54 protein-coding genes and 1 pseudogene (2 of these 55 cut by a window edge) are annotated in these 55,576 nt (G+C 61.6%); 24 read left to right on the top strand and 31 right to left on the bottom strand.

Annotated elements, in window-relative coordinates; genetic code table 11:
• The 5 genes in view from metW to ACUN0G_RS15050 are tightly spaced (at most 21 nt apart) and all read left to right on the top strand, a layout consistent with a single transcriptional unit that may run on beyond the window.
• A protein-coding gene (gene metW, locus ACUN0G_RS15070; RefSeq protein ID WP_421525189.1) for a methionine biosynthesis protein MetW crosses the window boundary here: on the top strand, nt 1-332 show its 3' portion. It extends 289 nt beyond the left edge of the window; 332 of the gene's 621 nt are visible here — the last part of the coding sequence; the start codon falls outside the window, past its left edge; it ends in the stop codon at nt 330-332.
• Nucleotides 333-353: 21 nt separating this feature from the next.
• Complete coding sequence (locus ACUN0G_RS15065; RefSeq protein WP_445573742.1) at nt 354-788, top strand: DUF4426 domain-containing protein; 435 nt, start codon at nt 354-356, stop codon at nt 786-788.
• The gene (rdgB, locus tag ACUN0G_RS15060) at nt 785-1,381 is read left to right on the top strand and encodes an RdgB/HAM1 family non-canonical purine NTP pyrophosphatase (protein ID WP_008434161.1); all 597 of its coding nucleotides are present in this window, start codon (nt 785-787) and stop codon (nt 1,379-1,381) included. The genes ACUN0G_RS15065 and rdgB overlap by 4 nt, the downstream gene beginning before the upstream one ends.
• On the top strand, nt 1,378-2,580 hold the full coding sequence (hemW, locus tag ACUN0G_RS15055) for a radical SAM family heme chaperone HemW (protein WP_256124507.1): 1,203 nt from the start codon (nt 1,378-1,380) through the stop codon (nt 2,578-2,580). The genes rdgB and hemW overlap by 4 nt, the downstream gene beginning before the upstream one ends.
• Before the next feature lie 19 nt (nt 2,581-2,599).
• On the top strand, nt 2,600-2,923 hold the full coding sequence (locus ACUN0G_RS15050) for a DUF3392 domain-containing protein (RefSeq protein WP_003213776.1): 324 nt from the start codon (nt 2,600-2,602) through the stop codon (nt 2,921-2,923).
• 139 nt (nt 2,924-3,062) lie between these two features.
• On the opposite strand, the gene trmB is transcribed toward ACUN0G_RS15050, so the two are convergent.
• The 4 genes from trmB to ACUN0G_RS15030 form a co-directional block, all read right to left on the bottom strand.
• Entirely contained in the window at nt 3,063-3,788 is a 726-nt protein-coding gene (trmB, locus tag ACUN0G_RS15045) for a tRNA (guanosine(46)-N7)-methyltransferase TrmB (RefSeq protein ID WP_063026504.1), read from the bottom strand.
• A 9-nt stretch (nt 3,789-3,797) separates the two neighbouring features.
• Entirely contained in the window at nt 3,798-4,592 is a 795-nt protein-coding gene (locus tag ACUN0G_RS15040) for a thiazole synthase (protein WP_445573741.1), read from the bottom strand.
• 65 nt (nt 4,593-4,657) lie between these two features.
• Nucleotides 4,658-4,858 (bottom strand): sulfur carrier protein ThiS, encoded by a 201-nt coding sequence (gene thiS, locus ACUN0G_RS15035; RefSeq protein ID WP_063026500.1) that lies wholly within the window; start codon nt 4,856-4,858, stop codon nt 4,658-4,660.
• A 71-nt stretch (nt 4,859-4,929) separates the two neighbouring features.
• A complete protein-coding gene (locus ACUN0G_RS15030) occupies nt 4,930-5,307 on the bottom strand; it encodes a DUF423 domain-containing protein (RefSeq protein WP_093204045.1) in 378 nt (125 codons plus the stop codon).
• Nucleotides 5,308-5,381: 74 nt separating this feature from the next.
• Between ACUN0G_RS15030 and mtgA the strand changes: the two genes are divergently transcribed.
• Complete coding sequence (mtgA, locus tag ACUN0G_RS15025; RefSeq protein ID WP_445573740.1) at nt 5,382-6,104, top strand: monofunctional biosynthetic peptidoglycan transglycosylase; 723 nt, start codon at nt 5,382-5,384, stop codon at nt 6,102-6,104.
• 135 nt (nt 6,105-6,239) lie between these two features.
• Here mtgA and rpoH read toward each other — a convergent pair whose 3' ends face one another.
• The 4 genes from rpoH to ftsY all read right to left on the bottom strand — a co-directional run bounded on the left by rpoH (nt 6,240) and on the right by ftsY (nt 10,308).
• Nucleotides 6,240-7,094 carry an RNA polymerase sigma factor RpoH gene (gene rpoH / locus ACUN0G_RS15020; RefSeq protein ID WP_003176698.1) on the bottom strand — a complete coding sequence of 285 codons (855 nt, stop codon included), beginning with the start codon at nt 7,092-7,094 and terminating at the stop codon, nt 6,240-6,242.
• A gap of 129 nt (nt 7,095-7,223) precedes the next feature.
• Nucleotides 7,224-8,246: a permease-like cell division protein FtsX gene (ftsX, locus tag ACUN0G_RS15015; protein WP_017476532.1), complete on the bottom strand. Its 1,023-nt coding sequence runs from the start codon at nt 8,244-8,246 to the stop codon at nt 7,224-7,226.
• Nucleotides 8,243-8,914: a cell division ATP-binding protein FtsE gene (gene ftsE, locus ACUN0G_RS15010; protein ID WP_017476533.1), complete on the bottom strand. Its 672-nt coding sequence runs from the start codon at nt 8,912-8,914 to the stop codon at nt 8,243-8,245. Before ftsE ends, ftsX begins: the two co-directional genes overlap by 4 nt.
• A complete protein-coding gene (gene ftsY, locus ACUN0G_RS15005; RefSeq protein ID WP_445573739.1) occupies nt 8,911-10,308 on the bottom strand; it encodes a signal recognition particle-docking protein FtsY in 1,398 nt (465 codons plus the stop codon). Before ftsY ends, ftsE begins: the two co-directional genes overlap by 4 nt.
• A gap of 232 nt (nt 10,309-10,540) precedes the next feature.
• Here ftsY and ACUN0G_RS15000 point away from each other — a divergent pair, with 232 nt between their 5' ends.
• The 4 genes and pseudogenes from ACUN0G_RS15000 to ACUN0G_RS14985 all read left to right on the top strand — a co-directional run bounded on the left by ACUN0G_RS15000 (nt 10,541) and on the right by ACUN0G_RS14985 (nt 15,106).
• A complete protein-coding gene (locus ACUN0G_RS15000; protein WP_003213786.1) occupies nt 10,541-11,896 on the top strand; it encodes a M16 family metallopeptidase in 1,356 nt (451 codons plus the stop codon).
• A complete protein-coding gene (locus ACUN0G_RS14995; RefSeq protein WP_445573738.1) occupies nt 11,889-13,379 on the top strand; it encodes a M16 family metallopeptidase in 1,491 nt (496 codons plus the stop codon). Before ACUN0G_RS15000 ends, ACUN0G_RS14995 begins: the two co-directional genes overlap by 8 nt.
• Entirely contained in the window at nt 13,379-13,984 is a 606-nt protein-coding gene (rsmD, locus tag ACUN0G_RS14990) for a 16S rRNA (guanine(966)-N(2))-methyltransferase RsmD (protein WP_003213788.1), read from the top strand. The genes ACUN0G_RS14995 and rsmD overlap by 1 nt, the downstream gene beginning before the upstream one ends.
• Before the next feature lie 130 nt (nt 13,985-14,114).
• Nucleotides 14,115-15,106, top strand: a pseudogene (locus ACUN0G_RS14985) (hydrolase).
• A 59-nt stretch (nt 15,107-15,165) separates the two neighbouring features.
• On the opposite strand, the gene ACUN0G_RS14980 reads toward ACUN0G_RS14985, so the two are convergent.
• Nucleotides 15,166-16,020 carry a sulfurtransferase gene (locus tag ACUN0G_RS14980; RefSeq protein WP_421551090.1) on the bottom strand — a complete coding sequence of 285 codons (855 nt, stop codon included), beginning with the start codon at nt 16,018-16,020 and terminating at the stop codon, nt 15,166-15,168.
• A 39-nt stretch (nt 16,021-16,059) separates the two neighbouring features.
• The gene (locus ACUN0G_RS14975) at nt 16,060-16,731 is read right to left on the bottom strand and encodes a TetR/AcrR family transcriptional regulator (RefSeq protein WP_445573737.1); all 672 of its coding nucleotides are present in this window, start codon (nt 16,729-16,731) and stop codon (nt 16,060-16,062) included.
• Between the two features lie 147 nt (nt 16,732-16,878).
• Here ACUN0G_RS14975 and ACUN0G_RS14970 point away from each other — a divergent pair, with 147 nt between their 5' ends.
• From ACUN0G_RS14970 to ACUN0G_RS14950, 5 genes are all read left to right on the top strand, one after another.
• A complete protein-coding gene (locus ACUN0G_RS14970) occupies nt 16,879-18,306 on the top strand; it encodes a coniferyl aldehyde dehydrogenase (protein WP_445573736.1) in 1,428 nt (475 codons plus the stop codon).
• A gap of 28 nt (nt 18,307-18,334) precedes the next feature.
• On the top strand, nt 18,335-18,880 hold the full coding sequence (locus ACUN0G_RS14965; protein ID WP_258342660.1) for a twin-arginine translocation pathway signal protein: 546 nt from the start codon (nt 18,335-18,337) through the stop codon (nt 18,878-18,880).
• Nucleotides 18,881-18,913: 33 nt separating this feature from the next.
• Nucleotides 18,914-20,509, top strand: a complete 1,596-nt coding sequence (locus tag ACUN0G_RS14960) for a GMC family oxidoreductase N-terminal domain-containing protein (RefSeq protein ID WP_445573735.1) — start codon at nt 18,914-18,916, stop codon at nt 20,507-20,509.
• 114 nt (nt 20,510-20,623) lie between these two features.
• Nucleotides 20,624-21,103 carry a pantetheine-phosphate adenylyltransferase gene (gene coaD / locus ACUN0G_RS14955; protein WP_049711086.1) on the top strand — a complete coding sequence of 160 codons (480 nt, stop codon included), beginning with the start codon at nt 20,624-20,626 and terminating at the stop codon, nt 21,101-21,103.
• Between the two features lie 102 nt (nt 21,104-21,205).
• The gene (locus ACUN0G_RS14950; protein ID WP_003213796.1) at nt 21,206-21,457 is read left to right on the top strand and encodes a YfhL family 4Fe-4S dicluster ferredoxin; all 252 of its coding nucleotides are present in this window, start codon (nt 21,206-21,208) and stop codon (nt 21,455-21,457) included.
• Between the two features lie 133 nt (nt 21,458-21,590).
• Here the strand turns inward: ACUN0G_RS14950 and mutM are convergent, their stop codons facing one another.
• Nucleotides 21,591-22,403, bottom strand: coding sequence for a bifunctional DNA-formamidopyrimidine glycosylase/DNA-(apurinic or apyrimidinic site) lyase (gene mutM, locus ACUN0G_RS14945; RefSeq protein WP_445573734.1), 813 nt, complete (start codon nt 22,401-22,403; stop codon nt 21,591-21,593).
• A 21-nt stretch (nt 22,404-22,424) separates the two neighbouring features.
• A complete protein-coding gene (locus ACUN0G_RS14940) occupies nt 22,425-23,237 on the bottom strand; it encodes an HDOD domain-containing protein (RefSeq protein ID WP_258348671.1) in 813 nt (270 codons plus the stop codon).
• A 208-nt stretch (nt 23,238-23,445) separates the two neighbouring features.
• On the opposite strand from ACUN0G_RS14940, the gene ACUN0G_RS14935 reads away from it, so the two are divergent.
• From ACUN0G_RS14935 to ilvD, 4 genes are all read left to right on the top strand, one after another.
• The gene (locus tag ACUN0G_RS14935) at nt 23,446-24,642 is read left to right on the top strand and encodes a class I SAM-dependent rRNA methyltransferase (RefSeq protein WP_003213799.1); all 1,197 of its coding nucleotides are present in this window, start codon (nt 23,446-23,448) and stop codon (nt 24,640-24,642) included.
• Between the two features lie 232 nt (nt 24,643-24,874).
• On the top strand, nt 24,875-26,071 hold the full coding sequence (locus tag ACUN0G_RS14930; protein WP_445573733.1) for an MFS transporter: 1,197 nt from the start codon (nt 24,875-24,877) through the stop codon (nt 26,069-26,071).
• 218 nt (nt 26,072-26,289) lie between these two features.
• Entirely contained in the window at nt 26,290-26,748 is a 459-nt protein-coding gene (locus ACUN0G_RS14925; protein WP_445573732.1) for an REP-associated tyrosine transposase, read from the top strand.
• A 330-nt stretch (nt 26,749-27,078) separates the two neighbouring features.
• Entirely contained in the window at nt 27,079-28,920 is a 1,842-nt protein-coding gene (gene ilvD, locus ACUN0G_RS14920; RefSeq protein ID WP_017476546.1) for a dihydroxy-acid dehydratase, read from the top strand.
• A 55-nt stretch (nt 28,921-28,975) separates the two neighbouring features.
• Here the strand turns inward: ilvD and ACUN0G_RS14915 are convergent, their stop codons facing one another.
• From ACUN0G_RS14915 to ACUN0G_RS14900, 4 genes are all read right to left on the bottom strand, one after another.
• Complete coding sequence (locus ACUN0G_RS14915; RefSeq protein ID WP_445573731.1) at nt 28,976-31,423, bottom strand: TonB-dependent siderophore receptor; 2,448 nt, start codon at nt 31,421-31,423, stop codon at nt 28,976-28,978.
• Between the two features lie 131 nt (nt 31,424-31,554).
• Nucleotides 31,555-32,502: a FecR family protein gene (locus tag ACUN0G_RS14910; protein WP_445573730.1), complete on the bottom strand. Its 948-nt coding sequence runs from the start codon at nt 32,500-32,502 to the stop codon at nt 31,555-31,557.
• A complete protein-coding gene (locus ACUN0G_RS14905) occupies nt 32,499-33,032 on the bottom strand; it encodes an RNA polymerase sigma factor (protein ID WP_177020251.1) in 534 nt (177 codons plus the stop codon). The genes ACUN0G_RS14910 and ACUN0G_RS14905 overlap by 4 nt, the downstream gene beginning before the upstream one ends.
• A gap of 211 nt (nt 33,033-33,243) precedes the next feature.
• A complete protein-coding gene (locus tag ACUN0G_RS14900; protein ID WP_003213803.1) occupies nt 33,244-34,302 on the bottom strand; it encodes a phosphorylcholine phosphatase in 1,059 nt (352 codons plus the stop codon).
• Between the two features lie 241 nt (nt 34,303-34,543).
• Between ACUN0G_RS14900 and ACUN0G_RS14895 the strand changes: the two genes are divergently transcribed.
• The gene (locus tag ACUN0G_RS14895; RefSeq protein ID WP_003213804.1) at nt 34,544-35,935 is read left to right on the top strand and encodes an L-cystine transporter; all 1,392 of its coding nucleotides are present in this window, start codon (nt 34,544-34,546) and stop codon (nt 35,933-35,935) included.
• A gap of 35 nt (nt 35,936-35,970) precedes the next feature.
• Here the strand turns inward: ACUN0G_RS14895 and ACUN0G_RS14890 are convergent, their stop codons facing one another.
• From ACUN0G_RS14890 to ACUN0G_RS14880, 3 genes are all read right to left on the bottom strand, one after another.
• On the bottom strand, nt 35,971-36,258 hold the full coding sequence (locus ACUN0G_RS14890; protein ID WP_421525224.1) for a type II toxin-antitoxin system RelE family toxin: 288 nt from the start codon (nt 36,256-36,258) through the stop codon (nt 35,971-35,973).
• Nucleotides 36,248-36,487, bottom strand: coding sequence for a type II toxin-antitoxin system RelB/DinJ family antitoxin (locus ACUN0G_RS14885; protein ID WP_258348672.1), 240 nt, complete (start codon nt 36,485-36,487; stop codon nt 36,248-36,250). Before ACUN0G_RS14885 ends, ACUN0G_RS14890 begins: the two co-directional genes overlap by 11 nt.
• Nucleotides 36,488-36,570: 83 nt before the next feature.
• Nucleotides 36,571-37,083: a dihydrofolate reductase gene (locus ACUN0G_RS14880; RefSeq protein ID WP_259195550.1), complete on the bottom strand. Its 513-nt coding sequence runs from the start codon at nt 37,081-37,083 to the stop codon at nt 36,571-36,573.
• 90 nt (nt 37,084-37,173) lie between these two features.
• Between ACUN0G_RS14880 and ACUN0G_RS14875 the strand changes: the two genes are divergently transcribed.
• The gene (locus ACUN0G_RS14875; protein WP_445573729.1) at nt 37,174-38,553 is read left to right on the top strand and encodes a DUF2868 domain-containing protein; all 1,380 of its coding nucleotides are present in this window, start codon (nt 37,174-37,176) and stop codon (nt 38,551-38,553) included.
• Complete coding sequence (locus ACUN0G_RS14870; protein WP_003213808.1) at nt 38,546-39,919, top strand: DUF3482 domain-containing protein; 1,374 nt, start codon at nt 38,546-38,548, stop codon at nt 39,917-39,919. The genes ACUN0G_RS14875 and ACUN0G_RS14870 overlap by 8 nt, the downstream gene beginning before the upstream one ends.
• On the opposite strand, the gene ACUN0G_RS14865 is transcribed toward ACUN0G_RS14870, so the two are convergent.
• The 7 genes from ACUN0G_RS14865 to ACUN0G_RS14835 form a co-directional block, all read right to left on the bottom strand.
• Entirely contained in the window at nt 39,916-40,470 is a 555-nt protein-coding gene (locus ACUN0G_RS14865) for a phosphonate degradation HD-domain oxygenase (RefSeq protein ID WP_258342672.1), read from the bottom strand. The two genes, ACUN0G_RS14870 and ACUN0G_RS14865, sit on opposite strands and share 4 nt — an antisense overlap.
• Nucleotides 40,470-41,594, bottom strand: a complete 1,125-nt coding sequence (locus ACUN0G_RS14860) for a TIGR03364 family FAD-dependent oxidoreductase (protein WP_445573728.1) — start codon at nt 41,592-41,594, stop codon at nt 40,470-40,472. Before ACUN0G_RS14860 ends, ACUN0G_RS14865 begins: the two co-directional genes overlap by 1 nt.
• 125 nt (nt 41,595-41,719) lie before the next feature.
• Nucleotides 41,720-42,736 carry a putative 2-aminoethylphosphonate ABC transporter substrate-binding protein gene (locus ACUN0G_RS14855; RefSeq protein WP_017476554.1) on the bottom strand — a complete coding sequence of 339 codons (1,017 nt, stop codon included), beginning with the start codon at nt 42,734-42,736 and terminating at the stop codon, nt 41,720-41,722.
• 23 nt (nt 42,737-42,759) lie between these two features.
• Entirely contained in the window at nt 42,760-44,484 is a 1,725-nt protein-coding gene (locus ACUN0G_RS14850) for a putative 2-aminoethylphosphonate ABC transporter permease subunit (RefSeq protein ID WP_445573727.1), read from the bottom strand.
• A 1-nt stretch (nt 44,485) separates the two neighbouring features.
• Nucleotides 44,486-45,550 (bottom strand): putative 2-aminoethylphosphonate ABC transporter ATP-binding protein, encoded by a 1,065-nt coding sequence (locus ACUN0G_RS14845; protein ID WP_063026458.1) that lies wholly within the window; start codon nt 45,548-45,550, stop codon nt 44,486-44,488.
• Nucleotides 45,551-45,775: 225 nt separating this feature from the next.
• Entirely contained in the window at nt 45,776-46,639 is an 864-nt protein-coding gene (locus tag ACUN0G_RS14840) for a LysR family transcriptional regulator (RefSeq protein ID WP_421525231.1), read from the bottom strand.
• A gap of 16 nt (nt 46,640-46,655) precedes the next feature.
• A complete protein-coding gene (locus ACUN0G_RS14835; protein ID WP_445573726.1) occupies nt 46,656-48,926 on the bottom strand; it encodes a heavy metal translocating P-type ATPase in 2,271 nt (756 codons plus the stop codon).
• Nucleotides 48,927-49,011: 85 nt separating this feature from the next.
• On the opposite strand from ACUN0G_RS14835, the gene cadR reads away from it, so the two are divergent.
• Nucleotides 49,012-49,461, top strand: a complete 450-nt coding sequence (gene cadR / locus ACUN0G_RS14830; RefSeq protein ID WP_017476559.1) for a Cd(II)/Pb(II)-responsive transcriptional regulator — start codon at nt 49,012-49,014, stop codon at nt 49,459-49,461.
• A 125-nt stretch (nt 49,462-49,586) separates the two neighbouring features.
• On the opposite strand, the gene ACUN0G_RS14825 is transcribed toward cadR, so the two are convergent.
• The 3 genes from ACUN0G_RS14825 to ACUN0G_RS14815 all read right to left on the bottom strand — a co-directional run bounded on the left by ACUN0G_RS14825 (nt 49,587) and on the right by ACUN0G_RS14815 (nt 52,133).
• Nucleotides 49,587-50,420 carry a thymidylate synthase gene (locus tag ACUN0G_RS14825; protein ID WP_008438950.1) on the bottom strand — a complete coding sequence of 278 codons (834 nt, stop codon included), beginning with the start codon at nt 50,418-50,420 and terminating at the stop codon, nt 49,587-49,589.
• A gap of 51 nt (nt 50,421-50,471) precedes the next feature.
• On the bottom strand, nt 50,472-51,284 hold the full coding sequence (lgt, locus tag ACUN0G_RS14820; protein ID WP_008438947.1) for a prolipoprotein diacylglyceryl transferase: 813 nt from the start codon (nt 51,282-51,284) through the stop codon (nt 50,472-50,474).
• Nucleotides 51,285-51,350: 66 nt separating this feature from the next.
• Nucleotides 51,351-52,133 (bottom strand): sulfite exporter TauE/SafE family protein, encoded by a 783-nt coding sequence (locus tag ACUN0G_RS14815; protein WP_017476560.1) that lies wholly within the window; start codon nt 52,131-52,133, stop codon nt 51,351-51,353.
• A gap of 89 nt (nt 52,134-52,222) precedes the next feature.
• Here ACUN0G_RS14815 and ACUN0G_RS14810 point away from each other — a divergent pair, with 89 nt between their 5' ends.
• Complete coding sequence (locus ACUN0G_RS14810) at nt 52,223-52,969, top strand: NRDE family protein (protein ID WP_445573725.1); 747 nt, start codon at nt 52,223-52,225, stop codon at nt 52,967-52,969.
• A gap of 137 nt (nt 52,970-53,106) precedes the next feature.
• Here the strand turns inward: ACUN0G_RS14810 and ptsP are convergent, their stop codons facing one another.
• Nucleotides 53,107-55,386 (bottom strand): phosphoenolpyruvate--protein phosphotransferase, encoded by a 2,280-nt coding sequence (gene ptsP / locus ACUN0G_RS14805; protein WP_003213828.1) that lies wholly within the window; start codon nt 55,384-55,386, stop codon nt 53,107-53,109.
• A 22-nt stretch (nt 55,387-55,408) separates the two neighbouring features.
• A protein-coding gene (locus ACUN0G_RS14800) for an RNA pyrophosphohydrolase (protein WP_003176750.1) crosses the window boundary here: on the bottom strand, nt 55,409-55,576 show its final stretch. Its footprint extends 312 nt past the window's final position; only the last 168 of its 480 coding nucleotides appear in the window; the start codon falls outside the window, past its right edge — the gene reads right to left on this strand; its stop codon occupies nt 55,409-55,411.

Here is a 55,576-nt window from a genome sequence, read left to right as displayed (position 1 = left end):
ACGAAATGTTGCGGGTCGGCCGCCAGTGCATTATCACCTTCCCCAATTTCGGCCACTGGCGCTGCCGCTGGTACCTGGCCACCAAGGGCCGCATGCCGGTGTCGGATTTCCTGCCCTACACCTGGTACAACACGCCCAACATCCACTTCTGCACCTTCGAAGACTTCGAAGCGCTGTGCAGCGAGCGCGAAGCCAAAGTCATCAACCGTCTTGCGGTCGATCAACAGCACCGTCACGGCTGGGCGAGTAAGCTATGGCCCAACCTGCTGGGTGAGATCGGGATCTACCGGGTCAGCAGCCCGGGCCTGACGGACCACCAGGTTGCCGTCTAACCATTTTCAAGGAGGACGAACATGAGTCGTTTGGCTACTTTTTTACTCACCGCGTGCCTGAGCGTCAGCGCTATGGCGGCGGATGTTATCGATGGTAATCGCCAGAAAGAATTCGGCGATATCACGGTGCACTACAACACCCTGACCACCAGTTTCCTGACACCGGAAATGGCCCAGGAAGCCGGGATCGTACGCAGCAAAGAGCTGGGCATGATCAATGTGTTCGTGAACAAGGGCGTCGAATCGATAGACGCCACCGTCACCGGCACGATCAAAGACCTGAGCGGCAAGAGCGAGATGTTGACGTTCAAGAAAATCATCCAGAATGGTTCTACGCTTTACGTCGCCCAGTACCCGGTGCCGCAGCAGGAAACCAAGATTTTCACCATCAACGTTGAAACCGGTGGCAAAGCCCACGGTTTCAGTTTCAACCAGGAACTGTTTCCGGCCGAATGATGAACCTCACACAACTCGTACTCGCCAGCCATAACGCCGGCAAGCTCAAAGAACTCCAGGCCATGCTCGGCGACTCGGTGCAATTGCGCTCGATTGGCGAGTTCAGCCAGGTAGAGCCGGAAGAGACTGGCCTGTCGTTCGTCGAGAATGCCATCCTCAAGGCCCGCAATGCCGCGCGCATTTCCGGCCTGCCGGCTCTGGCCGACGATTCGGGCTTGGCCGTGGACTTCCTCGGTGGTGCCCCGGGCATCTACTCGGCGCGTTACGCCGACGGCAAAGGCGACGCGGCCAACAACGCCAAGCTGCTCGACGCCCTCAAGGACGTGCCCGACGCGATGCGCGGCGCACAGTTCGTCTGCGTGCTGGCCCTGGTGCGTCACGCCGATGATCCATTGCCGATCCTCTGTGAAGGCCTGTGGCACGGGCGCATCCTGCACGCGGCCAGCGGCGAGCACGGTTTTGGCTACGACCCGCTGTTCTGGGTGCCGGAGCGCAATGTCTCCAGCGCCGAACTGAGCCCGGCCGACAAGAACCAGATCAGCCACCGCGCCCGCGCAATGGATTTGCTGCGCCAGCGTCTGGGCCTGAAATGACCCAGAACACCTCCGCGCAGCCACTGATCCTCGGTGGCGCGCAAACACCTCGGGCGGCCTTGCCTCACCTGCCGCCCCTGGCGCTGTACATCCACATCCCGTGGTGCGTGCGCAAATGCCCTTACTGCGACTTCAACTCCCACACCGCCAGCAAGGTGCTGCCAGAGGAAGAGTACGTCGACGCATTGCTGGCCGACCTCGATCAGGACCTGCACGCGGTGTATGGCCGTGAGCTGAGTTCGATCTTTTTCGGCGGCGGCACCCCGAGCCTGTTCAGCGCCACTGCCCTGGGCCGGTTGCTCAAGGGCGTGGAAGCGCGCATCCCGTTTGCCAGCGACATCGAGATCACCCTGGAGGCCAACCCCGGTACCTTCGAGCAAGAGAAGTTCGTGGCGTACCGCAAGCTGGGGATCAATCGGCTGTCGATTGGCATCCAGAGTTTCCAGCAGGAAAAACTCGAAGCCCTGGGCCGCATCCACAACGGTGACGAAGCCGTGCGTGCCGCCGGCATGGCGCGCCAGGCCGGGTTCGACAACTTCAACCTGGACTTGATGCACGGTTTGCCCGATCAGTCCCTGGACGACGCCCTGGGCGACCTGCGCCAGGCCATTGCCCTCAAGCCCACGCATCTGTCCTGGTATCAACTGACCCTGGAACCCAACACCGTGTTCTGGAACCAGCCGCCCGTGCTGCCGGAAGACGACACCCTGTGGGACATTCAGGAAGCCGGCCAGGCGCTGCTCGCCGAACACGGTTACGCCCAGTACGAAGTCTCGGCCTACGCCCAACCGGGCCGGCCGGCGCGGCATAACCTGAACTACTGGAGCTTTGGTGACTTTATCGGCATCGGCGCCGGTGCCCACGGCAAGCTCAGCCATCCGGATGGGCGCATCGTGCGCACCTGGAAAACCCGGGCACCGAAGGACTACCTCAACCCGGCGAAAAACTACCAGGCCGGCGCGAAAGAACTGACCAACGAAGAGTTACCGTTCGAGTTCCTGATGAACGCCCTGCGCCTCACCGACGGCGTCGAAGCCAGGCTTTATGCCGAGCGCACCGGCCTTGAGCTGGCGAGTCTCGATGAGGCCCGTCGCGAAGCAGAACAAAGTGGCTTAATGCAGGTCGAACCGTCACGCCTGGCGGCCACCGACCGCGGGCAACTCTTTCTCAATGACCTGCTGCAGAAGTTTTTGAGCTGATTGCTCTTAAGGAAATCGAATGGATCTGGTACTCGACCTGCTCGCCACCGTATCCCGCTGGAGCCGTAGCAACCTGTCGGAAATCTCCCTGGCGTTAGTAGGCTGCCTGCTGGTGCTGTTTGGCGCCGACATCAAGGGCTGGGTCGAAGCACGACTGGGCAGCATCGCGGGCGCGCTACGCGTGCCGCTGATGGCGCTGGTGTGCATGATCGGCAGCGGCGCGGCACTGATCTATGCCACACCGTGGATCGTTCGCGGGCTGAGCCAGTTCAACAACTACAGCCTGGCACCGGTGTTGTTGGTGGTGCTGGTGCTGATCGGGGTGGTGGCGGATCGCCGCTGACCTTAAGCGCGGCACAAAACAAAATGTGGGAGCTGGCTTGCCTGCGATGCAGACACCTCGGTGTATCAGTGATACCGAGGTGATGCTATCGCAGGCAAGCCAGCTCCCACAGTTGTTTGCATTTCAGCTTTCGAGCTAATTACGCCAGCTTCTCGAACTTCAAATCCCAAACCCCATGCCCTAGTCGCTCGCCGCGACGTTCGAACTTGGTGATCGGCCGTTCAGCCGGGCGCGGGACGCATTTGCCGTCTTCCGCCAGGTTGCGGTAGCCAGGGGCGACGTTCATCACTTCCAGCATGTATTCGGCATACGGCTCCCAGTCGGTGGCCATGTGCAGGATGCCGCCCACTTTCAGCTTGCTGCGCACCAGTTCCGCGAAGGAAGCCTGGACGATGCGGCGCTTGTGGTGACGGCTCTTGTGCCATGGGTCCGGGAAGAACAGCATCAGGCGGTCGAGGCTGTTGTCGGCGATGCAGCGGTTGAGCACTTCGATCGCGTCGCAGTCGTAGACCCGCAGGTTGGTCAGGCCCTGAGTCAGCACGCCGTTCAGCAGCGCGCCAACACCCGGACGGTGGACTTCAACCCCGATAAAATCCTGCTCCGGCGAAGCTGCAGCCATTTCCAGCAGGGAATGGCCCATGCCGAAGCCGATTTCCAGGGAACGTGGCGCCGAGCGGCCGAACACCTGGTCGTAATCCACCGGTGCGTCCACCAGCGGCAGGACGAACAGCGGCGTGCCCTGCTCCAGGCCTTTTTGCTGGCCTTCGGTCATGCGACCGGCGCGCATCACAAAACTCTTGATGCGGCGGTGCTTGGACTCGTCGCCTTCTTCCAGGGTGTTCGGCGTTTCGTTTGATTCAGTCATCAATGGCTCTTACTTGATCAGACCATCCAGCGGCGAGGAGGCGCTGGCGTAAAGTTTTTTCGGCATGCGCCCGGCGAGGTACGCCAGGCGGCCGGCGACGATTGCGTGTTGCATGGCCTCGGCCATCATGATCGGCTGCTGCGCATGGGCGATGGCCGAGTTCATCAGCACCGCATCGCAACCCAGTTCCATGGCGATGGTAGCGTCGGAGGCAGTGCCCACGCCCGCATCCACCAGTACCGGGATCTTGGCTTCTTCGAGGATGATCTGCAGGTTGTACGGATTGCAGATACCCAAACCGGAACCGATCAGACCGGCCAGCGGCATCACGGCGATGCAGCCGATTTCGGCCAGTTGGCGGGCGATGATCGGGTCATCACTGGTGTAGACCATCACGTCGAAGCCTTCCTTGACCAGGGTTTCGGCGGCCTTGAGGGTTTCGATCACGTTGGGGAACAGGGTTTTCTGGTCGGCCAGCACTTCCAGCTTCACCAGGTTGTGGCCGTCGAGCAGCTCACGGGCCAGGCGGCAAGTGCGCACGGCTTCGATGGCATCGTAGCAACCAGCCGTGTTCGGCAAGAAGGTGTAGCGATCCGGCGACAGCACTTCGAGCAGGTTCGGCTCGCCCTCGATCTGACCGAGGTTGGTGCGGCGCACGGCGAAAGTAACGATCTCGGCACCCGAGGCTTCGATGGCCAGGCGGGTTTCTTCCATGTCGCGGTACTTGCCGGTACCGACCAGCAAACGGGACTGGTAGGTACGACCGGCCAGGACAAAAGGCTTGTCGCTACGAACGTTGCTCATGGGAAATCCTCGAGTTGGGGTGAGGTTCTACAGAATGCGGGTTGGCGCTCTGGAGCGCCGGGCGGCTAGCCGCCGCCGATGGCATGGACCACTTCGACCTGGTCACCTTCGGTGAGCGCGGTCTCGGCGTGCTGGCTACGCGGGACGATATCCTGGTTGAGCTCCACTGCGACGCGACGCCCGGTCAAATCCAGACGGGTCAGCAGGGCCGAAACGGTTTCACCGTCGGGCAGTTCAAAGGATTCGCCGTTCAACTGAATGCGCATGCCACGGGCCGCCATCGTTTTTAGGGGCCAGCATTCTAGCGTGATTGGCGTTGCTGGCCCAAGCCCCTTGGTCAGGCAGCCTGTAGACGCCACGCCGCCAAACCGAGGAAGAACCAGCCCAGCAGGAACGCCAGGCCACCAAACGGGGTGATAATGCCGAGCTTGCTGATGCCGGTCATGGTCAGCACATACAGGCTGCCGGAGAACAGCAGGATGCCGATGGTGAACGAGATGCCCGCCCAGGTGACCAGTCGACCGGGAATGTGCACCGCCAGCAATGCCACGCCGAACAGCGCCAGGGTGTGCACCAGTTGGTAGGTCACGCCGGTGTGGAAAATCGCCAGGTACTCGGCGCTCAGGCGGTTTTTCAGGCCGTGGGCGGCAAACGCGCCCAGGGCAACGCCGGTGAAACCGAAAAAGGCAGCCAGCATCAGAAAGCCACGCAACATGAGGAACTCCAATCAGACTCAGTGGGCAGGGTCTGTATAATGGCCCGCTCAACGGGTTCGGCCAAGCCATCTCTATGCTGCGTCTCCTCTTCAAGCGTTTTCTCAAAGTCCTCAAGTGGTTTGCCATCGGCAGCGTGCTGCTGGTGCTGCTGTTCCGTTTCGTGCCGCCACCGGGAACTGCGCTGATGGTTGAGCGCAAAATCGAATCCTGGGTCGACGGCGAGCCGATTGACGTACAGCGCACCTGGGTGCCGTGGGATCAGATCTCCGACGAGCTTAAAGTGGCGGTGATGGCGGGCGAAGACCAGCGCTTCCCGCAGCATTGGGGTTTTGATTTCGACGCGATCCAGGCGGCATTGCTGCATAACGAGCGCGGCGGCTCGATTCGCGGCGCCAGCACCTTGAGCCAGCAGGTGTCGAAGAACCTGTTTTTGTGGACCGGCCGCAGCTATTTCCGCAAGGGCCTGGAAGCCTGGTTTACCGGGCTGATCGAGATTCTCTGGCCCAAGCAGCGAATTCTTGAGGTGTACCTCAACAGCGTGGAATGGGATGAAGGCGTGTTCGGCGCAGAAGCGGCGGCGCGGCATCACTTTGGGGTGAGTGCCAAGGCGCTGACCCGCCAGCAGGCCAGCTACCTGGCGGCGGTGTTGCCTAACCCGCGGGTGTGGAGCGCCAGCCATCCAACATCGTATGTGGCGCGACGGGCGGCGTGGATTCGGCAGCAGATGAGTCAGTTGGGTGGCGACAGCTATTTGAATGAGCTGAACAACTCGCGCAAGGCGCCCTGGGCTGACTGACACCCCACAAAACAAAAGTGGGAGCGGGCTTGCTCGCGAAAGCGGTGTGCCAGTCAATACCTCAGGTGACTGATCCACCGCCTTCGCGAGCAAGCCCGCTCCCACATTTCGATCGCGCTGTCCTAGCTACCTGTGTCAGGCGGCGATCGACAGTTTCAGCTTGTTCATCGCACTCTTCTCGAGCTGACGAATCCGCTCGGCCGACACGTTGTACTTCTGCGCCAGGTCGTGCAGCGTGGCTTTTTCTTCTGCCAGCCAGCGCTGGTAGAGAATGTCACGGCTGCGGTCGTCCAGCACTTCCAGCGCTTCGTGCAGGTTGTGGTTGGAGTTGTCGCTCCAGTCAGCGTCTTCCAGTTGACGCGCCGGGTCGTACCGGTGGTCTTCCAGGTAGTTGGCCGGCGATTGGAAGGCGCTGTCGTCGTCCGCTTCAGCGGCCGGGTCGAAGGCCATGTCATGGCCGGTCAGGCGACTTTCCATCTCGCGCACTTCACGTGGCTCAACGCCAAGGCTTTCGGCCACGCGATGCACTTCTTCGTTATTCAGCCACGCCAGGCGCTTCTTCTGGCTGCGCAGGTTGAAGAACAGTTTGCGCTGGGCCTTGGTGGTCGCGACTTTCACGATGCGCCAGTTGCGCAGGATGAATTCGTGAATTTCCGCCTTGATCCAGTGCACAGCAAACGACACCAGGCGCACACCCATTTCCGGGTTGAAGCGCTTTACAGCTTTCATCAGGCCAACGTTGCCTTCCTGAATCAGGTCAGCCTGGGCCAGGCCGTAGCCGGAATAGCTACGGGCGATATGTACGACAAAACGCAGGTGGGCGAGCACCATCTGCCGAGCCGCCCCCAAATCCTGCTCATAGTAGAGACTCTCGGCCAGTTCACGCTCCTGCTCGGGCGTCAGCAATGGAATGCTGTTGACCGTGTGCACATAGGCCTCCAGGTTCGCACCCGGGACCAGAGCATAAGCAGGTTGCAAAGAAGTGGTCATACGAAAAAACCTCCGACTCACATAACTCGTGCAGTTCAGCACTGCGAAAATTGACCGGGAACCGTAGGACAAGTTCCCTAAACCACTGATACGGTCAATACAAACGAAACCACATTACCCTGACATTAACTACTTCGGTGCCAGCTCACGTAAATGCCTTGCGACCGCAATCCACGCACCGATATACCCCAAGAGCACTGCCCCAAGCAACAACGACAGACCATCGGCTGCCGGTACGCCGGCCAGGGCAAAATCGCTGCCGTACAGGCCGGCAAGCCCCACCACCGCGTCGTTCAGCCAGTTCAGGCCAAAAGCCAGTACGCCCCAGGACAAAATCCCGGCACCGAAGCCATAAAGCGCGCCCATATACAGAAAAGGACGACGCACATAGCTGTCCGTGCCGCCGACGAGTTTAATCACTTCTATCTCGGTGCGGCGGTTTTCAATATGAAGACGAATGGTATTGCCTATCACCAAAAGTAATGCAGACACCAGCAACACCGTCAGGCCGAACACAAACCGGTCGCCCAGCTTGAGAATCGCCGCCAACCGCTCTACCCAGACTAGATCAAGTTGGGCCTGCTGCACCTTCGGCAGCTCTGCGAGTTTTTGTCGCAGGGCTTCCAGGGTCGTCTTGTCGACTTCGTTCGGGGTGACCAGCACCACGCCTGGCAGCGGGTTTTGCGGCAGCTCCTTGAGCGCCTCACCCAGGCCGGACTGTTGCTGGAACTCTTCCAGGGCCTGATCGCGGCTGATGTATTCAGCCTCGGCCACACCTGGAAGCTCTTTGATCTCGTCGCGCAGGGACTCGCCGTCCTTGGTGCTGGCATCCAGGTTCAGGTACAGCGAAATCTGCGCCGCCCGCTGCCATGAGCCGCCAAGGCGCTCGACATTATTGAGCAGCAGCGACAACCCCATCGGCAGGCTCAAGGCCACGGCCATCACCAGGCAGGTGAAGAAGCTGCCAATCGGCTGTTTGCCCAGGCGGCGCAGGCTGTCTACCAGGCTGGCACGGTGGCTTTCGATCCAGGCATGCACCAGGGTGCCGAAGTCCGGGCCATCGTCTTCGTCGCGTTTTTTCTTCTGTGGCTGAGGGTCGGCCGCCTTTGGCGCGACGCGCTCGGAAACCTTCGGGCTACGTGTAGCACTCATACCCCAGCCTCCCCGTCGCCAATCAGGCGGCCGCGCTGCAGGGTCAACATGCGGTGACGCATGCGGGCGATCAACGCCAGGTCGTGACTGGCGATCAGCACGCTGGTGCCCAGGCGGTTGATGTCTTCGAACACGCCCATGATTTCTGCCGCCAGGCGCGGGTCGAGGTTACCGGTGGGTTCGTCCGCCAGCAGCAAGGCCGGGCGATGCACGATGGCGCGGGCGATGCCGACGCGCTGTTGCTGACCGGTGGACAGGTCGCCCGGGTACAGGTCGGTCTTGTCCGAGAGCGCGACGCGCTCCAGGGCCGAATCCACGCGCTTGATGATTTCGGCCTTGGACAGCCCGAGAATCTGCAATGGCAAGGCGATGTTGTTGAACACCGTGCGGTCGAACAGCAACTGGTGATTCTGGAACACCACGCCGATCTGCCGGCGCAGGAATGGAATCTGTGCGTTGCTGATGGTGGCCAGGTCCTGGCCCGCCAGCAGCAGCTTGCCGGTGGTTGGACGCTCCATGGCCAGCAGCAGGCGCAGCAAGGTACTTTTACCGGCACCGGAATGGCCGGTCACAAACAAGAATTCGCCGCGACGCACCCGAAAACTCAGCTCATGCAAGCCGACATGCCCGTTGGCGTAGCGTTTACCGACCTGTTCGAAACGAATCATGAACGCTCCCGCTCGGCAAACAGTGCCTGTACAAAGGGTTCGGCTTCAAAAGTGCGCAGGTCGTCGATGCCTTCACCGACGCCGATATAACGAATCGGTAACCCGAACTGCTTGGCCAGGGCGAAGATCACGCCGCCTTTGGCCGTGCCGTCGAGCTTAGTCAATGCCAGGCCGGTCAGTTGGACCGTCTGGTGGAATTGTTTGGCCTGGCTGATAGCGTTCTGGCCAGTACCGGCGTCCAGCACCAGCAACACCTCGTGGGGCGCGTCGGCGTCGAGCTTGCCGATCACGCGGCGAACTTTCTTCAATTCTTCCATCAGGTTGTCTTTGGTGTGCAGGCGACCGGCGGTATCGGCAATCAGCACGTCAATGTTGCGGGCCTTGGCAGCCTGCACCGCATCGAAGATCACCGAAGCCGAATCGGCGCCGGTGTGCTGGGCGATGACCGGGATCTTGTTGCGCTCGCCCCAGACCTGCAACTGCTCCACGGCAGCAGCACGGAACGTGTCACCGGCGGCCAGCATGACCTTCTTGCCTTCCAGCTGCAGCTTCTTGGCCAGCTTGCCGATGGTGGTGGTCTTGCCGGCGCCGTTGACGCCGACCACCAGAATGACAAATGGCTTTTTCTGCGTATCGATGACCAGCGGTGCTTCCACCGGCTTGAGCATGGCCGCCAGCTCGGCCTGCAGCGACTTGTAAAGCGCATCGGCGTCGGTCAGCTGCTTGCGCGCGACCTTCTGGGTCAGGCTCTGGATGATCACGGCGGTGGCTTCGACGCCCACGTCGGCCGTCAGCAGACGGGTTTCGATGTCTTCCAGCAACTCGTCATCGATGGTCTTTTTGCCGAGGAACAGGCTGGCCATGCCTTCGCCGATGCTGGCGCTGGTCTTGCTCAGGCCCTGCTTGAGGCGGGCAAAGAAGCCGGTCTTGATGGTTTCGATGGGCGCGGCAGGTGCTTCGACTTCGATGACAGCAGGAGCGGCAACCACCACAGGAGCCGGTACAGGCTCGACCACCACCGGCGCTGGCGTCTCGACGATGACCTGCGGCGGCTCGACAACCACAGGAATCGGCGGTGCAACCTGCTCAGCCTGCACATCCTCGACCAGCGCCACCGGCTCTTCAGCCACCGGCAACTCCGGCCATGGTGTGTGCTCGGGTTCAGGCTCTACCTCGGCTACCGGCTGCAACACCGGTTCAGCCATCGGCAACACCACCGGGGCCGGAGTTTCGGCAACCGGTTCGGCTTCTACTGGGGATTCAGGGATCGGTTCTGCTTGAACCTGCGGCTGTTCGACGACGGTTTCCTGCGGCTTTTTGCGCAGCCATCCGAACAGGCCTTTTTTCTCGCCAGCCGCAGCTGGGGTCTTCTTGTCGTCGTTGGAACCAAACATGGAGACGGCTATCTCAAGGTAGCGACGCGCCAGGGGGCACGTCGGTAAATAAAATTCGATGCGTAACAGACTGTTTTTTAGCCAGCTCGTTCATGCGCAACATTTTGTAAGGCCTAAATAGGGCCTCAACAAGACAGCCGTAGTGGCCGTCCCTAGGTCGGATCAGTATCCTAGCACCTCCTCGCCCGCCGACGCTAAGACCAAGCGGGCAGCTCAACAGGTTTAAAAACGAATGAATGCTCTAGCCCGCCGCGCCGCAGGCCTGCTGCTCAGCACAGTTTGTCTGCCCCTTTCAGCTTTGGCTGCCGACCCACAACCCACCCACGAATTCACCCTCGACAACGGCCTCAAGGTCGTCGTGCGCGAAGACCATCGCGCCCCGGTGGTGGTTTCCCAGGTCTGGTACAAGGTTGGCTCGAGCTATGAAACCCCGGGCCAGACCGGTTTGTCCCACGCCCTGGAGCACATGATGTTCAAGGGCAGCGCCAAGGTCGGCCCCGGCGAAGCCTCGCTGATCCTGCGTGACCTGGGCGCCGAAGAAAACGCCTTCACCAGTGACGACTACACCGCTTACTACCAGGTGCTGGCCCGTGACCGCCTGGGCGTTGCCTTCGAGCTGGAAGCCGACCGCATGGCCAGCCTGCGTCTGCCAGCCGACGAATTCAGCCGCGAGATCGAGGTGATCAAGGAAGAGCGCCGGATGCGCACCGACGACAACCCGATGTCCAAGGCCTACGAGCGCTTCAAGGCCATGGCCTACCCGGCCAGCGGCTACCACACGCCGACCATCGGCTGGATGGCCGACCTGGACCGCATGAAGGTTGAAGAACTGCGCCACTGGTACCAATCCTGGTACGTGCCGAACAACGCCACCCTGGTAGTGGTGGGCGACGTGACCCCGGATGAGGTCAAGACACTGGCCCAACGCTACTTCGGCCCGATCCCCAAGCGCGACGTGCCACCGGCGAAAATCCCGCTGGAACTGGCCGAGCCCGGCGAGCGCCTGCTGACAATGCACGTACAGACCAAACTGCCGAGCGTGATCCTTGGTTTCAACGTGCCCAGCCTCGCCACCGCTGAAGACAAGCGTTCGGTCAACGCCTTGCGCCTGATCTCGGCCCTGCTGGACGGCGGCTACAGCGCGCGCATCTCGACGCAACTGGAGCGCGGCGAAGAGCTGGTGTCCGGCGGTTCGTCGAGCTACGACGCCTACACCCGAGGTGACAGCCTGTTCACCCTGACCGCCACCCCGAACCTGCAGAAGAAAAAGACCGTGGCCCAGGCTGAAGCCGGCCTGTGGCGCCTGCTGGATGAACTGAAGGCCAAGCCACCGAGCGCAGAAGAACTGGAGCGTATCCGCGCCCAGGTCATCGCCGGGGTGGTTTACCAGCGCGACTCGATCACCAGCCAAGCCACTGCTATCGGCTCCCTGGAGACCGTCGGCCTGTCCTGGAAACTCATGGACACTGAGCTTGCCGAGCTGCAAAGCGTAACCGCCGAAGATATCCAGAAAGCTGCACGCACCTATTTCACCCGCGAACGTCTCAGCGTCGCCCATGTCTTGCCTGAGGAGACCGCTCATGAGTGAACGTAAAAACAACCGTCTGGTGCTGCCCGGCCTGATCGTGGTCACGTTGGCTGCCGCGTGCGCGGTGTATTTCCTGCGCCCGAGCGAATCCGTCGCCAGCCAGGCGCTGGAGCAGGCCAAGTCCGCCAACACGCTGCAATCCCTGGCCGAGCTGGACGACAAGGCACCGACCAACCGCAAGCTCGACGTGCAAACCTGGACCACCGCCGAAGGCGCCAAGGTGCTGTTCGTCGAAGCCCATGAACTGCCGATGTTCGACATGCGCATCCTGTTCGCCGCCGGCAGCAGCCAGGACGGCGACACGCCTGGCCTGGCGTTGTTGACCAACGCGATGCTCAACGAGGGCGTGCCGGGCAAGGACGTCAGCCAGATTGCCGCCGGTTTCGACGGCTTGGGTGCCGATTTCAGCAATGGCGCCTACCGCGACATGGCGCTGGTTTCCCTGCGCAGCCTGAGCGCCAGCGACAAGCGTGATGCGGCCCTGTCGCTGTTTGAAGACGTGATCGGCAAGCCGACCTTCCCCGCCGACTCCCTGGCGCGGATCAAGAACCAGCTGCTGGCCGGCTTTGAATACCAGAAGCAGAACCCCGGCAAACTGGCGAGCATCGAGCTCTTCAAGCAGCTCTATGGCGACCATCCTTACGCCCATCCGAGCGAAGGCAACGCCGAAAGCGTGCCGAAGGTGACCCTCGCGCAGTTGAAGGACTTCCACGCCAAGGCCTACGCCGCCGGCAACGCAGTGATTTCTGTAGTCGGCGATCTGACCCGCGCCGAAGCCGAGGCCATGACCGCCAAGGTCTCCGCTTCCCTGCCTAAAGGCCCGGCGCTGGCGAAGATCGCCCAACCGGCGGAGCCGAAGGCTGGCACCACGCATATCGAGTTCCCGTCCAAGCAGACAACCCTGCTGCTGGCGCAACTGGGCATCGACCGTGCCGACCCGGACTACGCCGCGCTGTCCCTGGGCAACCAGATCCTCGGCGGCGGCGGCTTCGGCACCCGCTTGATGAGCGAAGTGCGCGAGAAACGTGGCCTGACCTACGGCGTATACTCCGGTTTCTCACCGATGCAGGTGCGCGGCCCGTTCATGATCAACCTGCAAACCCGCGCCGAAATGAGCGCTGGCACCTTGAAACTGGTGCAGGACGTGCTGGCCGACTACCTGAAGACCGGCCCGACACAAAAAGAACTCGACGACGCCAAGCGCGAACTGGCCGGCAGCTTCCCGCTGTCCACCGCGAGCAATGCCGATATCGTCGGGCAGCTGGGCGCCATGGGTTTCTACAACTTGCCGCTGAGCTACCTGGAAGATTTCATGAAACAATCCCAGGCGCTGACCGTTGACCAGGTCAAAGCTGCTTTGAACAAACATTTGAGTGCCGACAAGCTGGTCATCGTGACCGCCGGCCCAACGATTGCGCAAAAGCCACTACCGCCCCCCACAGATAAACCCGCCGAGCAGCCGCTCGGGGTTCCGGAGCATTAATGGCCCGTCCATCCCGTCCCAAAAAACCTGTCCACAACGTTCACAACGGTGTGGGCCAACTGCGCATCATCGGCGGAGAGTGGGGCAGCCGTAAGCTGAGCTTCCCTGACGTCGTGGGCCTGCGCCCGACGCCCGACCGCGTGCGTGAAACCCTGTTCAACTGGCTCGCGCCGTATATCGCCGGGGCCAAGGTGCTGGACCCGTTCGCGGGCAGCGGCGCGTTGTTCCTTGAAAGCCTGTCCCGTGGCGCTGCCTTGGGCCAGGCGCTGGATGCCAGCAATGTGGCGGTCGCCAGCCTCAAGGAACACCTGGGCACCCTGCGTTGCACCACGGGGCAAGTGCAGACGGCTGATGCGCTGCGCTACCTGGAAACCCAGGAAGCCCGCGAGTTTGACGTGGTGTTCCTCGATCCGCCGTTTAACCAGAACCTGCTGCCGACCGTTTGCGCGTTGCTGGAAGAGCGCCAGTGGTTGGCACCGGATGCGTGGATCTACACTGAAAGCGAAACCGCACCGTCCACACTCGGTCTGCCGGGCACCTGGCGCCTGCACCGGGAGCAGAAATCCGGGCGGGTGTATTACGCGTTGTGGCAACGCACCGTGTAGGAGCGAGCTTGCTCGCGAAGATCGTTAACGATGACGCGGGAAACCAGGGGAACGCGGTGATCTTGAGTTTTTCGCGAGCAAGCTCGCTCCTACAATGATTGGAGCAAGCCTATTCGGCACCGAGAATTTCATGACTCCGCCCCTCGACCGCTTCACCCCCGCCTTCGGCCTCGGCAACCCTCACCTGCAAACGCTGTGGGGACCGCTGTGGCGCAAAACCACTCATATCGAACGCCAACGCGAACGGCTGTGGCTGGCAGACGGCGACTTTCTCGACCTCGACTGGCACGGGCCCCATGAGGCAACCACCCCGTTGGTGCTGGTACTGCACGGACTGACCGGCTCGTCCAACTCGCCCTATGTAGCCGGCCTGCAAAAAGCCCTGGCGGCTCAAGGCTGGGCCAGCGTCTGAACTGGCGTGGCTGTTCCGGCGAACCCAACCTGCTCGCCCGCAGCTACCATTCCGGCGCCAGTGAAGACCTGGCCGAAACCATCGCTCACTTGCGGGCCATGCGCCCGTTGGCGCCGCTGTATGCGGTGGGTTATTCGCTGGGCGGCAATGTGCTGCTCAAGCACTTGGGTGAAACCGGCGAAGCCTCCGGGCTGCAAGGCGCGGCCGCCGTGTCGGTGCCGTTCCGCCTGGATCAGTGTGCAGATCGCATCGGCCTGGGCTTTTCACGGGTTTATCAGAAGCATTTCATGCGTGAAATGCTGGCCTATATTCGCGTCAAACAAAGCCGTTTTCTAAAGGATGGCCAAGAAGCAGGCCTGAAAACCCTGGCTGATCTGGGCTCGCTGGAAAAGATGCGCACGTTCTGGGACTTTGACGGCCGAGTCACCGCGCCGCTGCACGGGTTCCTCAGTGCCGAGGACTATTACCGTCGGGCCTCAAGCCGCTATTACCTTGGGGCGATTCGCACACCCACCCTGATCATCCAGGCCGCGGACGACCCCTTCGTGTTTGCCCACAGCCTGCCCGAGGCCAGCGAGTTGTCGGACTGCACCGAGTTCGAACTGCTGGCCAAGGGCGGGCATGTGGGGTTTGTGGATGGCTCGCTGAAACAGCCAACTTACTACCTGGAACGACGAATCCCGGAGTGGCTACTGACACAACGCCGATAAAAATGTGGGAGCGGGCTTGCTCGCCCCCACACTTTGGATCAGACCGGGTCAGGCAGACCTCAGTCGCCTGTCGCAACTTCCCGCTTTGGATCAGTGATCCACTCGCTCCACGACCCCGCGTACAACTTGCCCAACGGGTAACCCGCCAGACACAACGCAAACAGGTTGTGGCAAGCCGTCACACCCGAACCGCAGTAAGCCACCAGGTCATCCGGCGAGCGGTCTTGGAGCTTGGCGGCAAAACGTTGCTTGAGCTGGTCCGCCGGCAGGAAACGGCCGTCGCTGCCCAGGTTTTCATTGAACGCTGCACATTGCGCACCGGGAATATGCCCGGCAACCGGGTCGATCGGCTCCACTTCACCGCGAAAGCGCGGCTGGGCGCGGGCGTCGATCAGGGTCAGGCCGGGTTGGCCGAGGCGTTTTTGCAGGTGTTCGGCATCCAGTTGCAGGTGGTTGTCCGGCGAGCCGCTGAAGCTACCGGGCTCGGTCACCGGCGCATCCAGGCTCAGGGGGAAGCCCGCCGCGTGCCAGGCTTTCAGGCCGCCATCGAGGATAAACACCCCGTCGCGCTTGCCCAGCCAGGCCAACAGCCACCAGGCGCGGGCGGCGTAGGCCCCGGGGCCGTCGTCATACAAAACGATATCGCTGTCGGCGTTAACGCCCCATGCCCGCAGTTGCCGGATAAATGCATCTGCCGCAGGCAGCGGATGGCGACCGGTCACGCCCTTGATTATCGGCCCGCTGAGGTGGCGTTCCAGATCGGCATACTGCGCCCCTTCGATATGCCCTTCGGCGTAGCTGCACAGGCCGTAATCCGGGTCTTCCAGGGCAAAGCGACAATCGAGGATCACCAGCCCGCCGGACTGCTGGCGCTCGGCCAGTTGCTGGGGGCTGATCAGTTGGGCAAGCGGCATGACTGACTCCTGTGGCTAGGTTAGCGTTCGGGAAACATCCTACTTCACTTCTTCCAGCGCCTGATTCAACGGCACGTAAAACTCTTTGAACAGAGCATCCACCGCGTCCTTGGCTTTTGGGGTGATAAACCCGGCTTCCAGCACCAGCACCTGGTACACACCGCGCTTGATCGCCTCGGCGCTCAGGTGCGTGGATTTTTCGTTGGTGGTGCACAGGAAGCGCACCCATGAGGTGAGGATGATCCAGGCATTGAGGGTCAGGGCTTCGGTTTGTACCGGGTCCATGCTCAGGATGCCGGCGTCGACAAAGCCCTGATAGATGGCCGCACCCTGGATCAGGCAGCGCTGGGAAAACCGCCGGTAGCCGGTGGCCAGCTCCGGGTCGCTTTCCAGCAGGTGTTCGAGGTCACGGTGCAAGAAGCGGTAGCGCCACATGCCGGCGAGCACCGCCTGCAGGTAGAAGCGCTTGTCTTCCACGGTCACCGCGCGGCCCTGGGGCGGGCGCAGGAAACTGTCCACCAACGCTTCGTACTCGCGAAACAGCACGGCGATAATCGCCTGCTTGTTGGGGAAGTGGTAGTACAGGTTGCCCGGGGAAATTTCCATATGGGCGGCGATATGGTTGGTGCTGACACTGCGCTCGCCCTGCTGGTTAAACAGCTCCAGGCTGGTTTGCACAATGCGCTCGCTGGTCTTGACTCGTGGTGCCATGGGAAATCAACTTCTAGACCCGTGATGACGGCATCTTACGGACTATCCTTGTCCGGATAAATCGGCATGTACGTGCAATGTTATTTGACAATTTAGAGTAATGACTCTAAAAACTGAAGCATTCCAATAACAATCGGGAACTTCGCCATGTCTGCCAACGTTGCCTACCTGCAAGATTCCCAGGCGCTGGACCAGCTCCAGGTCCTGTTTGACGCTCAGCGCCAAGCCTACGCGGCGAACCCGATGCCGCCCGCCGCCCAGCGCCAGCAATGGCTCAAGGCCTTGCGCGAGCTGCTGAGCGATGAGCGCCAGGCGTTGATCAACGCCATCAGCCGTGATTTCAGCCACCGCAGCGCCGACGAAACCCTGTTCGCCGAACTGATGCCCAGCCTGCATGGCATTCACTACGCCAGCAAACACCTCAAAGGCTGGATGAAACCTTCCCGTCGCGCTGTAGGCATCGCCTTCCAGCCCGCGTCGGCCAAGGTCATCTATCAACCGCTGGGCGTGGTCGGGGTGATCGTGCCCTGGAACTATCCGCTGTACCTGGCCATCGGCCCTTTGGTGGGCGCGTTGGCGGCCGGCAACCGGGTGATGCTCAAGCTCAGTGAATCCACCCCCGCCACCGGCCAGTTGCTCAAGGCACTGCTGGCGAAGATCTTCCCCGAAGACCTGGTGTGCGTGGTGCTCGGTGAAGCGGAAGTCGGCATGGCGTTTTCCAAGTTGCGCTTCGATCACCTGCTGTTCACCGGCGCCACCAGCATCGGCAAGCACGTGATGCGCGCGGCGGCCGAACACCTGACGCCGGTCACCCTGGAACTGGGCGGCAAGTCACCGGCGATTGTTTCCGCCGACGTGCCGCTCAAGGACGCCGCCGAACGCATCGCCTTCGGCAAGGCACTGAATGCCGGGCAAACCTGCGTGGCGCCGGACTACGTGCTGGTGCCGGAAGAACGTGTGGACGGTTTCGTCGAGGCCTACAGCAAGGCGGTTCGCGGGTTCTATCCGACCCTGGCCGACAACCCGGACTACACCGCGATTATCAACGAACGACAACTGGCCCGGCTCAACGGCTACGTGAAAGACGCCACCGACAAGGGCGCCACCCTGGTCCCGCTGTACGACCAGGGCCAGGACCGGCGCATGGCCCACAGCCTGCTGCTGAATGTCAGCGACGACATGACGGTGATGCAGGACGAAATCTTCGGCCCGGTGCTGCCGATCGTGCCGTATCGCGGCCTCGACCAGGCTTTCGCCTACATCAATCAGCGCCCTCGCCCACTGGCGCTGTATTACTTCGGCTACAACAAGGCCGAACAGAACCGCGTACTGCACGAGACCCATTCCGGCGGCGTGTGCCTGAACGACACCTTGCTGCATGTGGCCCAGGACGACATGCCCTTCGGCGGGATCGGGCCGTCGGGCATGGGCCACTATCACGGCCATGAAGGCTTCCTGACCTTCAGCAAGGCCAAGGGTGTGTTGATCAAGCAACGCCTGAACGCGGCCAAGCTGATTTACCCGCCCTATGGCAAATCCATCCAGAAGTTGATCCAGAAGCTGTTCGTCCGCTAACAAACCCATCATCGGGATAACAATAAGAATGAACCCTAGCCTGACTGAATCACCCGCGCTGTCACGGCGCGGCGTCTTGAAACTCGGCCTGTGCGCCAGCGCCTTCCTGGCCACCGCCGGGCTTGGCGCCAGCCTCAGCGGCTGCTCCAGCAGCACCCCGGCCAGCGGCTTTGCGATGTTGCGCAGCAGCGACCTGCCGTTTCTGCGGGCGGTGATCCCGGTGCTGCTGGAGGGCGTGGCCAGCGCCGAGGTGGTGGTGGCGGGCATCGACGACACCCTGAAAAAGCTCGACTTCAGCCTGCAACACCTGTCGCCGGAGATGTTCAAGCTGACCCAGCAACTGTTCGACGTCTTGGGCATGGCCATCACCCGTGGGCCCCTGACCGGCGTGTGGGGCAGTTGGGAAAACGCCAGCGCCGAGCAGATCCGCAACTTCCTGCACCGCTGGGAAAACAGCTACCTGAACCTGCTGCGCATGGGCCAGGGCTCGTTGCTCAAACTGGTGATCATGGCCTGGTATTTCCGCCCCGAGTCCTGGGCGCATTGCGGCTACCCCGGCCCACCGAAAATCTGATTCGCATCCCGATAAAAACAAGAGACGACCCTGATGCCCGTACCTGATCTGTTCCGCGATGGCATGGCCCGCGGCTGGAAAACCCACAATGGCGCCGCCCTCGACCAGGACCTGACCCTGGAGGCTGACGTCGCAATCATCGGCAGCGGTGCCGGCGGCGGCACCACCGCCGAAATCCTCAGCGCCGCCGGCTACAAGGTGCTGTTGATCGAAGAAGGCCCGCTGAAAACCAGCAACGACTTCACGCTGCTGGAGGACGAGGCCTACGCCAGCCTGTATCAGGAAGGCATCGGGCGCATGAGCAAGGACGGCGCCATCACCATCCTGCAGGGCCGCGCGGTCGGCGGCACCACGCTGATCAACTGGACCTCCAGTTTCCGCACCCCGGACCCGACGCTCGCCCACTGGGCCAGCGAATACGCGGTCAAGGGCCACAGCAGTGCCGAGATGGCGCCCTGGTTTGAAAAAATGGAACAGCGCCTGGGCATCGCACCCTGGGCGATGCCGCCGAACGCCAACAATGACGTGATCCGCAAAGGCTGCGAAAAGCTCGGCTACAGCTGGCACGTGATCCCGCGCAATGTGCGCGGCTGTTTCAACCTGGGGTATTGCGGCATGGGTTGCCCGGTCAATGCCAAGCAATCAATGCTGGTGACGACCATTCCGTCCACCCTGGAGAAAGGCGGCGAACTGCTGTACCTGGCCCGCGCCGAACGCCTGAAGTTCAGCGGCGACACCATCACCAGCCTCGAATGCGTGGCCATGGACCAGTATTGCGTGGCTCCCACAGGCCGCAAAATCACGGTCAAAGCCAAGCACTATGTGCTGGCTGGTGGCGGCATCAACAGCCCGGCGCTGCTGCTGCGCTCGGACGCGCCCGACCCCCACTCGCGCCTGGGCAAGCGGACCTTTCTGCACCTGGTGAATTTTTCTGCCGGGCTTTTCGACGAGGTGATCAACCCTTTCTACGGTGCGCCGCAGTCGATCTATTCCGATCACTTCCAATGGCAGGACGGCACCACCGGCAAAATGTCCTACAAGCTCGAAGTACCGCCGCTGCATCCCGGCCTGGCCAGCACCTTGCTAGGCGGCTATGGCACGCAGAACGCCCTGGATATGGGCCAACTGCCGAAAACTCACGCAATGCTTGCCCTGTTGCGCGACGGTTTCCACCCCGACAGCCCGGGTGGCACAGTCGAATTGCGCGGCGATGGCACCCCAGTGCTCGATTATCAGGTCTCGCCCTACGCCTGGGATGGCCTGCGCCGGGCGTTCCACAGCATGGCGGAGATTCAGTTCGCCGGCGGCGCCAAGTCAGTGATGCCGCTGCACGGGGATGCACGCTACGTGAACACATTGGCCGAAGCCCGCAGCATGATTGACGGCCTGAACCTTGAATTGCATCGCACACGGCTCGGCAGCGCGCACGTGATGGGCGGTTGCGCCATGGGTGAAGAACCGAAAAATGCCGTGGCCGACAGTCTTGGGCGCCATCACCAACTGCGCAACTTGTCGATCCACGATGGCTCGCTATTCCCTACCAGCATTGGGGCTAACCCGCAGTTATCGGTGTATGGATTGACCGCCCAACTGGCGACAGCGCTGGCCGAACGTCTGAAAACGGCCTGAAAAAACCGGGTATTCGCGGTGTCTATAGTGCTTTCTTCTGAATAAGTTGACTTGGCCGACCGGGATGGCTGCGATACCATCCGGTTCCCCAACGGACTCCGCCAGGACGACGCGATGAACCGAGTGTTGTACCCAGGTACCTTCGACCCAATCACCAAGGGCCATGGCGATCTGGTCGAACGCGCCTCGCGCTTGTTCGACCATGTGATTATCGCGGTCGCTGCCAGCCCCAAGAAAAACCCGCTGTTTCCCCTGGAACAGCGCGTGGAGCTGGCCCGTGAGGTCACCAAGCATCTGCCCAACGTTGAAGTGGTCGGCTTTGCCACCCTGCTGGCGCACTTTGCCAAGGAGCAGAACGCGAATGTGTTCCTGCGCGGCCTGCGAGCGGTGTCGGACTTCGAATACGAATTCCAGCTGGCCAACATGAACCGCCAACTGGCGCCGGACGTGGAAAGCCTGTTTCTTACGCCGTCGGAACGTTATTCGTTCATTTCCTCGACGTTGGTGCGAGAAATCGCGGCGTTGGGCGGAGATATCACCAAGTTTGTGCACCCAGCCGTGGCGGATGCGCTGACGTTGCGCTTCAAGAAGTAAGACCGCTCAATCGGCGCCCGCTCGCACTGCGGGCGCCAATGCGGCACAATTGCGCGCATTAGTTTTCAGATGCCTTGGCTGACAGCCCTGGCAGGAGTTTCCATGTCCCTGATCATCACCGACGATTGCATCAACTGCGACGTCTGCGAACCCGAGTGCCCGAACGCTGCCATTTCACAGGGTGAAGAGATCTACGTGATCGACCCCAACCTGTGCACCCAGTGTGTCGGCCACTACGACGAACCTCAGTGCCAGCAGGTCTGCCCGGTGGATTGCATTCCGCTGGACGAGGCTCATCCGGAGACGGAAGAGCAACTGATGGAGAAGTACCGGTTGATTACCGGCAAGGCCTAAGTCCCTTGGCGATTCGTTAGGCCCCTTCGCGAGCAAGCCCGCTCCCACCTTCGACTGCATTCCAAAGGTGGAACTCGGACGAATGTGGGAGCGGGCTTGCTCGCGAAGAGGCCATCAGCAGCACCACAAATTCTCAGCTCTGACACTTCGGGCAAAACACACTCGCCCGCTGCCCCAGCATCACACTACGCAATTCGGTCCCACAGACCTTGCACGCCTCGCCACCACGGCCATAGACGAACAATTCCTGCTGGAAATACCCCGGCAGTCCGTCGCCACCGATAAAGTCTCGCAGCGTGGTGCCGCCGCGCTCGATGGCCGCCGCCAGGATGCGTTTGATCTCGATCGCCAGCTTCAGGTAACGCCCACGGGAAATCCCCTTGGCTTCCCGGCGCGGATCAATCCCGGCGGCAAACAGCGCTTCTGTCGCATAGATATTGCCCACGCCCACCACCACCGCGTTGTCCATGATGAACGGTTTCACCGCCATCGAGCGACCACGGGACAGCTGGAACAACCGCTCGCCGTCAAACAGGTCGGTCAACGGCTCCGGCCCCAGGCGGATCAGCAGTTCGTGGTTCAGCGGGTCGAGGCTCCAGAGCATCGCGCCAAAGCGTCGCGGGTCGGTGTAGCGCAAGGCCAGGCCCGACTCCAGCTCGATATCCACATGCTCATGCTTGGCCGCCGGGCTGCCGGCCTCCACCAGGCGCAGGTTGCCCGACATGCCCAAATGGCTGATCAGGGTGCCGACTTCAGCATTGATCAACAGGTACTTGGCCCGCCGTTCCACCAGCACGATCCGTTGCCCGGACAGCCGCACATCCAGGTCTTCCGGGATCGGCCAGCGCAGGCGCCGCTCACGCACCACCACACGGCTGACCCGCTGGCCTTCCAGATGCGGCGCAATTCCGCGCCGGGTGGTTTCGACTTCCGGTAACTCGGGCATGTTTACCTCTTGGAGAAAGGGTTAGTGCGCGCCCAGCTCGCGGATCGACAACTTCAAACTCTCGAAGTCGTAGTCCGACAGGCCGACATGGTCCAGCACCAGCGGGCCGATGGCGTTCCACTCATGGTCATCCACCTGGTTGCCCAGCACGCGGTAGGACGCGCAAATGTGCTCGGCCATTTTCAGGATCGCCAGCAGGTTTTTCAGCTGCGGCTTGTGGTTGGACTCGTCGCTGAAAATCGCCAGGGCATTGTGGTGATTGGCGATAGCGTCGGTCACATGCTCCGGCAAGCGCCAGGATTTGGCGGTGTAGTAGCCCACCACGGCATGGTTGGTGTTGAACGCCTGGTTCTCGGTGTCGACCACGCGGCATTCCGGGCCGGCGTTGGCGTAGGCCTCTTCCAGCACGCTCATGTAGTTCGGGAAACGCTTGAGCATCAGCGGCACGCCGCAATCGTGGAACAGCCCCAGCGCGTAGGCTTCATCGACCGTCTGGCTGCCGGTGCGCTTGGCCAGGGCCAGGCAGGTCATGGCCACATCCTGGGCGGTGTCCCAGAAACGGTTGAGGGTGACGATGGTGTCGTCGCTCATCTCGCCCTTAATCGACTGCGCGTTGATCAGGTTGACGATGGAGCGGCTACCCAGCAGGTTCACCGCGCGCTGGATCGAGACGATCTTGTTGCTCAGACCGTAATACGGCGAATTGACGATCTTCAGCAGCGAGCCGGAGAGGCCCGGGTCTTGGGCGATCAGCCGGGCGATCACTTCCAGGTCCGGATCGGGCATGTACTGCTCCATCTGCAAATCCACCATGATTTGCGGTTGAGGCGGCACGCTGATGCCTTGGAGGCTCTGTTGGATCTGTTCGGCGGATAGCTCTTGGGACATAGGGGCACACTCTGGACTAGGCGGCGATTCTAACCTTTATGGCAACCGGGCTGACACCTCAAAAACCCGAACTGAACCGCTTCCACATGTCCGGCGGCGCCGCCAAGTACCGCACAACACGGTATACTCCCGCTCTTTTTTCCGGAGCGACGTCATGTCCCTGCCAAGCCTGCGTCTCAAAGCCAACGCCGATCGTCGTTTGCGCAACGGCCACCTGTGGGTCTACAGCAACGAAATCGATGTGGCCGCCACCCCTCTTCACGGCTTCCAGGCAGGCGACCAGGCGATCCTGGAAGCAGCCGGCGGCAAGACCCTCGGCATCGTGGCCATGAGCCCGAACAACCTGATCTGCGCCCGCCTGCTGTCCCGCGACATCAAGCTGCCGCTGGACAAATCGCTGCTGGTGCACCGCATCAACGTCGCCCTGTCCCTGCGTGACCGCCTGTTCGACAAGCCGTTCTACCGCCTGGTGTACGGCGATTCCGACCTGTTGCCGGGCCTGGTGGTCGACCGTTTCGGTGACATCCTGGTGGTGCAGATCGCTTCGGCGACCATGGAAGCCCACAAGGAAGACGTGATCGCCGCACTGACCCAAGTGCTCAAGCCAAGCGGCATCCTGTTCAAGAACGACTCCGCCGCGCGTGATGCCGAAGGCCTCAACCGCTACGTCGAAACCGTGTTCGGCCTGGTGCCGGAGTGGGTTGCCCTGGAAGAAAACGGCGTGAAGTTCGAAGCCCCGGTGATCCAGGGTCAGAAGACCGGCTGGTTCTACGACCACCGCATGAACCGTGCCCGCCTGGCCCCGTATGCCAAAGGCAAACGCGTACTCGACCTCTACAGCTACATCGGCGGCTGGGGCGTGCAAGCCGCAGCCTTCGGCGCCAGTGAAGTGTTCTGCGTCGACGCCTCCGCCTTCGCCCTCGACGGCGTGGAGCGCAACGCGGCACTGAACGGCGTTGCCGAGAAGATGACCTGCATCGAAGGCGACGTGTTCGAAGCCCTCAAAGAGCTGAAAGCCAGCGAAGAGCGTTTCGACGTGATCGTGGCCGACCCGCCGGCCTTCATCAAGCGCAAGAAAGACATGAAAAACGGCGAAGGCGCCTACCGCCGCCTGAACGAGCAAGCCATGCGCCTGCTCAGCAAGGACGGCATCCTGGTCAGCGCGTCGTGCTCGATGCACTTGCCGGAAGACGACCTGCAAAACATCCTGCTGACCAGCGCCCGTCACCTGGACCGCAATATCCAGATGCTGGAACGCGGCGGCCAGGGCCCGGACCACCCGGTGCACCCGGCGATTGCCGAGACCCGGTATATCAAGAGCATTACTTGCCGGTTGTTGCCGAACAGCTAACGCCCAATTGGAACCGGATCAACTGTAGGAGCGAGCCTGCTCGCGAAAAACGAATAGACAACACGGGCTAGCTGATAGCGCTGCGTTATCGTTGACGTTCTTCGCGAGCAAGCTCGCTCCTACAGCGGCCACACACACCATCATGGGCTTGGCCTCCCACGACACTTTTGATTGAATTCCCCGTTTCGCAGACTAGTATCGGTTTCTGGTTTTACTCCGGAAAATAAAAACAATGTCTGAGTCCTCTTATTCGCCACCCCATGGCGACGTAAAACGCCAACAACTCTCGCGCTTCATCCTCATCACCTGCATTTCCCTGATCAGCTTCTTCCCGATCAATATCCTGCTGCCCTCCTTTCCTGCCCTGGCCGCGAAGTTCGATACCTCAACCGCTGAAGTCGCCTTATCCATCAGCCTGTTCACTCTGGTTTTTGCGATTTCCCAACTGATCGCCGGCCCGCTTTCAGACAAGTTCGGGCGCAAGGAAGTCCTGCTGGGCTGCATCGTGGTTTCCACCCTCGGCTCGATCGGCTGCGCACTGGCGGCGAATTACCCGAGTTTCCTGCTGTTTCGCGCCGTCCAGGCCATCGGCTGTGGCTTTTTTGTGCTCGGCCATGCGCTGGTTGAAGACCTGTTTGAAGAACAGGATCGCGCCCGCATCCGCATCTACTACATGACCCTGAGCGGATCGTTTGTTGCGCTGTCGCCGCTGCTCGGCTCCTGGCTGCAAACCACATTTGATTGGCAGGGCAGCTTTTATGGGTTTGCGGTGATGGCGCTGGGCATGTTTATCCATGCCTGGCTGATATTGCCGTCCAAGGCGGCCAGCCCTGAAAGAGCCCCTGTTTCGATCATCGCCACGCTGAAATCCATCGCAAGCAACCGGGACTTCATCCGTTACTGGTGGATCGCCGCGTTGGTATTCGCGTGTTACTTCGCCTTGATCAGCGTGACACCGCTGATTTTCATGGATGAGTTGAAGCTGTCCGAATACCAGTACGCGGTAGTGCTGATGGTGTATGGCGTTGCCTACCTGCTGGGCGGCGTTGCAGCGACTGCCCTGCAGAAACATATCTCCCTCACGCGACAAATCAACCTCGGGCTGGGCCTGCTGGGGATCGCAGGCGTGTTGCTGGCGTTGGTGATCAGCTATGAGGCCATGACCACCACCACCCTGCTGATCCCGATGCTGATCAGCGCCTTGGCCGTGACCCTGGTTCGCCCCGCCGCGATTTCCGCGGCCATGTTGCTGTTCTCCAGCAGCGCCGGCACCGCCGCGTCGGCCGGCAACAGCATCATGTTCATCACCGCCGCCGTCAGCAGCGCCGCGCTCGCCCAAGCCGGAGACAACTTGCTGATGACCATCGCGATCAGCTTCATCGTGTTCAGCGTTTGGGGTGTGGTGACGAACATCAGAGTCGGACGCTAACGCTCTCCCACTCCCACTCCCACTGTAGGAGCGAGCTTGCTCGCGAAAAACGTATAGGCGACACGGGCTACCCGATAGCGCTGCGTTATCGTTGACGTTCTTCGCGAGCAAGCTCGCTCCTACAGAAGGCATGGCATATTCAGAACCAGTGTTTAAACGCCAATAGACACTGTTGCCACCTACCGTTTCTCTTCTACTTACATGAAGAGGACGAAGGAATGTCCAACCAACAAAACGCCCATCGGCTGCGTACAGGCCGCTATTCAGAATCCGGCCGCATTTACCTGCTCACCGCCGTCACCCATCAACGACAGCTGGTCTTCCAGGACTGGCACATTGGCCGCCTGCTTGTTCGCGAATTCAGAAAGGCTCAGGACGACGGCGAGGCGACCTCACTGGCCTGGGTCGTGATGCCGGACCATTTCCATTGGCTGGTGGAATTGCACAACGGCGATTTGCCGAGACTGATGCGGATTACCAAGTCGCGAAGTGCCCACGCCATTAACAAAGCGAGGAGTTGCCACGGGACACTGTGGCAAAAGGGCTACTTTGATCGGGCGCTGCGCCGGGAAGATGACCTGAAAGCAACAGCCCGATATATCGTCGCCAATCCATTAAGAGCAGGGCTGGTTGAGCGTATCGGCGACTATCCACTCTGGGACGCCATGTGGCTGTGAAATACGCAACCCTGTAGGAGCGAGCTTGCTCGCGAAAAACATATAGGCGACACGGACCACCTGATAGCGCTGCGTTACCGTTGACGTTTTTCGCGAGCAAGCTCGCTCCTACAGGTAGACGGCCATTCCCTCCGGCCGCCAGCGGTGTAGAATCGGACCTATTCATCGCCAGTCATCCCCCGGCGGGTTTATGAGCTCGAGGCCCAAGCACGCGGCGATCCCGCGACGCGAGTGGCAACTTCCGGACACACGGCCATTTTTCGGGTGTTCCAGTCGTCAATTAGAAGCTCACTCCCCTTTAGTACTTGATTAGCCGCCCGGAGTGCTCCAATGCCTGATTACCGTTCGAAAACATCCACCCACGGCCGCAACATGGCCGGCGCCCGCGCACTGTGGCGCGCCACGGGGATGAAAGATGACGACTTCAAAAAGCCGATCATCGCGATTGCCAACTCGTTCACCCAGTTCGTACCCGGCCACGTCCACCTCAAGGACCTGGGCCAGCTGGTCGCCCGCGAGATCGAACGCGCCGGCGGCGTGGCAAAAGAATTCAACACCATCGCCGTGGATGACGGCATCGCCATGGGCCATGACGGCATGCTGTATTCCCTGCCGAGCCGCGAGATCATCGCCGACTCCGTGGAATACATGGTCAACGCCCACTGCGCCGACGCCATCGTGTGCATCTCCAACTGCGACAAGATCACCCCCGGCATGCTGATGGCCGCCCTGCGCCTGAACATCCCGGTGATCTTCGTCTCCGGCGGCCCGATGGAAGCCGGCAAGACCAAACTGGCCTCCCACGGCCTCGACCTGGTGGATGCCATGGTCATCGCCGCCGATTCCAGCGCTTCTGACGAGAAGGTCGCGGAATACGAGCGCAGCGCCTGCCCTACCTGCGGTTCGTGCTCCGGCATGTTCACCGCCAACTCGATGAACTGCCTGGTGGAAGCCTTAGGGCTCGCCTTGCCGGGCAACGGCTCGACACTGGCCACCCACAGCGACCGCGAGCAACTGTTCCTGCAGGCAGGCCGCACCATCGTCGAGCTGTGCAAGCGCTACTACACCGAGAACGATGAGTCGGTGTTGCCGCGCAACATCGCCAACTTCAAGGCGTTCGAAAACGCCATGACCCTGGACATCGCCATGGGCGGTTCCACCAACACCATCCTGCACTTGCTGGCCGCCGCGCAAGAAGCCGAGATCGACTTCGACCTGCGGGACATCGACCGCCTGTCGCGCCACGTGCCGCAACTGTGCAAAGTCGCGCCGAACATCCAGAAGTACCACATGGAAGACGTGCACCGCGCCGGCGGGATCTTCTCGATCCTCGGTTCGTTGGCCCGTGGCGGCTTGCTGCACACCGACCTGCCGACCGTGCACAGCAAATCATTGGCCGAAGGCATCGCCAAGTGGGACATCACCCAGACCACCGACGAAGCCGTGCATCACTTCTTCAAGGCAGGCCCGGCCGGCATCCCGACGCAGACCGCGTTCAGCCAGTCGACCCGTTGGGAAACCCTCGACGACGACCGTGAAAACGGCTGCATCCGCAGTGTTGAGCACGCCTACTCGAAAGAAGGCGGCCTGGCCGTGCTGTACGGCAACATCGCCCTCGATGGCTGCGTCGTGAAAACCGCCGGTGTCGACGAATCGATCCACGTGTTCGAAGGCCGTGCCAAGATCTACGAAAGCCAGGACAGCTCGGTACGCGGCATCCTCGCTGACGAAGTCAAAGAAGGCGACATCGTCATCATCCGTTACGAAGGCCCGAAAGGCGGCCCGGGCATGCAAGAGATGCTCTACCCGACGTCGTACCTGAAATCCAAAGGCCTGGGCAAAGCCTGCGCCTTGCTCACCGACGGCCGCTTCTCCGGCGGTACTTCGGGCCTGTCCATCGGCCACGCTTCGCCGGAAGCCGCTGCGGGCGGTGCCATCGGCCTGGTGCAGGATGGCGACAAGGTACTGATCGACATTCCGAACCGCTCGATCAACCTGTTGATCAGCGACGAAGAACTGGCGGCGCGCCGGGTCGAGCAGGACAAGAAAGGCTGGAAGCCGGTGGAGAAGCGTCCGCGCAAAGTCACTACCGCGTTGAAGGCTTACGCCCTGCTGGCCACCAGTGCCGACAAAGGTGCTGTGCGTAACAAGGCGATGCTTGACGGTCTGTAAACCTCGCCCATAAAAATGCCCCGCCATGTGCGGGGCATTTTTTTGCCTGGTTGAATCAGAACTGCGGCGTATAGGTCATGGTGAACATCACATTACGCGGATCGCCATAGTAGTTGCTGCCCCAGGTCGCGTTGTACGCAGGGATGTAGTACTTCTTGTCGAACATATTGTTCAGGTTCGCCGCCACGGTGAATTCCTGATTGATTTTGTAAGCCACCCGCGAATCCCAGAGGGCGTTGCCCGGCACACTGAAGTTGCGGTCATAGGATTCAGTGCTGCTTTGCGCAGTGACACCGGCGCCGACGCTGACTTTCTCCCAGTCACCCGGCAACTGGTAATCACCCCACACCTTGAGCAGGTGCTTCGGGGTCCAGGTGCTGAAGATCTTGCCTTCGTAAGTATTGTCCTTGAGGAACTTGGTGGTGTTGTAGGTGTAACTGGATGCCAGTTGCAGACCAGGCAGCACCTCACCGCTCAAGGTAGCTTCAAAGCCCTGACTGCGGACCTTGCCCGACGCGACCGAGCAGTACCAGCCACCACAATTCATCGGCCCTTGCAGGTCCTGCACGCCACGGTTTTCCTGGTCGTAGCGGAAGATCGCAAACGAGGTATTGAGACGACCATCGGCCAATTCACCTTTGAGGCCCAGTTCGTAATTCTTGCCCTCGATAGGCTTGAGCATGCTGCCGGACGTAGTCAGGTTGGTCTGGGGTTCGAATGCATCGGCATAGCTGGCGTAGGCCGACCATTGGTCATTGAGGGCATACACCAGGCCTGCGTACGGCGTGACCCGGCCAGTGGTCTGGGTGGTGCTTTGAGTAGGGGCGTCGTACACACCCTGGAAACCGCTTTGGTCGATATAGGAAAAGTCATACCAACTGGTACGGGCGCCAACGATCAGGGTCAGCGGCTCCAGCAACTGGACGCGCCAAGTGCCGTAGATGCCTTTCTGGCGAATGTCATACCAATTCTTTGACCCGGAGCCGTCCTGGAATAATTGATATTTGTCGCGCTGCACACGGTTGTGGTCGATGTTGAAGATATCCGCACCGTCGGTGGCATCCCGGGCATACAGGTCGTGGGTCGTAAGCTTCGAGTAGTTGGCGCCCAGCACGAGTTCCTGGCGGAACCCAAGGGTCTCGAACTTGCCGTTGACGTAGACGTCCACCCCACGGCTCTTGTTGTTGAAGTCGGTGACCCAGTCCACATAACGCACGTTGCCGGTGCTGCCCGGATTGGGGATCTCGTCCCACGTCGCCTGATAAGTGGCGTCGTTGTGTTCATCCATGGCCACCACGGCGGCTTTCAATTTCCAGTCGTCGTTGAAGCGATGTTCCAGGTCGGCGAACACTTGGGTCTGGTTGTTGACGCTACGGTTCCAGCTGGCACCGACAAAGGTCGAGCGCGCAAGGCCGATGTCGCTGCCATTGGCATAACGCGGCAAAGACATGAAGTTCGGGCGAGAGTGACCTTTCTGGTTGCTGATGCCCACGCCGACGGTAGTGTCGGGGGTGAAGTCGTAGTCGACGGCGGCATACACCGTCTGGTTCCAGCTGCCGGCGTAGTCGACAAACGAGTGGGTGGTGTCGTAATCCGCCACAAAGCGGCCGCGCAAAGTGCCCTCGGCGTTCAGCGGGCCGCCGGCGTCGACCTGGGTGCCATAGTGGTCCCAGGAGCCTGCCTTGGCGGTGATGGTGACTGTCGGCACCTCCTGGCCGCGCTTGCGCACCAGGTTCATGGTGCCACCGGGGCTGTTCGCGCCTTGCAGCAAGGCGGCCGGGCCGCGCAGAGTTTCCACACGGTCGTAGATCGCCATGTTTTCAGTGAGGTAGCTGCCCAGCGCGTAGGTGTTACGCGGGATGCCCACATCGTCGTATTGCAGGGTGCCCACTTCGAAGCCACGGGAAAAGATGAACATGCCGGGGCCGGGTGATTTGGTCGCCGTCAGGCCCGGGGTGCGCTTGACCACTTCGGAGAGCTTGGTGGTGTTCTGGTCATCCATCTGCTTGCGGGTCATGACGCTGACCGATTGCGGGATATCCTTGAGTTTCTGCTCACCCTTGCCGATGGTCACGGCGCCGGTGGTGTAGGAGCCGGTGCCTTCGGTTGTCGTCCCAAGCTGCTCGGCGCTGATGGTGGTTGCGCCCACTTCAAGGGCTGTGCCTGATGACACACGCTTTTCCAGGGTCACGGTATCGGCGTTGATAAAGGCCGCACTCAAACCCGTTCCCGCGAGCAACCGCGCCAGAGCGTCCCGTTGCCCCAGGCTGCCACTGACACCGGGCGATGCAACACCTTGGGTCAACTCACTGGGCACCAACACCTGAACCCGCGTCACCGCCGAAAACGCCGCCAATGCGCCGTCCAGGCTTTGTCCCGGAATATCGAAGCGGTAGGTCTGGGCCTGAGTGGTCTCGGCGGCCTGCAGAGACAATGGCGCAGTGCCGCAAGCCAAGGAAATGGCCAGCGCCAGCAAGGGCCGTGCGGCGAATCGGTGTGCCATGGGTGATGCTCCCCGGTGCAAAAGTCAGTGAACGGGCGCGGCACTACTTGAGAGTGCTTACTATTTACGCCTCAGTGATCAAGGACGATGGCTTGGGGAGAAACCCTGAAAGATTTTTGAAAAAGATTCGCCTAGGACGCTTTGCCTTCGCGCAACACCAGCAAATACGGGGTGTAATGCTCGGCACGCAGGTTGAGGGTGTATTCCAGGGCCTTGATGACCGCGTCAGGTTTATCGATCTCGAATACGCCGGACACCACGCGATCGCGCAATGCATCGCCAAACACCAGGGTCTTGCCCGGCCAGTAGCGATTCAGTTCGGCCACCACTTCAGACAGTGGCTGCTGGCGAAACACCAGTTGCCGCTGGCGCCAGGCAAACCCGCTGGCAGGGTCGAACGCGTGGACTGCGGCCAAGCGTTGATCCTGATACTCCACCGCTCGCCCCGGCTCCAGGTACACCGGCTCACCCACGCCGGAGCTGACCTGAACCTTGCCCTGGGCGACTTGCACCTGAGTCTGCGCATCGCGGCGAGCAACGCTGAACTGCGTACCCACTACCTTCACCCAACCGTCACCGGACTGCACCACGAAAGGCCGCGATGGATCCTTGGTCACGCTGAAAAATCCTTCGCCCCGCAACAGGCGAACCTGGCGTTCACCGGCGCTCATGCGGATCTGCACAGCGCTGTCGGTGTTGAGTTGCAGCTGCGAGCCGTCCGCCAGTTCCACGGTGCGCGACTCGCCGGTGCCGGTGGCGTAGTCAGCCCGCAGGCGATCCAGCCATGGCGTGTTCTGCAGCGTCAGGCTGACGGCCAGCAACACAGCGGCAGCACAGGCCCAACGGCGCGCCGGCTTGCGCCAGGCCGCTTGCTCGGCCCGACGAATCACCCGCGCTGGCTCGCGCAGGCCGCCCAGCATCGCCTGGACTTCCTGCCACGCATCATCCTGGGCGGCACCCTGCCCGAGCCATGCGGAAAACGCCTCGATTTCAGCCGCCGTGACGTCTTCAGCCTGAAGACGGAAATACCAGCCGGACGCTTCGGCAAACAACTCGTCGGCAGTGGGTGCGGCGCTCATGACCGGCGTCCTTGTTCATCACAGGCCAGTCGCGCCTTGATAAAGGCACGGCATTCGATCAAGGCCCGACGCAATTGGTATTCCACACTGCGCGGGGTGATCGACAGGCGTTCGCCAATCTCGCGGTAGGAAAGTTCGTCGACATGATAAAGCAGGAAGATCTGCCGAGTCGCTTCGGGCAGCGCCAGGATCGCGTCCTGCATCAGTTGCTCCTGTTGATAGGCAGCCAATTGCTCGTCGGCACTTGGGTTGCTGCAGGGCAGTTCTTCGCTGGGTTCGCCGGCATCCAGGCGCTCGCGGCGGATGGCCTGGCGCTGGTGGTCGCGCACCAGGTTACTGGCGATGGTGAAGAGGAAGGCCGGGAGGTTGTCGATCTTCTCGCCGGAGTCCAGCCGGGCCAGGCGCAGGAACGATTCCTGGGTCAGGTCGGCGGCCACCTGGGCACTGCCGGTGCGGCGGGTGACGAAGGCTTCGAGGGCCTTCTTCTGCTCCGCGAACAGGCGCGCGATCTGCGAATTCCAGGAGAGCACAGCACTACCTTGAGAAGAACGGGATGTTCAGGAAGTGCGCACGCTAGCAGAGGATGAGATTGGTTCGCAATTGATATCTATTTTTGCTGGGGTTTTACAGTGCTGCCGACGACCTCATCGCGGGCAAGCCCGGCTCCCACATGGACCGAGTTGCCTGAGCGAACTCGGTCCATGTGGGAGCTGGCTTGCCTGCGATGGCCGCGCCTCGGTCTTACTGAATCTCGTCCGGCTTGACGATCACCCAGTTTTTATCCGCCGTCACCGGCAACCCTTCCTTGGCCTGGGCCGCAGCGTGCTTGGCCATCATGCCGTTGAGCTGGGTCATGTATTTGTCTTTACGGTTGATCCACAGGTGGATGCCGCCCTTGGCCACGTCCACGTCATGGAACAGCATGTAGCCGTCACTGGTCGGCGTGTCGCCACCGACGATCACCGGTTTTTTCCACTCGTCGATGTAGGTCAGGATCGCCGCGTGCTTGCCGGCCATCCAGGTGGCAGGGGTCCACAGGTACGGGGTCAGTTCCAGGCCGAGGTTGGCCTTCTCGTCATACTTGCCGGCAGCAATCTGTTTGCGCGCGGTAGTCAGCTCGCCGGTCTTGCGGTCCTTGAGCAAGGTGCTCACGCCGATGACATTCTCGGGTTTGACGTTGTAGCCGTACTTCGGATCGGCCGCGACCATGCGCACCAACTCTTCGGACGCGGCGGTCATCACGTAGACCTCGATGCCGTTTTCCATCAGCTTGTTGAACAGCTCAGCCTGGCCGGTGAAGACCTTCGGCGGCTGCACTTCCATGTTCTTGACCACGTCACCGTCGTAATAGGTGACCGGCACCGGCTTGCCCGACGCCATCATCTCGTCGACGTAGCCCTTGAGTTCCTTGAGGGTGAAGCCGGAGAAAATCTGCGCGACCCACGGGTAGCAGACCATGTCGTCGACTTCGCAGAGGCGGTAGTAGTAACTGAACAGGCTTTCCTTGTGGTCAGCGGTGTCTTTGAACGGGATCAGCTTCAGGGAAGGGTCCATGGTGTCGCGGGTAATCAGGCCCTTGTTTTCCAGGTATGGCAGCAATGACTCTTCAAGGTCGTAGCGATAACTGGTGTTGTCCATGTCGAACACCGCGAAGTTGCCCTTGTTGGCGTTGGCGGCAATCATCGTGTCCAGTTGCTTCGCGGCAGCCGCCGGCCAGTGTTTCAACTCGGTGGCGGCAAAGGCCTGGCTCGCAAGGCCCAGGCACAGCGCGGCGGCAAACAGTTTCGGCGCTAGCTTCATGTGCGTTTTCTCCCTGAGTGAAAGACATCGACGCTAACAAATCTGTATGACAGTTATCGCCCGAGCGCGACCGCTTTCGTCGTGATCGCGCCAACACCATACGCCAGGGCGTCACCCGCTTATTCCAAAAACGACAGTCACCATGCGATAACGTTATTAAATCAATATATTTCAAGCTGTTAGGCTTGCCGGTTCGCAATCGCAGGCTCCTGCGATTGGCTGCCTTCTCAACGGAGCTTCAATGAATCTGCCCCTGATTCTCAACTTACTGGTGTTCGTGGCCCTGTTGCTGGGCCTGGCACAAACCCGTCGAACCAACTGGAGCCTCGCCAAGAAGGTGTTGTTTGCGTTGGTCCTCGGCGTGATCTTCGGTGTGGTGCTGCACGCGATCTACGGTGCCGGCAACCCGGTACTCAAGGCCTCGATCGGCTGGTTCGACCTGGTCGGCAACGGTTACGTGCAGTTGCTGCAAATGATCGTGATCCCGCTGGTGTTCGCCTCGATCCTCAGCGCCGTGGCCCGCCTGCATAACGCCTCGTCCCTGGGCAAGATCAGCTTCCTGACCATCGGCACGCTGCTGTTCACCACGGCGATTGCGGCGCTGATCGGTATCGGCCTGACCAACCTGTTCGGGCTCACTGCCGAAGGTCTGGTGGCCGGCACCCAGGAAATGGCACGCCTGCAAGTGATCCAGAGTGACTACGCGGGCAAGGTCGCCGACCTGAATATCCCGCAACTGCTGCTGTCGTTCATCCCGCAGAACCCGTTCGCCGACCTGGCCCGGGCCAAGCCGACGTCGATTATCAGCGTGGTGATCTTTGCTGCGTTCCTCGGGGTTGCCGCGCTGCAACTGCTCAAGGATGACGTGGAAAAAGGCCAGAAAGTCCTCAACGCCATCGACACCCTGCAAGCCTGGGTGATGCGCTTGGTGCGCCTGGTGATGAAGCTGACCCCGTACGGCGTATTGGCGCTGATGACCAAAGTGGTCGCCAGCTCCAACCTGCAAGACATCATCAAGCTCGGCAGTTTTGTGGTGGTGTCGTACCTGGCGCTGGGCCTGATGTTTGTAGTGCACGGCCTGCTGCTGTCCCTGGCCGGGATCAACCCGCTGCGGTTCTTCCGCAAGGTCTGGCCGGTGCTGACGTTTGCCTTCACCAGCCGCTCCAGCGCCGCCAGCATCCCGCTGAGCATTGAAGCGCAGACCCGTCGTCTGGGGATTCCGCAGTCCATTGCCGGCTTTGCCGCCTCGTTTGGCGCAACAATTGGCCAGAACGGTTGCGCGGGTCTTTACCCGGCGATGCTGGCGGTGATGGTTGCGCCGACGGTGGGTATCAACCCGCTGGATCCGCTGTGGATCGCAACACTGGTGGCGATTGTGACCTTGAGTTCCGCCGGTGTGGCGGGCGTGGGAGGCGGTGCGACATTTGCCGCGCTGATCGTGCTACCGGCGATGGGCTTGCCGGTGTCACTGGTGGCGCTGCTGATTTCGGTTGAGCCGCTGATCGACATGGGCCGTACCGCGTTGAACGTGAACGGTTCGATGACGGCGGGGGCGATTACCAGCCAGATCATGCAGCAGACGGATAAAGAGTTGTTGAATGCGGATGAGCATGCGGAGTTGGCGCAGGCTTAACCGATTCTACTGCTTGGCAGGGAGTTCGCTCCCTGCTAACTCAAGCGCTCGGTAGCTTTACGATATACCTCGTCGCGCTCACGCTTATCGACAGCCACCACAAATACCGTGACCTCCTGATCAATCACCTGATAGACCAACCGGTAACCGCTGCTACGCAGCTTGATTTTGTAGCAGTCGGGCAAACCATGCAGCCGGTTAGCTTCAATACGTGGATGGGTCAGGATCTCAACCAGCTTTTTCTTGAGCTGTTGACGTACGGTATCCCCAAGCTTGCGCCATTCCTTTAGCGCTCGTGCATCAAACTCAAGGTTATAGGTCATCCAGTGAGACCTTCACTCGCTGGGGAGCAGCCAGCCGTTCCCGAACTGTAGCCAACAAGGCTTCATCGTCCTCGGTCATCAGAACAGGCTTGAACGGTAATTGCCCGCGCTCAGCCACATATTGCAGGGCTTGGCGCATCAATTCGGAAGGGGTGACACCCAACTTTTCCAGCTCGTGATAAGCGCGAGCTTTAAGGTCGTCGTCGATACGGATGTTTATAGAGGCCATCATGCGACCCTCACTGTAATGACATTGGTCATTACAGTGGCGCAAGAAATGCTCTTTTGCAAGCCAGATTTGTCGCAGACGCGTCAGGCTTTTTCCCAAACCTCAAAGTTATACGCCGGCTTGTCCCCCTCTGCCGCATTCTCGACATTCGACACCAGCTTCCACTGGTTCAAATCAAACTCGGGAAACCACGCATCGCCTTCCGGGCTCAATGCTACCCGCGTCAAATACAGGCGGTCCGCCTGCTCCAGCCCCTGGGCATACAACTGCGCGCCGCCGATCAGCATCAGCTCATCCACGCCCTGCGCCTTGGCCCATTCCTCAGCCCGCTCCACTGCTGCGTCGAGGGACGGAAAAACTTCCGCACCTTCCAGCGCCAAGTCGGTCTGACGGCTGACCACTATGTTCAAGCGGCCCGGCAACGGTCGACCCAGGGAATCCCAGGTCTTGCGCCCCATGATGATCGGCTTGCCCAAGGTGGTGGCCTTGAAATATTTGAAATCCCCCGGCAAATGCCAGGGCATGCTGTTGTCGACGCCGATCACACGGTTTTCACCGAGGGCTGCGATCAGGCTTAAAGGGAGAGTTTTTTTCATGGCGACGAGAATACCAGAGCCGCGCGCGGCATACCCCAACCGGCGTTCCAGCGGTTATGCTCCAACCTCACTGGCTCAACAGGACGGCGCGTGACAGCTCTGAATCCCCTGCAAACACTCTGGCTGACCGAAACCGTGCGCTTGCGCGAGGAACACGCCGGCGCCCTGGAAGACCAGGAAGCCAATCGCCTGGCCCGCAGCAGCGGCGGCGACTTGCCGACGCGCATTCAAAACCGCGCGCTGTGGCTGGCTGAACGCGATGGCCTGACCGCCGCCCTGACCCGCTGGCTGCAAGGTGCACGCCTGGCGCTGATCCTGCTGACGGTGGTTGCCATTATCAGCGGTGCCGGCCTGGCCTTTGCCGCGCTGGGCAACGGGCTGGCGCCGGTCAATGTGTTCTGGGCCCTGGGCAGCCTGCTGGGTTTGAACCTGATCCTGTTGTTGAGCTGGGCCCTGGGCCTGTTGTTTGCCGGTGAACACGGCGCCAGCCTCGGCCGCCTGTGGTTATGGCTCAGCGAAAAACTCGCCCGCGACGCCAAGGCCGCGCAACTGGCACCCGCCCTGCTGCTGTTGCTGCAACGGCGCAAACTCAATCGCTGGGCGGTCGGTGTGCTGGTCAACAGCTTGTGGCTGCTGGCACTGCTCAGCGCCCTGGTGATCCTGCTGACGCTGTTGGCCACCCGGCGCTACGGCTTTGTGTGGGAAACCACCATCCTGCGGGCCGACACCTTTGTCGCCGTGACCCAAACCCTCGGCGCCCTGCCCGCCTTGCTCGGCTTCAATGTGCCCACCGTCGAGATGATCCGCGCCAGCGGCGATGCCGCCCTGAATATCGAAAGCGCCCGCCAGGCCTGGGCCGCCTGGCTGGTGGGCGTGCTACTGGTGTACGGCATCCTGCCGCGGCTGATCCTCGCGCTGCTGTGCCTGTGGCGTTGGAAACGTGGGCGCGCCGCCTTGAGTCTCGACCTTAACCTGCCCGGCTACAGCCAACTGCGTGAACGTCTGATGCCCAGCAGCGAACGGCTTGGGGTCAACGATGCGGCGCCCGAACAGTTGCACCACGTGATCGGCGGCGTCAGTGAACTGGAAAGCGATGGCGCCCTGCTGGTGGCCATCGAACTCGATGACCAACGCACCTGGCCGCCGAAGCTCCCGGCCAGCGTCAAGGACGCCGGCATCCTCGACAGCCGTGAATCCCGCAACAAGCTGCTGGAGCAACTCACCCGCTTCCCGCCCGCACGCCTAGCCATTGCCTGCGACCCACGGCGCTCGCCGGATCGCGGCAGCCTCGCGCTGATCGCCGAACTGGCCCGCAGCGCCACCGCCACCCGGGTCTGGCTGCTGCAAGCACCGGCGGGCCAGGCCCTGGACGCGGAACGCCTGGGTGACTGGCATACAGCATTGCAACAGTTGGAGATCCCGTTCGCCGATTGCGCGCCGCTCACCTGGCTGGAGACCGGTCATGACTAAGCCCCTGAAACTCGCGGTGGTCGGCCACACCAACGTCGGCAAGACCTCGTTGCTGCGCACCCTCACGCGAGACGTCGGCTTTGGTGAAGTCTCCCATCGGCCCAGCACCACCCGGCATGTCGAAGGTGCTCGGCTGTCGGTAGACGGCGAAGCCTTGCTGGAGCTGTACGACACGCCGGGCCTGGAAGATGCCATCGCCCTGCTCGATTACCTCGAGCGCCTGGACCGTCCCGGCGAACGCCTCGACGGCCCGGCACGGCTGGCGCGTTTTCTGGAAGGCAGCGAAGCCCGGCAACGCTTCGAACAGGAAGCCAAGGTGCTGCGCCAACTGCTCGCCTCGGATGCGGGCCTGTATGTGATCGACGCCCGGGAACCGGTGCTGGCCAAGTACCGCGATGAGCTGCAAGTGCTGGCCAGCTGTGGCAAACCGTTGCTGCCAGTGCTCAATTTTGTCAGCAGCGCCGACCACCGCGAGCCGGACTGGCGCGAAGCCCTCGCCCGCCTCGGCCTGCACGCGCTGGTGCGTTTTGACAGCGTCGCGCCGCCGGAAGACGGCGAGCGCCGCCTCTATGAAAGCCTCGCCCTGCTGCTGGAAAATTCCCGTGGGCAACTGGAGCGGCTGATCCTTGATCAGGAAGCCCAGCGCCAGGCTCGCCAGCAAAGTGCTGCGCGGTTGATTGCCGAACTGCTGATCGACTGCGCCGCCTGCCGCCGCAGTGTGGTCAGCGAAGCCGAGGTAGAACAGCAAGCCATCAGCGAACTGCGCAAAGCCGTGCGCCAGCGCGAACAGCGTTGCGTGGAGGCCTTGCTCAAGTTGTTCGGCTTCCGCCCGCAAGACGCCGCCGCCAGCGATTTACCGCTGCTGGACGGGCGCTGGGGCGATGACCTGTTCAACCCCGAGACCCTCAAGCAACTGGGCGTGCGGGTCGGTGGCGGGATTGCGGCAGGCGCCGCCGCCGGTGCGGGTGTGGATCTACTCGTAGGCGGCCTGACCCTCGGCGCCGCCGCCCTCGCCGGAGCCATCGCCGGTGGCGCCCTGCAAACTGCCCGCAGTTATGGCAGCCGCCTGCTGGGCAAGATCAAGGGCCAGCGCGAGCTGACCGTCGACGACAGCGTGCTGCGCCTGTTGGCCCTGCGCCAGCGGCAACTGCTCAAGGCCCTGAACTTGCGGGGCCACGCGGCGATCCACAGCATCAAGGTCGACACGCCCCAGGACAAGACCTGGCGCGAAGGCAAGCTGCCGGAAGCCCTGAACAAGGCCCGCGCCCATCCGCAGTGGTCGTCCCTCAACCCGCACCCCAGGTTGAGCCAGGCCGAACGCCAGGAACAGATCGAAGCCTTGGCCCAGCGCCTGGACGAGACCTAAGCCGCCAACAGTTGCCGGGCCTTGGACTTCAGCACTTCAAGGTCCAGCACCGGCACATGCATTTCCTTGGCCTGTTCATCCCAGTGGCGCATGCGCAGGCTGACGGCACACAGCGGGTCCTGCTCGAACGCTTGGGCTTCCTCGGCGGTCATCACGCCGCCCTGGTAACCCAAGGTACGGCGGCTGGCTTCGCTCAAGCGTGCGTAGTAATCCGGCTGGCTGAAGGTCAGGTAACGCTTGGCCTGCACGTGGTATTCCACCAGTTTTGCCATGCGCTCGCTGAAGCCTGCGCGGCGCAGATAATCGGCGCCCAGCCGTTCATGGCTGACCACACCATAACCGCCCATGTTCTCGCCACCTTCGCCGCAGATATGCCCGATATCGTGGAAGAACGCCGCCAGCACCACTTCATCATCGAAGCCCTCAGCCATGGCCAACTGCGCAGCCTGGGACATGTGCTCGATCTGCGAGACCGGTTCGCCGATGTAGTCAGCGGTGCCGTGTTGTTCGTAAAGGCCGAAGACCTCGGCGATTGCCTGTTCTGCGTTCATCACGCGTTCCCCCACAACTCTGTGATATTGCGCTCCGCCATCGCCGGCCCAACGCTCATGCCCACGCCCGTGTGCATCAACGCCGCACTCACCCCCGGCGCCGCCCGCAGGAACGAAAATGGCCCTGGGCCGAGGGAACCATAGACACCCTGCCAGCGTTCCACGACCTGGATCTTGCAGCCCAAGGTGTGTTCGGCCAGTTCGATCATCCAGGTGTCCACCTGCTCGGCATTGAACGGTGAAGGGTCGCTGCCGTAATGGTGGGAGTCACCGATGATCAGCTCACCATAAGGCGTTGGGCTGATCAGCAGATGAATGCCGTTTTCGTGCAGATGCGGTACATCCCGCAGAATTTCGGCCTGTACCGGCGCGGCCTCCGGCAAATCGGCGAAGGCGCCGTAGTGGACGCAGCTGAGACCGGTCAGCAGCGCGTGTTGCAGGTTCAATTCCACCGCTGGTCGGGCGCGCAGCATTTGCAGGCGGCAGATTTGCGGGTTGAGTTCGCCGATCTGCTCGGCCAGCAGCGTCTGGTAGTCGTGGCCGGAGCAGACAATGATCTGCTCGCCGCGAAAGGTTCCAGCGGTGGTGTGAACCTGGCCGGGCTCGATGTCGCGGACCAGGGTGGAGAAATGAAACTCCACGTTCAGTTCACGGCTCAGGTAGTTGATCAGCGCCGGGATGGCTTCGCGGGAATACAGTTGTTGATCGTCCAGGCCGTGAATCGCGGCACGGTGATGAGCGAACTGGCCACCGTACAGACCGTGCAGGGCCGCGCCTTGCAGCAACTCGACGCGATAACCGTGCTCCCGGGCGCGACCGGCGCAGAAGGCTTCAAGCAAGTGCTCTTCGGCTTCGGTGCGGGCGAACAGATAGGAGCCGTTGCGTTTGAGCTGGATACCGGCGAGCTGTGCCCACTGACCCCAGATTTCGCGGCTTTCCCGCGCCAGGTCGAGCATCGGCCCGGGCGGTTGGCCGGTGACCAGTGCCTGGCCAAAGTTGCGCACGGAAGCACCCAGCGGTGTGGCGCTACGCTCGAAGACCTTGACCTTGAGGCCGCGTTTGGCGGCCGCATAAGCGTGGGACAGGCCGAGGATGCCGGCGCCGATGATCAGCAGTTGTGTCATGAAGACCTCTCGTTCCCACGCTCCGCGTGGGAATGCATCCTGTGACGCTCCGCGTCACGACTACAAAAGCGGACGCAGAGCGTCCAGGCCCGCGTTCCCACGCAGAGCGTGGGAACGATCGGTGGTTATTGTTTTTCCGACTTGCCGTCATAGCGCTTGCGCCATTCGGTCAGGATGCTGTCGCGGTTTTTCGACGCCCAGGCAAAGTCGTTCTTGATCAGCCGCTGCTCATAGTCAGCCGGCAATTCGGTCTGCGGCTTTGCAATACCCGGCTGAGCCAGTACCGCGAAGTTTTCCTTGTACAGCTCCATCGCCGCCGGGCTGGCGGAGAAGTCGGCGAGTTTCTGTGCCGCGTCCGCGTGGGCAGTGCCTTTGATCACGGCAGTCGCTTCGATGTCCCAGCCCAGGCCTTCTTTCGGCAGGATGATGTCCAGCGGTGCACCCTGGCGCTTCAGTTGAACGGCCGGGTATTCAAACGAGATACCGATCGGAAACTCACCCGACGCCGCCAGCTTGCACGGCTTGGAACCGGAGTGAACGTACTGGCCGATGTTCTGGTGCAGGTCGTCCATGTACTGCCAGCCCTGTTTCTCGCCGAAGGTCTGCAGCCAGGCGCTCACATCCAGGAAACCGGTGCCGGACGAGGCCGGGTTGGGCATCACGATCTTGCCTTTGTACTCAGGCTTGGTCAGGTCCTGCCAGCTCACCGGCTTGCTCAGGCCCTGCTTTTCGGCTTCGACGGTGTTGAAGCAGATGGTCGCAGCCCACACGTCCATGCCGACCCAGGCCGGTGGGTTGGCGGCGTCGCGGTAGTTCGCGCCGATCTTGCCCAGGTCCTTGGGTGCGTAGTTTTGCAGCATGCCCTGCTGGTCGAGGATCGCCAGGCTGGAAGCCGCCAGGCCCCAGACCACGTCAGCCTGCGGGCGGGCTTTTTCGGCCAGCAGCTTGGCGGTGATGATGCCAGTGGAGTCGCGCACCCATTTGATATCGATGTCCGGGTTAGCCTTTTCGAAGGCTTGTTTGTAAGTCTTCAATTGCTCGGCTTCGAGGGCCGTGTACACGGTCAACTCGGTCTTGGCGGCAAAGGCATTCAGGCTGAACGCAGTGAGCACAGCAGCGGCTAACGCCAGGGGCTTGAACATGGTGCAGTTCCTTTATGGATGATTTATTGGCCGGGCGCGGTTTGGCGCCAGGCCTGGGAGCGGCGCAACAAGCCGCGTGAGGCCCACGCCAGCAGCAAGGACACGCCCGCCGAGGTGAACAGAATCAGGGTCGACATGGCCGCCGCGCCGCCGACGTTGCCGGCGTCGTCCATGTTCAGCACGGCGACTGCCGCTAGGATGGTGTCGGGGCTGTAGAGGAAGATCGCGGCGGAGACGGTGGTCATCGCCGAGACGAACAGGTAGCGCACGATGTCCAGCAACGCCGGCAGGCAGATCGGCACGGTGACCCGCAGGTAATGCCGGTACAGCGGCGCCTTCAGGGACAGCGCGGCGGCTTCGAACTCGGCGTCCAACTGGCGCAGGGCCGTGGTGGCGGTCATCTGTGCGGTGGTCAAATAGTGAGCAATGGTGCACACCACCAGCAGCGTCATGGTGCCGTAGAGCACATGCAGCGGATTGCCGTTGAGGTTGAAAAAAAACACGTAGCCCAGGCCCAGCACCAACCCTGGCACCGCCATCGGCACGAAGCTGAGCATGCGCAGCGCCAGGTTCAGGCCCTTCTGGCCCTTGGTTTTTTCCATCAGGTAGGCGCCGGTGAAGATCAGCACGCTGCCGATCAATGCAGTGCACAGGGCCATGGTGATGCTGTTGCGGTAGGCCAGCCAACCGCCGCCGGCCGTGTCCTCGAACTGGTAGTGGGCCAGTGACAGCGACAGGTTATAGGGCCAGAACTTCACCAGCGATGAGTAGACCGCCATGCCGAACACCAGCAACAGGATCGTGCAGATCAGCAGGACGATGGCCAGGTAGCAGCCATCCCGCAGTTTCGACGGCGCCGGCTGGAACACTTGGGCGCGGCCGCTCATGGAGTCGCCATGGCGACGGCGTAGCCAGGCGTCGACACCAAAACTGAACAGTGCCGGCAGCAGCAGGACCATGCCGATCAAGGCACCGCGGCCAAATTGTTGCTGGCCGACCACAGCTTTGTAGGCTTCCAGCGCCAGCACTTGATAATCGCCGCCGACTACCACGGGCACGCCAAAGTCAGTGATGGTCAGGGTGAACACCAGGCAAAACGCGGCAAACACGGCCTGGCGCGTCGCCGGCCAGGTGATGCTGCGAAACGCCCGGGCGGGACTCGCGCCCATGCTCGATGCGGCGTCAAACAAGCGTGCATCCGCCAGGGAAAGCGCCGACAACAGGATCATCAAGGCATGGGGAAAGGTGTAGATCACTTCGCCGAGGACGATGCCCCAGAAGCCATAGATGTTGTCCGACAGCAGCCCGCGCAGCATGCCCTGGTTACCGAACAGGTAGACCAGCGCAATCCCGGGCAGCATCGACGGCGCCATCAACGGCAGCAGCGACATGCCACGCCAGATCGCCTTGCCCGGAATCAACGTGCGTTGCAGGGCGTAGGCAAACAGGTAGGCCAAGGGTACGACGATGGCCGCCACGCTGCCGGAAACCTTCAGGCTGTTACCCAGCAACCAGTGGAAGTTGTCGCTGGTGACCAGTTCCCGCGCCGCCACCAGGCCACCGCCCTGCCCGGCTTCACTGCTGAAGCCGCGCCAGAAGATGGCCAGCAGCGGCAGCAGTACCGCGACGCCCAGCAGGCACAGCCAGAGCAGCTTGCCGCCGACTACAAAAATACGGTCGCCGACTTCGGCACGGGAAACCTGACGAGCCACGTTATCGGGTATCGGCAGAGTCATATCGCGGGCCATCTCAGGCAAACACCTGCAGGCTGCGCGGGGGCAGCGCGACCCAGATGTCCTGGGCGCCGAGGCGCGGCATGGCTTCCGGGGCCAGTTCGGCGAGCAGCGGATGGCCGGGCAGTTGGTCCAGCTCAAAGCTCATGCGGCAGCGGTTGCCGAGGAAGGTGATCTCGCGGACCTTGGCCGGGAACAGGTTTTCTTCATGCACCGGCGGGTTGACGCTGATGGCTTCCGGGCGGCAGAACAGACGGCCCGATTTTGCGGCACCGGAGTTTTCCGCCAGGCGCATATTCATCCCGCCGACCTGGGCGTGGCTGGCGCTGTTGCGGCTGAACGGCAGCCAGTTGCCCTGGCCGACGAACTCGGCCACGAACGGCGTGGCCGGGCGGTCGTAGATTTCCTGGGGCGTGGCGTATTGCTCGACCTTGCCGTTGTTCATCACGGCAATGCGGTCGGCCATCAGCATGGCCTCGTCCTGGTTGTGGGTAACCATCAGGGTGGTGATGCCCAGGCGGCGTTGCAGTTGGCGCAGCTCGGTGCACAGATGCTCGCGAACCCGGGCATCGAGGGCCGACATGGGTTCGTCCAGCAACAACAAGGACGGCGCCGGCGCCAGGGCGCGGGCCAGGGCCACACGCTGCTGCTGGCCGCCGGAGAGTTGACCGGGGAATTTCTTTTCGCTGCCCACCAGGCCTACGAGTTCCAGCATCTGCCCGACGCGCTTGCGCACTTCATCGCGGCCACTGCCGGTGAGGCCGTAGCCGATGTTCGCTTCGACGGTGAGATTGGGAAACAGCGCGTAGGACTGGAACAGAATGCCGTAGTCCCGTGCCTGGGGTGCCAGCAGGGAAACGTCGCGGTCGCCGAGGTACAACTCGCCGCTGTCCTGGCGTTCCAGGCCGGCGATGCAGCGCAGCAAGGTGGTCTTGCCGCAGCCCGACGGGCCCAGCAGGCACACCAGTTCGCCGGCGGCGACATCCAGGGACACGTTATCCAGCGCGGTAAAGGCGCCGAAGCGTTTCTGCACACCGCGCACCTTCATTGGCGCGCCGGGGTTGGTCATGGCTGTGTTCATGGAGGCACCTCATCAAACTGATGAAGGTCATCCTAGGCAGGCAATGCGTCCCTCATGTGGCAGAAAGGCAAAACGTGGCGATAGTGGTATTGGTGGATTTGGGTAGGGCCAACAGATTGTTCCTACGCTCTGCGTGGGAATACATCCTGTGACGCTCCGCGTCACGACCTTAAGAGCGGACGCGGAGCGTCCAGGCCGGCGTTCCCACGCAGAGCATGGGAACGATCAGAGAGGAGACATTTCCTGCGCCAACCCCAGGAAAGCCGCCGGCAATCGGGCGCCCTTTCGCTCTTTGAGGCAGTACAAATACTCGGGAATCTGCGGGGCGTTCTCGATGGTCAGCACGCGCAATTGCGGGTCATGGGGCACTTCCTGGCGGGCAATGATGCTGATGCCGATATTGCGCAGCACTGCCTCACGGATCGATTCCCGGCTGCCGATCTCCAGCAGCGGCCCGTAACTCACGCCAGCGCCCTGTAACATCTCTTCAGTCAATCGGCGGGTGGTGGAGCCTGGCTCGCGCATCAGCAAGGTATGCCCGGCCAGCGCGGTCAGTGGCACATGGTCGAGCACTGCCAGCGGATGATTGCGATGCACCGCCAGCACCAGCGGGTCCATGCCCAGTACCCGCCGGATCAGGCGCGGGTCTTCAAGCAGTTGAGATGAGGCAGCGACGTCGACGCGGTAGTCATCCAGCGCTTCCAGCACCTGCTGGGAGTTGCCGATCTCCACCGAAACCTCAACCTGCGGCAGCCGCTCGCGGAAGGTTTTGACCAGGTCGAGGATGTAATAAGGCGCCGTCGCGGCAATCCTCAACGTGCCTTGCACCTGGCCACTGTTGCGCAGAAAAAACTCGATGTCCGCTTCCTGCTGCAACAGCGCCTTGACCATCGGCAACAGCCGCGCGCCTTCCTCGCTGACGGTCAGTCGGCGCCCGCCTCGGTAGAACAACTCCACCGAGTACTGGCTTTCCAGGTGACGAATCTGGGTGGTCACCGTGGGCTGGCTCAGCCCGAGCTTTTTCGCCGCCTGGGTAATACTGCCCAGGCGGGCGACCATGTAAAACGCCTTCAGCTCGGCACTCAGCACACCACCCTCTCATCGACTATTTGCGCAACAGGCGCAGGCCATTGAACACCACCAGCAGGCTCACGCCCATGTCGGCGAACACTGCCATCCACATGGTGGCCATCCCAAGGAAGGTCACCGCCAGGAAGATCGCCTTGATCACCAGGGCCAGGGCAATGTTCTGCTTGAGGATACTCGACGTGCGCCGCGACAGTTGAATGAATGCCGGAATCTTGCGCAGGTCGTCGTCCATCAGTGCCACGTCGGCGGTCTCGATGGCGGTGTCGGTACCGGCGGCGGCCATGGCAAACCCGATCTCGGAACGGGCCAGCGCCGGGGCGTCGTTGATGCCGTCGCCGACCATGCCCACCCGGTGGCCCTTGGCGTAGAGCGCTTCGATGGCTTGCAGTTTGTCGGTGGGCAACAGGTCGCCCTGGGCCTGGTCGATGCCGACCTGATCGGCGATTGCCTTGGCGGTGTGGGTGTTGTCGCCGGTGAGCATCAGGGTCTTGATGCCCAAGTCATGCAACTGTTGGATGGCCTCGCGGCTGGTGTCTTTCACGGTGTCGGCCACGGCGAACAGCGCCAGCGGGCCGGATTTATCCAGCAGCAGGACCACGGACTTGCCTTGTTTTTCCAGGGCGAAGAGTTTTTCTTCAAGGGCCGGCGAGCACAGGTTCAGCTCTTCCACCAGACGGTGATTGCCCAGGTAATAGACTTCACCGTTGATTTCACCCTTCACACCGCGACCCGCCAGGGCTTCGAAGTTATCCACAGTGTGAGCGGTGAGATTCTTATCCACAGCCGCATTGGCGATGGCCAGGGACACTGGGTGATCGGAGCGCCCGGCGAGGCTCGCGGCCAGGGCTGGGGCGCTGTCTTCCATGTTCGGGAACAGCGACAGGTAATCGGTTTGCACCGGTTTGCCGTGGGTGATGGTGCCGGTCTTGTCCAGGGCCAGGTAGTCGAGTTTGTAACCGCCCTCCAGGTACACGCCACCCTTGATCAGGATGCCTTTGCGCGCCGCGGCGGCCAGGCCGCTGACGATGGTCACCGGGGTGGAAATCACCAGCGCACACGGGCAGGCGACGACCAGCAATACCAGCGCACGGTAGATCCAGTCAAACCACACGCCTGCCATGAACAGCGGCGGAATCAGCGCCACGCCCAAGGCAAAGATAAACACCGCCGGGGTGTAGACCTTGGCGAAGGTGTCGACAAAACGCTGGGTAGGCGCGCGGGCGCCCTGGGCCTGTTCCACGGCGTGGATGATCCGCGCCAGGGTCGAGTTATTGGCGGCGGCGGTGACTTTGTATTCCAGGGAACCGGCCTGGTTGATGGTGCCGGCGAAGACTTTGTCGCCCACGGTCTTTTCAATCGGCAGGCTTTCACCGGTAATCGGCGCCTGATCGATGGTGGACTGGCCGGAGGTGACTTCACCGTCGAGACCAATCCGCTCGCCGGGGCGAACCCGCACGATGGCGCCCAGTTCGATGATTTTGACATCCTGTTCAACCCAACTGCCGTCGGCCTGACGAACCGTGGCCTGTTCCGGGGTCATCTGCATCAAGCCGCTGATGGCGTTACGTGCACGGTCCAGAGACTTGGCTTCGATCAACTCCGCCACGGTAAACAGGAACATCACCATCGCGGCTTCAGGCCACTGGCCGATCAGGATCGCGCCGGTGACGGCGATGCTCATGAGGGCGTTGATGTTCAGGTTGAGGTTCTTCAGGGCAATCCAGCCCTTTTTATAGGTGGTGAGGCCGCCGCTGAAGATCGAGATCAGCGCGACCAGGGCGATCACCCACGTCGGGGCTGCGTTGGTGAAGTGCAGCACTTCGGCACCCAACGCGCCCACGCCGGACACGGCCAGTGGCCACCAGTGCTTCTTCGCCGGCGGTTCCGCCGGGGCGACGCCCTCTTCGATGGGATCCGCCTGCATGCCCAGGGACTTGATGGCGTCGATGATCGGCGCGGTCGTCGGCAGGTCGTGGGTCACGCCGAGAATGCGGTTGATCAGGTTGAATTCCAGTTGCTGCACACCGGCGAGCTTGCCCAGTTTGTTCTGGATCAGCGTCTGCTCGGTGGGGCAGTCCATGGCTTCAATGCGGAAGGTACTCAGCCGCGAGCCCGCCGTCGGGGCTTCAGTCAGCTTCACCAGCGCCGGCGCGGCCTTGCTGGAACAGCAGGAATCACCATGGCTGCCATGGTCGTGCTTCTGCACAGGTTTCAGCTTGGGGCCGTGATCGTGCGCATGGTCATGATCATGGTCGTGCTTGTGCGGGGTGTGGATGGAATCGCTCATTCTGTCGCGTCCGTAAAGGTGCCTGTTGCCAAGTAAAGACCCTGTAGCCACTATAGGGTCAAGCACCCTTTTGGAGATTGCTGCGATGAAGATTGGCGAATTGGCAAAATTGACGGATTGCCAAGTGGAAACCATCCGTTATTACGAGAAGGAAGGCCTGCTGCCGCCGCCTGCGCGCAGCGATGGAAACTACCGCCTGTACACCCAGGCGCACACCGAACGGCTGGTGTTTATCCGCAACTGCCGCAGCCTGGACATGACCCTTGAGGAAATTCGCAGCCTGCTGGGCCTGCGGGACAGTCCTCAGGATCAGTGCGAAAGCGTGAATGCATTGATTGACGAGCACATCCACCACGTGAAGGCGCGGATCGACGGGCTGCTGGCGTTGCAGGAACAGTTGCTCGACCTGCGCCAACGCTGCGGCGGCGGGCCGGATCTGGATCAGTGCGGGATTTTGCAGCGGCTGGAAGTCAGCGGGAGTGTCGCGGCCAGCGAGGCTGAGCCCTCACATGTGGGCAGAAGCCACGGCCATTGAAAGTGTACACAAAACAAATGTGGGAGCGGGCTTGCTCGCGAAAGCGGAGTGTCAGCCACTGAATGTGTTTCTGATACACCGTATTCGCGAGCAAGCCCGCTCCCACATTGGGACCGAGATCGCCTTTAGATAGCCACGTCGGCCTTGATGCTCGGATCAGCGTCATAACCCACGATTTCAAAGTCTTCGAATTTGTAATCGTAGATCGACGCGGGTTTGCGCTTGATCACCAGTTCCGGCAGCTTCTTCGGCGTGCGCGCCAGCTGGGTCTGGATTTGTTCCATATGGTTGCTGTAGGCATGGGTGTCGCCCGTGGTGACGATGATCTCGTGAGGGATCAGGTCGCACTGCTGGGCCAGCATATGGGTGAGCAACGCCAGGGCCGCGGTGTTGTATGGCAGGCCGAGGAATACATCGGAGCTGCGGATGTACAACTGCATCGACAGATGCCCGTCATGCACAAAGGCCTGGTACAGCAGGTGGCAAGGCGGCAGCGCTTGCTTGCCGTCCCGGGCGTTTTGCTGGGGGCTCTTGGTCTCGTCCGGCAGGTACTCGACGTTCCAGCCGTGGAACAGGATGCGGCGGCTGTTGGGGTTGGTCTTCAGCGTCTCGACCATGTAGTCGATCTGGTTGATCTTGCCGCCGTCCTTGGTTGGCCACGCGGTCCACTGCTCGCCGTACACCGGGCCCAGGTCACCGTCTTCGGTGGCCCATTCGTCCCAGATCTTTACGCCATTCTCGTTCAGCCACTTGATGTTGGTGTTGCCACTCAACATCCAGATCAATTCGTTGGCGATGCTTTTGAAGTGAAGCTTCTTGGTGGTCAGCAGCGGGAAGCCGTCGGCCAAGCTATGCCGAAACTGACGGGCAAACACGGCCTTGGTGCCGGTGCCGGTACGGTCGCCCTTGGTCAGGCCATTGGTCACGACATCGTTCAGTAGTTCGAGATATTGCTTCATGTCTATACCTGTATCGTTGAAGCCGGGACCCGCGGGCCCCGGCGTTCGAATTTAAAGCGCGGTGTTCTTGATGCCCTGGGGGCGATTGTAAGCCCACCACAGCAGGCCCAGGCCGGCGATGATCATCGGCAGGCTGAGAATCTGACCCATGGTCAACCAGCCCCACGCCAGGTAGCCCAGCTGCGCATCCGGCACCCGCACGAACTCGACGATAAAGCGGAAGATCCCGTAGAACAGCGCGAACATCCCCGACACGGCCATGGTTGGGCGTGGCTTGCGCGAGAAGATATAGAGGATCAGGAACAGCGCCACACCTTCCAGGGCGAACTGGTACAGCTGCGACGGATGACGCGGCAATTGCGCCGGGTCGCTGAACGGCGGGAACACCATGGCCCACGGCACGTCGGTCGGCTTGCCCCACAATTCGGCATTGATGAAGTTACCGATACGCCCGGCACCCAGGCCAATTGGCACGAACGGCGCGACGAAGTCCATCAGCTGGAAGAACGACTTGCCGTTACGCCGGCCAAACCACCAGGCAGCGATCATCACCCCCACAAACCCGCCGTGGAACGCCATGCCGCCCTTCCACACCTCGAAGATCAGCGTCGGGTTGGCGATGTAGGCTGGCAGATCGTAGAACAGCACATACCCCAGGCGTCCGCCGACGATGACCCCCATCGACATCCAGAACACCATGTCGGAGAGCTTCTCCTTGGTCCAGGTCGGGTCGAAACGGTTCAGGCGCCGGGAAGCCAGCAGCCAGGCACCGCCGATGCCGATCAGGTACATCAACCCGTACCAGTGGATTTGCAGCGGACCGATGGCCACGGCCACCGGGTTGATCTGCGGGTAAGGCAGCATTGCGACTCCTCGTTAAATCAATAGTCATGGCGCATCGGACCATGCCGGTGCGCGATTAAGCCTGCGTTACAACAAAAAATTCAAACCCACGCAAAACAGCAAGCCGGCGAACAGCCGCTTGAGCAAGCGCGGCGATAACCGATGCGCCAGGCGCGCGCCGAAACGGGCCGCCACCATGCTGGTCAGGGCAATGCCCAGCAGCGCCGGCAAATACACAAAGCCGAGACTATGCTCGGGCAGCAACGGATCATGCCAGCCCAGAATCATGAAACTTAATGCACTGGCCAGGGCGATCGGCAAGCCGCAGGCCGACGAAGTGGCCACTGCCTGCTGCATCGGCACGCTGCGCCAGGTCAGGAACGGCACGGTCAACGAACCGCCGCCGGTGCCGAAAATCGCCGACGACCAGCCGATCACGCCGCCCGCCAGGGTCAGGCCGAGCTTGCCCGGCACCTGGCGGCTGGCCTTGGGCTTGAGCTCCAGGGTCATCTGCAACGCGATCACCAGGGCGAACACACCGATGATCTTCTGCAAGTGCGGCCCGGAGATCGCTTCAGCGGTCAACGCGCCAACGCCTGCGCCCAGCAGGATGCCCACGGCCATCCACACAAAGATCGGCCAGCGCACGGCGCCGCGCCGGTGATGCTCACGCACCGCATTCACCGACGTGAAGATAATAGACGCCAGGGATGTGCCGACAGCGAGGTGGGTCAACACCGAGGGATCGAAGCCCTGCAAGGTGAAGCTGAACACCAGCACGGGCACGATAATGATGCCGCCGCCCACGCCGAACAGCCCGGCGAGCATGCCCGCACAGGAACCCAGCAGCAAATACAGCAGAAATTCCATGGGAGCCCCCGAAAACAGACCGGCATGTTAACGGATGCAAAGCACAGGGTTCTATGGGTAGAGTGGGCAAAACACAAAGGGATTGCCTTATGTGCCTGATTGTTTTTGCCTGGCGGCCGGGCCACGCCCAGCCGCTGATCGTCGCGGCCAACCGTGATGAGTTTTATGCCCGGCCCAGTCTGCCGTTGGCCCAGTGGCTGGATGCGCCCCATGTTTACGCCGGGCGCGATCAGGAAGCCGGCGGGACCTGGCTGGGGGTTGGGGCGGATGGGCGCTTTGCGGCGCTGACCAATATTCGTGACCCGCACCAGCCGCCGGCCCGCAAGTCGCGGGGTGAATTGGTGGCGCGGTTTCTCAGTGGTTCGCTGCTGATTGACGATTACTTGGCAGACGTTAACGGCAGATCGATTGAATATGCCGGGTTTAACCTGTTGGTGGGGACGCGGGACGAGTTGTGGCACTACAACGCCAAGGAGTCCGCTCCGACGCGCTTGGAAGCAGGGGTTTATGGGCTATCCAATGCGGGGCTGGATACGCCGTGGCCGAAGCTGTTGAAGGCGAAGGCGGCGTTGGCGCAAGTGTTGGCGGATCCGCAGCCCGAGGCCTTGCTGGGGATTTTGAGCGATCCGCAGACTGCGCCGTTTGCCGAATTGCCGGACACCGGCGTGGGCTTGGCGACGGAGAGCTTGTTGTCGAGTGTGTTTATTGCCAGCCCCAGTTATGGGACGCGGGCGAGTACGGCGCTGATTGTGAATGCCGACGGGACACGGCATATCGTGGAGCGCAGTTTTGGGCCGTATGGCGGGCAGTTGGGTGAAGTTGAACTGAAAATCTGAACCTCACGCAAACCAAATGTGGGAGCGGGCTTGCTCGCGAAAGCGGTGCATCAGTCAGCTTATGTATTGGCTGACACGCCGCCTTCGCGAGCAAGCCCGCTCCCACATTTCGATTGGGGACAGGCTCTGGAATCCGGTTAGAGGCTCTTTGCAGACGCCGGATTGATCATCCGCGCCAACCCTAGGTTCTTCAGCGCCAATTGCAGCGAGCTGTGGATAACTTGCGGGTTGTCGATGGTCATCAATTCCGCCAGCAGTTCCTTGGCCCGGCTCAGGTTGATCTGACGCAGCATCCATTTCACCTTCGGCAAGTTGGTGGCGTTCATCGACAGGCTGTCAAAGCCCATCGCCATCAACAGCACGGCCGCCGCCGGGTCACCGGCCATCTCGCCGCAGATACTCACTTGCTTGCCTTCGGCATGGGCGTCGCGCACCACGTTCTGCAAGGCTTGCAGCACCGCCGGGTGCAGGTAGTCGTAGAGGTCGGCCACCCGTGGGTTGTTGCGGTCCACGGCCAGCAGGTATTGGGTCAGGTCGTTGGAGCCCACCGACAGAAAGTCCACCTGCCGCGCCAGCTCTTTAGCCTGATACACCGCCGCCGGAATCTCGATCATCACGCCAATCGGCGGCATCGGCACGTCGGCGCCTTCGTCGCGCACTTCGCCCCACGCCCGGTGGATCAGGTGCAGCGCCTCTTCCAGCTCGTGGGTGCCGGAGATCATCGGGAGCAGAATGCGCAGGTTGTTCAGACCTTCGCTGGCCTTGAGCATGGCGCGGGTCTGGACGAGGAAGATTTCAGGATGGTCGAGGGTAACGCGAATACCGCGCCAACCAAGGAAGGGGTTGTCTTCCTTGATGGGGAAATACGACAGTGACTTGTCGCCGCCAATGTCCAGGCTGCGCATGGTCACCGGTAACGGATGGAAGGCGGACAGTTGCTCGCGATAAATCGCCAGCTGCTCCTTCTCACTCGGAAAACGTTGGTTGATCATGAACGGCACTTCGGTGCGGTACAGCCCGACACCTTCAGCGCCGCGCTGTTGTGCGCGTGCCACGTCCGCCAGCAGGCCGGTGTTGACCAGCAGCGGTACGCGGTGGCCGTCGAGGGTCACACACGGCAGTTCCCGCAGGGCGTCGAGGCCCTGGGACAGCTGGCGTTCTTCTTCCACCACTTCAGCGTATTGCTTGCGCAGCACTTCGCTGGGGTTGGTGTAGACCTCACCGTGGTAGCCGTCGACGATCATTTCGATGCCGTCGACCTTGGAATACGGCAGGTCCACCAGGCCCATCACCGTCGGAATGCCCATGGCCCGGGCCAGGATCGCGACGTGGGAGTTACCCGAACCCAATACCGAGACCAGGCCCACCAGTTTGCCTTCCGGCACTTCGCCGAGCATGGTGGCGGTCAGCTCTTCACTGATCAGGATGGTGTTGTCGGGGTACACCAGGGTGGTCGAGCGTTCTTCCTGCAGGTAGGCCAGCAGGCGGCGACCGAGGTCTTTCACGTCCGAGGCGCGTTCGCGCAGGTAGGCGTCGTCCATCAATTCGAAACGGTTGACGTGATCGGTGACCACCTGGCGCAGCGCGCCCTGGGCCCACTGCCCGGTCTTGATCACGTCCTTGACTTCGCTGCCCAGGGACGCGTCGTCGAGCATCATCAGGTACACGTCGAACAACGCCCGTTCTTCAGGCCGCAGCTGGGTGGCCAGCTTGGTCGACAGGGTGCGCATGTCATTGCGTACGCCTTCGAGGGCGGTCTTGAACAGGATGATTTCAGCGTCGATGTCGGTGACGGTCTTGTCCGGCACCACGTCCAGGTCGGCCGGCGGCAGCATCACTACGGCGGTACCGACGGCAGCGCCCGGCGAACCCGGTACGCCGACGAACTTGGCTTCCTGGATACCCTTGCCCTGGCGCCCCAGGCCGCGAATCGAACCGGTGGCCTCGGCGTGGGCGATAACCCCGGCGAGCTGCGCGCTCATGGTCACGAGGAAGGCTTCTTCACCTTCGTCGAACTGGCGGCGTTCTTTCTGCTGGATGACCAACACGCCGACAACGCGGCGGTGGTGAATGATCGGTGCACCGAGGAACGAGGCGTAGCGCTCTTCGCCGGTTTCGGCAAAGTAGCGATAACGCGGGTGATCGGCCGCGTTTTCGAGGTTCAGGGGTTCTTCACGCGTCCCCACCAGGCCCACCAGACCCTCATTGGGCGCCATGCTGACCTTGCCGATGGAGCGCTTGTTCAAGCCCTCGGTGGCCATCAGGACAAAACGGTTGGTCTCGGGGTCCAGCAGGTAAACCGAGCAGACCTGGCTGCCCATGGCTTCCTTGACGCGCAACACAATAATCCCCAACGCCGCCTTGAGATCCTTGGCGGAGTTAACTTCCTGGACGATCTTGCGCAGCGTATTGAGCATGGCTCGGGGTCGAACTCCGTCGTCAGTCGCGCGCTAAAAGGCGCGGGGCAAGCTCTTTAAGAGCGCGACGATAAACCTCGCGCTTGAATGTCACCACCTGGCCCAACGGATACCAATAACTGACCCAACGCCAGCCATCGAACTCCGGTTTACCGGTCAAATCCATCCGCACCCGCTGCTCGTTGGAGAT

Source organism: Pseudomonas sp. 32A (genome assembly GCF_052682255.1).
Note: the sequence above shows the minus strand (reverse complement) of the source record. Positions and strands in the feature narration are given on the sequence as shown.

Coding starts and splice junctions, on each gene's coding strand:
- ACUN0G_RS15065 (WP_445573742.1), top strand. CDS start 354: ATGAGTCGTTTGGCTACTTTTTTACTCACCGCGTGCCTGAGCGTCAGC.
- rdgB (WP_008434161.1), top strand. CDS start 785: ATGATGAACCTCACACAACTCGTACTCGCCAGCCATAACGCCGGCAAG.
- hemW (WP_256124507.1), top strand. CDS start 1,378: ATGACCCAGAACACCTCCGCGCAGCCACTGATCCTCGGTGGCGCGCAA.
- ACUN0G_RS15050 (WP_003213776.1), top strand. CDS start 2,600: ATGGATCTGGTACTCGACCTGCTCGCCACCGTATCCCGCTGGAGCCGT.
- trmB (WP_063026504.1), bottom strand. CDS start 3,788: ATGACTGAATCAAACGAAACGCCGAACACCCTGGAAGAAGGCGACGAG.
- ACUN0G_RS15040 (WP_445573741.1), bottom strand. CDS start 4,592: ATGAGCAACGTTCGTAGCGACAAGCCTTTTGTCCTGGCCGGTCGTACC.
- thiS (WP_063026500.1), bottom strand. CDS start 4,858: ATGCGCATTCAGTTGAACGGCGAATCCTTTGAACTGCCCGACGGTGAA.
- ACUN0G_RS15030 (WP_093204045.1), bottom strand. CDS start 5,307: ATGTTGCGTGGCTTTCTGATGCTGGCTGCCTTTTTCGGTTTCACCGGC.
- mtgA (WP_445573740.1), top strand. CDS start 5,382: ATGCTGCGTCTCCTCTTCAAGCGTTTTCTCAAAGTCCTCAAGTGGTTT.
- rpoH (WP_003176698.1), bottom strand. CDS start 7,094: ATGACCACTTCTTTGCAACCTGCTTATGCTCTGGTCCCGGGTGCGAAC.
- ftsX (WP_017476532.1), bottom strand. CDS start 8,246: ATGAGTGCTACACGTAGCCCGAAGGTTTCCGAGCGCGTCGCGCCAAAG.
- ftsE (WP_017476533.1), bottom strand. CDS start 8,914: ATGATTCGTTTCGAACAGGTCGGTAAACGCTACGCCAACGGGCATGTC.
- ftsY (WP_445573739.1), bottom strand. CDS start 10,308: ATGTTTGGTTCCAACGACGACAAGAAGACCCCAGCTGCGGCTGGCGAG.
- ACUN0G_RS15000 (WP_003213786.1), top strand. CDS start 10,541: ATGAATGCTCTAGCCCGCCGCGCCGCAGGCCTGCTGCTCAGCACAGTT.
- ACUN0G_RS14995 (WP_445573738.1), top strand. CDS start 11,889: ATGAGTGAACGTAAAAACAACCGTCTGGTGCTGCCCGGCCTGATCGTG.
- rsmD (WP_003213788.1), top strand. CDS start 13,379: ATGGCCCGTCCATCCCGTCCCAAAAAACCTGTCCACAACGTTCACAAC.
- ACUN0G_RS14980 (WP_421551090.1), bottom strand. CDS start 16,020: ATGCCGCTTGCCCAACTGATCAGCCCCCAGCAACTGGCCGAGCGCCAG.
- ACUN0G_RS14975 (WP_445573737.1), bottom strand. CDS start 16,731: ATGGCACCACGAGTCAAGACCAGCGAGCGCATTGTGCAAACCAGCCTG.
- ACUN0G_RS14970 (WP_445573736.1), top strand. CDS start 16,879: ATGTCTGCCAACGTTGCCTACCTGCAAGATTCCCAGGCGCTGGACCAG.
- ACUN0G_RS14965 (WP_258342660.1), top strand. CDS start 18,335: ATGAACCCTAGCCTGACTGAATCACCCGCGCTGTCACGGCGCGGCGTC.
- ACUN0G_RS14960 (WP_445573735.1), top strand. CDS start 18,914: ATGCCCGTACCTGATCTGTTCCGCGATGGCATGGCCCGCGGCTGGAAA.
- coaD (WP_049711086.1), top strand. CDS start 20,624: ATGAACCGAGTGTTGTACCCAGGTACCTTCGACCCAATCACCAAGGGC.
- ACUN0G_RS14950 (WP_003213796.1), top strand. CDS start 21,206: ATGTCCCTGATCATCACCGACGATTGCATCAACTGCGACGTCTGCGAA.
- mutM (WP_445573734.1), bottom strand. CDS start 22,403: ATGCCCGAGTTACCGGAAGTCGAAACCACCCGGCGCGGAATTGCGCCG.
- ACUN0G_RS14935 (WP_003213799.1), top strand. CDS start 23,446: ATGTCCCTGCCAAGCCTGCGTCTCAAAGCCAACGCCGATCGTCGTTTG.
- ACUN0G_RS14930 (WP_445573733.1), top strand. CDS start 24,875: ATGTCTGAGTCCTCTTATTCGCCACCCCATGGCGACGTAAAACGCCAA.
- ACUN0G_RS14925 (WP_445573732.1), top strand. CDS start 26,290: ATGTCCAACCAACAAAACGCCCATCGGCTGCGTACAGGCCGCTATTCA.
- ilvD (WP_017476546.1), top strand. CDS start 27,079: ATGCCTGATTACCGTTCGAAAACATCCACCCACGGCCGCAACATGGCC.
- ACUN0G_RS14915 (WP_445573731.1), bottom strand. CDS start 31,423: ATGGCACACCGATTCGCCGCACGGCCCTTGCTGGCGCTGGCCATTTCC.
- ACUN0G_RS14910 (WP_445573730.1), bottom strand. CDS start 32,502: ATGAGCGCCGCACCCACTGCCGACGAGTTGTTTGCCGAAGCGTCCGGC.
- ACUN0G_RS14900 (WP_003213803.1), bottom strand. CDS start 34,302: ATGAAGCTAGCGCCGAAACTGTTTGCCGCCGCGCTGTGCCTGGGCCTT.
- ACUN0G_RS14895 (WP_003213804.1), top strand. CDS start 34,544: ATGAATCTGCCCCTGATTCTCAACTTACTGGTGTTCGTGGCCCTGTTG.
- ACUN0G_RS14890 (WP_421525224.1), bottom strand. CDS start 36,258: ATGACCTATAACCTTGAGTTTGATGCACGAGCGCTAAAGGAATGGCGC.
- ACUN0G_RS14885 (WP_258348672.1), bottom strand. CDS start 36,487: ATGGCCTCTATAAACATCCGTATCGACGACGACCTTAAAGCTCGCGCT.
- ACUN0G_RS14880 (WP_259195550.1), bottom strand. CDS start 37,083: ATGAAAAAAACTCTCCCTTTAAGCCTGATCGCAGCCCTCGGTGAAAAC.
- ACUN0G_RS14870 (WP_003213808.1), top strand. CDS start 38,546: ATGACTAAGCCCCTGAAACTCGCGGTGGTCGGCCACACCAACGTCGGC.
- ACUN0G_RS14865 (WP_258342672.1), bottom strand. CDS start 40,470: ATGAACGCAGAACAGGCAATCGCCGAGGTCTTCGGCCTTTACGAACAA.
- ACUN0G_RS14860 (WP_445573728.1), bottom strand. CDS start 41,594: ATGACACAACTGCTGATCATCGGCGCCGGCATCCTCGGCCTGTCCCAC.
- ACUN0G_RS14855 (WP_017476554.1), bottom strand. CDS start 42,736: ATGTTCAAGCCCCTGGCGTTAGCCGCTGCTGTGCTCACTGCGTTCAGC.
- ACUN0G_RS14850 (WP_445573727.1), bottom strand. CDS start 44,484: ATGGCCCGCGATATGACTCTGCCGATACCCGATAACGTGGCTCGTCAG.
- ACUN0G_RS14845 (WP_063026458.1), bottom strand. CDS start 45,550: ATGAACACAGCCATGACCAACCCCGGCGCGCCAATGAAGGTGCGCGGT.
- ACUN0G_RS14835 (WP_445573726.1), bottom strand. CDS start 48,926: ATGAGCGATTCCATCCACACCCCGCACAAGCACGACCATGATCATGAC.
- cadR (WP_017476559.1), top strand. CDS start 49,012: ATGAAGATTGGCGAATTGGCAAAATTGACGGATTGCCAAGTGGAAACC.
- ACUN0G_RS14825 (WP_008438950.1), bottom strand. CDS start 50,420: ATGAAGCAATATCTCGAACTACTGAACGATGTCGTGACCAATGGCCTG.
- lgt (WP_008438947.1), bottom strand. CDS start 51,284: ATGCTGCCTTACCCGCAGATCAACCCGGTGGCCGTGGCCATCGGTCCG.
- ACUN0G_RS14815 (WP_017476560.1), bottom strand. CDS start 52,133: ATGGAATTTCTGCTGTATTTGCTGCTGGGTTCCTGTGCGGGCATGCTC.
- ACUN0G_RS14810 (WP_445573725.1), top strand. CDS start 52,223: ATGTGCCTGATTGTTTTTGCCTGGCGGCCGGGCCACGCCCAGCCGCTG.
- ptsP (WP_003213828.1), bottom strand. CDS start 55,386: ATGCTCAATACGCTGCGCAAGATCGTCCAGGAAGTTAACTCCGCCAAG.